This window comes from Buttiauxella sp. WJP83, assembly GCF_027594725.1.
GTDB classification, from domain to species: domain Bacteria; phylum Pseudomonadota; class Gammaproteobacteria; order Enterobacterales; family Enterobacteriaceae; genus Buttiauxella; species Buttiauxella selenatireducens.
On record NZ_CP110080.1, the window covers coordinates 3,626,027 to 3,683,697 of the forward strand.

56 protein-coding genes and 1 other RNA gene (2 of these 57 running past the window's edge) are annotated in these 57,671 nt (G+C 50.5%); 24 read left to right on the top strand and 33 right to left on the bottom strand.

All coding sequences use genetic code 11. The annotated features are described in order from the left end of the window. On the top strand, positions 1 to 1,323 hold the 3' portion of the coding sequence (locus OH773_RS16770) for an alkyl/aryl-sulfatase (RefSeq protein WP_270140204.1). It extends 654 nt beyond the left edge of the window; only the last 1,323 of its 1,977 coding nucleotides appear in the window; its start codon lies off the left edge, out of view; the stop codon is at positions 1,321 to 1,323. A 220-nt stretch (positions 1,324 to 1,543) separates the two neighbouring features. Here the strand turns inward: OH773_RS16770 and ffs are convergent. After that, positions 1,544 to 1,640: signal recognition particle sRNA small type (gene ffs, locus OH773_RS16775), an RNA gene on the bottom strand. 202 nt (positions 1,641 to 1,842) lie between these two features. On the opposite strand from ffs, the gene OH773_RS16780 reads away from it, so the two are divergent. Next, a complete protein-coding gene (locus tag OH773_RS16780; protein ID WP_183271310.1) occupies positions 1,843 to 2,154 on the top strand; it encodes an MGMT family protein in 312 nt (103 codons plus the stop codon). A 28-nt stretch (positions 2,155 to 2,182) separates the two neighbouring features. On the opposite strand, the gene OH773_RS16785 is transcribed toward OH773_RS16780, so the two are convergent. Next, a complete protein-coding gene (locus OH773_RS16785; protein ID WP_270140207.1) occupies positions 2,183 to 2,758 on the bottom strand; it encodes a YbaY family lipoprotein in 576 nt (191 codons plus the stop codon). A 170-nt stretch (positions 2,759 to 2,928) separates the two neighbouring features. Between OH773_RS16785 and tesB the strand changes: the two genes are divergently transcribed. Continuing rightward, the gene (gene tesB / locus OH773_RS16790) at positions 2,929 to 3,789 is read left to right on the top strand and encodes an acyl-CoA thioesterase II (RefSeq protein ID WP_270140209.1); all 861 of its coding nucleotides are present in this window, start codon (positions 2,929 to 2,931) and stop codon (positions 3,787 to 3,789) included. Between the two features lie 166 nt (positions 3,790 to 3,955). Here tesB and amtB read toward each other — a convergent pair whose 3' ends face one another. From amtB to OH773_RS16815, 5 genes are all read right to left on the bottom strand, one after another. Continuing rightward, positions 3,956 to 5,242 carry an ammonium transporter AmtB gene (gene amtB, locus OH773_RS16795; RefSeq protein WP_270140211.1) on the bottom strand — a complete coding sequence of 429 codons (1,287 nt, stop codon included), beginning with the start codon at positions 5,240 to 5,242 and terminating at the stop codon, positions 3,956 to 3,958. Positions 5,243 to 5,274: 32 nt separating this feature from the next. Then, entirely contained in the window at positions 5,275 to 5,613 is a 339-nt protein-coding gene (glnK, locus tag OH773_RS16800) for a P-II family nitrogen regulator (protein WP_183271314.1), read from the bottom strand. A gap of 253 nt (positions 5,614 to 5,866) precedes the next feature. After that, positions 5,867 to 7,645: a SmdB family multidrug efflux ABC transporter permease/ATP-binding protein gene (locus tag OH773_RS16805; protein ID WP_270140213.1), complete on the bottom strand. Its 1,779-nt coding sequence runs from the start codon at positions 7,643 to 7,645 to the stop codon at positions 5,867 to 5,869. Further along, positions 7,638 to 9,416 (bottom strand): SmdA family multidrug ABC transporter permease/ATP-binding protein, encoded by a 1,779-nt coding sequence (locus OH773_RS16810; RefSeq protein WP_270140215.1) that lies wholly within the window; start codon positions 9,414 to 9,416, stop codon positions 7,638 to 7,640. Before OH773_RS16810 ends, OH773_RS16805 begins: the two co-directional genes overlap by 8 nt. 107 nt (positions 9,417 to 9,523) lie before the next feature. Beyond that, on the bottom strand, positions 9,524 to 9,985 hold the full coding sequence (locus tag OH773_RS16815; protein WP_270145931.1) for an Lrp/AsnC family transcriptional regulator: 462 nt from the start codon (positions 9,983 to 9,985) through the stop codon (positions 9,524 to 9,526). Positions 9,986 to 10,099: 114 nt separating this feature from the next. Between OH773_RS16815 and OH773_RS16820 the strand changes: the two genes are divergently transcribed. After that, positions 10,100 to 11,146, top strand: a complete 1,047-nt coding sequence (locus tag OH773_RS16820) for a PLP-dependent cysteine synthase family protein (RefSeq protein ID WP_270140217.1) — start codon at positions 10,100 to 10,102, stop codon at positions 11,144 to 11,146. A 41-nt stretch (positions 11,147 to 11,187) separates the two neighbouring features. Here the strand turns inward: OH773_RS16820 and cof are convergent, their stop codons facing one another. Beyond that, positions 11,188 to 12,009: an HMP-PP phosphatase gene (cof, locus tag OH773_RS16825; RefSeq protein ID WP_270140219.1), complete on the bottom strand. Its 822-nt coding sequence runs from the start codon at positions 12,007 to 12,009 to the stop codon at positions 11,188 to 11,190. Between the two features lie 103 nt (positions 12,010 to 12,112). On the opposite strand from cof, the gene OH773_RS16830 reads away from it, so the two are divergent. Beyond that, complete coding sequence (locus tag OH773_RS16830) at positions 12,113 to 13,816, top strand: SgrR family transcriptional regulator (RefSeq protein WP_270140221.1); 1,704 nt, start codon at positions 12,113 to 12,115, stop codon at positions 13,814 to 13,816. 66 nt (positions 13,817 to 13,882) lie between these two features. Continuing rightward, positions 13,883 to 14,578: a 7-cyano-7-deazaguanine synthase QueC gene (queC, locus tag OH773_RS16835; RefSeq protein ID WP_270140224.1), complete on the top strand. Its 696-nt coding sequence runs from the start codon at positions 13,883 to 13,885 to the stop codon at positions 14,576 to 14,578. Between the two features lie 33 nt (positions 14,579 to 14,611). Here the strand turns inward: queC and OH773_RS16840 are convergent, their stop codons facing one another. From OH773_RS16840 to bolA, 9 genes are all read right to left on the bottom strand, one after another. Then, complete coding sequence (locus tag OH773_RS16840; protein WP_270140226.1) at positions 14,612 to 15,010, bottom strand: YbgC/FadM family acyl-CoA thioesterase; 399 nt, start codon at positions 15,008 to 15,010, stop codon at positions 14,612 to 14,614. A 120-nt stretch (positions 15,011 to 15,130) separates the two neighbouring features. Then, on the bottom strand, positions 15,131 to 15,496 hold the full coding sequence (locus OH773_RS16845) for a helix-hairpin-helix domain-containing protein (RefSeq protein WP_270145933.1): 366 nt from the start codon (positions 15,494 to 15,496) through the stop codon (positions 15,131 to 15,133). 163 nt (positions 15,497 to 15,659) lie between these two features. Then, positions 15,660 to 17,531: a peptidylprolyl isomerase gene (gene ppiD, locus OH773_RS16850; protein WP_270140228.1), complete on the bottom strand. Its 1,872-nt coding sequence runs from the start codon at positions 17,529 to 17,531 to the stop codon at positions 15,660 to 15,662. Between the two features lie 234 nt (positions 17,532 to 17,765). Beyond that, a complete protein-coding gene (gene hupB / locus OH773_RS16855) occupies positions 17,766 to 18,038 on the bottom strand; it encodes a nucleoid-associated protein HU-beta (RefSeq protein WP_034457998.1) in 273 nt (90 codons plus the stop codon). Positions 18,039 to 18,249: 211 nt separating this feature from the next. Continuing rightward, positions 18,250 to 20,604 carry an endopeptidase La gene (lon, locus tag OH773_RS16860; protein WP_270140232.1) on the bottom strand — a complete coding sequence of 785 codons (2,355 nt, stop codon included), beginning with the start codon at positions 20,602 to 20,604 and terminating at the stop codon, positions 18,250 to 18,252. 197 nt (positions 20,605 to 20,801) lie between these two features. After that, positions 20,802 to 22,076 (bottom strand): ATP-dependent protease ATP-binding subunit ClpX, encoded by a 1,275-nt coding sequence (clpX, locus tag OH773_RS16865; protein ID WP_270140234.1) that lies wholly within the window; start codon positions 22,074 to 22,076, stop codon positions 20,802 to 20,804. Positions 22,077 to 22,207: 131 nt separating this feature from the next. Next, a complete protein-coding gene (clpP, locus tag OH773_RS16870) occupies positions 22,208 to 22,831 on the bottom strand; it encodes an ATP-dependent Clp endopeptidase proteolytic subunit ClpP (RefSeq protein ID WP_034457992.1) in 624 nt (207 codons plus the stop codon). Positions 22,832 to 23,152: 321 nt separating this feature from the next. Continuing rightward, positions 23,153 to 24,451 (bottom strand): trigger factor, encoded by a 1,299-nt coding sequence (gene tig, locus OH773_RS16875; RefSeq protein WP_270140237.1) that lies wholly within the window; start codon positions 24,449 to 24,451, stop codon positions 23,153 to 23,155. Between the two features lie 356 nt (positions 24,452 to 24,807). Beyond that, positions 24,808 to 25,125, bottom strand: a complete 318-nt coding sequence (bolA, locus tag OH773_RS16880) for a transcriptional regulator BolA (protein ID WP_270140239.1) — start codon at positions 25,123 to 25,125, stop codon at positions 24,808 to 24,810. A 305-nt stretch (positions 25,126 to 25,430) separates the two neighbouring features. Between bolA and OH773_RS16885 the strand changes: the two genes are divergently transcribed. From OH773_RS16885 to OH773_RS16920, 8 genes are all read left to right on the top strand, one after another. Beyond that, positions 25,431 to 26,009 (top strand): lipoprotein, encoded by a 579-nt coding sequence (locus tag OH773_RS16885; protein WP_183271327.1) that lies wholly within the window; start codon positions 25,431 to 25,433, stop codon positions 26,007 to 26,009. Positions 26,010 to 26,057: 48 nt separating this feature from the next. Beyond that, entirely contained in the window at positions 26,058 to 27,533 is a 1,476-nt protein-coding gene (gene ampG / locus OH773_RS16890; RefSeq protein WP_270140242.1) for a muropeptide MFS transporter AmpG, read from the top strand. Between the two features lie 473 nt (positions 27,534 to 28,006). Beyond that, a complete protein-coding gene (cyoA, locus tag OH773_RS16895; RefSeq protein ID WP_270140246.1) occupies positions 28,007 to 28,954 on the top strand; it encodes a cytochrome o ubiquinol oxidase subunit II in 948 nt (315 codons plus the stop codon). A 20-nt stretch (positions 28,955 to 28,974) separates the two neighbouring features. Next, the gene (gene cyoB / locus OH773_RS16900) at positions 28,975 to 30,966 is read left to right on the top strand and encodes a cytochrome o ubiquinol oxidase subunit I (protein WP_270140248.1); all 1,992 of its coding nucleotides are present in this window, start codon (positions 28,975 to 28,977) and stop codon (positions 30,964 to 30,966) included. Then, a complete protein-coding gene (locus OH773_RS16905) occupies positions 30,956 to 31,570 on the top strand; it encodes a cytochrome o ubiquinol oxidase subunit III (RefSeq protein WP_183271331.1) in 615 nt (204 codons plus the stop codon). The genes cyoB and OH773_RS16905 overlap by 11 nt, the downstream gene beginning before the upstream one ends. After that, positions 31,570 to 31,899, top strand: a complete 330-nt coding sequence (locus tag OH773_RS16910; RefSeq protein WP_183271332.1) for a cytochrome o ubiquinol oxidase subunit IV — start codon at positions 31,570 to 31,572, stop codon at positions 31,897 to 31,899. Before OH773_RS16905 ends, OH773_RS16910 begins: the two co-directional genes overlap by 1 nt. Positions 31,900 to 31,910: 11 nt before the next feature. Continuing rightward, positions 31,911 to 32,798, top strand: coding sequence for a heme o synthase (cyoE, locus tag OH773_RS16915; protein WP_270140250.1), 888 nt, complete (start codon positions 31,911 to 31,913; stop codon positions 32,796 to 32,798). A 147-nt stretch (positions 32,799 to 32,945) separates the two neighbouring features. After that, the gene (locus OH773_RS16920; RefSeq protein WP_270140253.1) at positions 32,946 to 34,316 is read left to right on the top strand and encodes an MFS transporter; all 1,371 of its coding nucleotides are present in this window, start codon (positions 32,946 to 32,948) and stop codon (positions 34,314 to 34,316) included. A gap of 84 nt (positions 34,317 to 34,400) precedes the next feature. On the opposite strand, the gene OH773_RS16925 is transcribed toward OH773_RS16920, so the two are convergent. Continuing rightward, a complete protein-coding gene (locus OH773_RS16925) occupies positions 34,401 to 34,892 on the bottom strand; it encodes a YajQ family cyclic di-GMP-binding protein (protein WP_064516617.1) in 492 nt (163 codons plus the stop codon). Between the two features lie 139 nt (positions 34,893 to 35,031). Between OH773_RS16925 and panE the strand changes: the two genes are divergently transcribed. Both panE and yajL read left to right on the top strand, forming a co-directional pair. Continuing rightward, positions 35,032 to 35,946 carry a 2-dehydropantoate 2-reductase gene (gene panE, locus OH773_RS16930; protein WP_270140259.1) on the top strand — a complete coding sequence of 305 codons (915 nt, stop codon included), beginning with the start codon at positions 35,032 to 35,034 and terminating at the stop codon, positions 35,944 to 35,946. Next, positions 35,906 to 36,499, top strand: coding sequence for a protein deglycase YajL (yajL, locus tag OH773_RS16935; RefSeq protein WP_270140261.1), 594 nt, complete (start codon positions 35,906 to 35,908; stop codon positions 36,497 to 36,499). Before panE ends, yajL begins: the two co-directional genes overlap by 41 nt. A gap of 74 nt (positions 36,500 to 36,573) precedes the next feature. Here yajL and thiI read toward each other — a convergent pair whose 3' ends face one another. Next, on the bottom strand, positions 36,574 to 38,025 hold the full coding sequence (gene thiI, locus OH773_RS16940) for a tRNA uracil 4-sulfurtransferase ThiI (protein ID WP_183271337.1): 1,452 nt from the start codon (positions 38,023 to 38,025) through the stop codon (positions 36,574 to 36,576). 191 nt (positions 38,026 to 38,216) lie between these two features. On the opposite strand from thiI, the gene xseB reads away from it, so the two are divergent. The 4 genes from xseB (at position 38,217) to OH773_RS16960 (ending at position 42,323) form a co-directional block, all read left to right on the top strand. Continuing rightward, positions 38,217 to 38,459 carry an exodeoxyribonuclease VII small subunit gene (xseB, locus tag OH773_RS16945; RefSeq protein WP_270140264.1) on the top strand — a complete coding sequence of 81 codons (243 nt, stop codon included), beginning with the start codon at positions 38,217 to 38,219 and terminating at the stop codon, positions 38,457 to 38,459. Next, entirely contained in the window at positions 38,460 to 39,359 is a 900-nt protein-coding gene (ispA, locus tag OH773_RS16950; RefSeq protein WP_270140266.1) for a (2E,6E)-farnesyl diphosphate synthase, read from the top strand. It abuts the gene before it with no gap. A gap of 71 nt (positions 39,360 to 39,430) precedes the next feature. Then, entirely contained in the window at positions 39,431 to 41,293 is a 1,863-nt protein-coding gene (dxs, locus tag OH773_RS16955; RefSeq protein ID WP_270140269.1) for a 1-deoxy-D-xylulose-5-phosphate synthase, read from the top strand. Between the two features lie 55 nt (positions 41,294 to 41,348). After that, positions 41,349 to 42,323 (top strand): aldo/keto reductase, encoded by a 975-nt coding sequence (locus OH773_RS16960; protein ID WP_270140271.1) that lies wholly within the window; start codon positions 41,349 to 41,351, stop codon positions 42,321 to 42,323. 42 nt (positions 42,324 to 42,365) lie between these two features. Here the strand turns inward: OH773_RS16960 and pgpA are convergent, their stop codons facing one another. The 6 genes from pgpA to nrdR form a co-directional block, all read right to left on the bottom strand. Beyond that, positions 42,366 to 42,872, bottom strand: a complete 507-nt coding sequence (gene pgpA / locus OH773_RS16965) for a phosphatidylglycerophosphatase A (RefSeq protein WP_183271342.1) — start codon at positions 42,870 to 42,872, stop codon at positions 42,366 to 42,368. Next, positions 42,859 to 43,836: a thiamine-phosphate kinase gene (gene thiL / locus OH773_RS16970; protein ID WP_270140274.1), complete on the bottom strand. Its 978-nt coding sequence runs from the start codon at positions 43,834 to 43,836 to the stop codon at positions 42,859 to 42,861. Before thiL ends, pgpA begins: the two co-directional genes overlap by 14 nt. A gap of 53 nt (positions 43,837 to 43,889) precedes the next feature. Further along, positions 43,890 to 44,309 carry a transcription antitermination factor NusB gene (gene nusB / locus OH773_RS16975; protein ID WP_139878831.1) on the bottom strand — a complete coding sequence of 140 codons (420 nt, stop codon included), beginning with the start codon at positions 44,307 to 44,309 and terminating at the stop codon, positions 43,890 to 43,892. Positions 44,310 to 44,329: 20 nt separating this feature from the next. Continuing rightward, positions 44,330 to 44,800, bottom strand: coding sequence for a 6,7-dimethyl-8-ribityllumazine synthase (gene ribH / locus OH773_RS16980; protein WP_183271344.1), 471 nt, complete (start codon positions 44,798 to 44,800; stop codon positions 44,330 to 44,332). 79 nt (positions 44,801 to 44,879) lie between these two features. Continuing rightward, the gene (gene ribD, locus OH773_RS16985) at positions 44,880 to 45,995 is read right to left on the bottom strand and encodes a bifunctional diaminohydroxyphosphoribosylaminopyrimidine deaminase/5-amino-6-(5-phosphoribosylamino)uracil reductase RibD (protein ID WP_270140279.1); all 1,116 of its coding nucleotides are present in this window, start codon (positions 45,993 to 45,995) and stop codon (positions 44,880 to 44,882) included. 5 nt (positions 45,996 to 46,000) lie between these two features. After that, positions 46,001 to 46,450 carry a transcriptional regulator NrdR gene (gene nrdR, locus OH773_RS16990; protein WP_064549177.1) on the bottom strand — a complete coding sequence of 150 codons (450 nt, stop codon included), beginning with the start codon at positions 46,448 to 46,450 and terminating at the stop codon, positions 46,001 to 46,003. 150 nt (positions 46,451 to 46,600) lie between these two features. Between nrdR and OH773_RS16995 the strand changes: the two genes are divergently transcribed. Together OH773_RS16995 and OH773_RS17000 are read left to right on the top strand one after the other, a co-directional pair. Beyond that, entirely contained in the window at positions 46,601 to 47,161 is a 561-nt protein-coding gene (locus OH773_RS16995) for a DUF3251 domain-containing protein (RefSeq protein ID WP_270140283.1), read from the top strand. Positions 47,162 to 47,543: 382 nt separating this feature from the next. After that, positions 47,544 to 48,437 (top strand): nucleoside-specific channel-forming protein Tsx, encoded by an 894-nt coding sequence (locus OH773_RS17000; protein ID WP_270140285.1) that lies wholly within the window; start codon positions 47,544 to 47,546, stop codon positions 48,435 to 48,437. Between the two features lie 36 nt (positions 48,438 to 48,473). Here OH773_RS17000 and OH773_RS17005 read toward each other — a convergent pair whose 3' ends face one another. From OH773_RS17005 to queA, 7 genes are all read right to left on the bottom strand, one after another. Beyond that, positions 48,474 to 49,190, bottom strand: coding sequence for a helix-turn-helix transcriptional regulator (locus tag OH773_RS17005; RefSeq protein WP_270140288.1), 717 nt, complete (start codon positions 49,188 to 49,190; stop codon positions 48,474 to 48,476). Between the two features lie 71 nt (positions 49,191 to 49,261). Beyond that, positions 49,262 to 49,627, bottom strand: a complete 366-nt coding sequence (locus tag OH773_RS17010; RefSeq protein WP_270140290.1) for a VOC family protein — start codon at positions 49,625 to 49,627, stop codon at positions 49,262 to 49,264. 141 nt (positions 49,628 to 49,768) lie between these two features. Further along, on the bottom strand, positions 49,769 to 50,740 hold the full coding sequence (gene secF, locus OH773_RS17015) for a protein translocase subunit SecF (protein ID WP_270140292.1): 972 nt from the start codon (positions 50,738 to 50,740) through the stop codon (positions 49,769 to 49,771). Between the two features lie 10 nt (positions 50,741 to 50,750). Beyond that, on the bottom strand, positions 50,751 to 52,598 hold the full coding sequence (gene secD / locus OH773_RS17020) for a protein translocase subunit SecD (RefSeq protein ID WP_183271351.1): 1,848 nt from the start codon (positions 52,596 to 52,598) through the stop codon (positions 50,751 to 50,753). Positions 52,599 to 52,625: 27 nt separating this feature from the next. Then, positions 52,626 to 52,958, bottom strand: coding sequence for a preprotein translocase subunit YajC (gene yajC / locus OH773_RS17025; RefSeq protein ID WP_034457929.1), 333 nt, complete (start codon positions 52,956 to 52,958; stop codon positions 52,626 to 52,628). A gap of 21 nt (positions 52,959 to 52,979) precedes the next feature. Further along, positions 52,980 to 54,107: a tRNA guanosine(34) transglycosylase Tgt gene (gene tgt, locus OH773_RS17030; RefSeq protein ID WP_064549189.1), complete on the bottom strand. Its 1,128-nt coding sequence runs from the start codon at positions 54,105 to 54,107 to the stop codon at positions 52,980 to 52,982. A gap of 80 nt (positions 54,108 to 54,187) precedes the next feature. Beyond that, positions 54,188 to 55,258: a tRNA preQ1(34) S-adenosylmethionine ribosyltransferase-isomerase QueA gene (queA, locus tag OH773_RS17035; protein ID WP_183271352.1), complete on the bottom strand. Its 1,071-nt coding sequence runs from the start codon at positions 55,256 to 55,258 to the stop codon at positions 54,188 to 54,190. Positions 55,259 to 55,361: 103 nt separating this feature from the next. On the opposite strand from queA, the gene acpH reads away from it, so the two are divergent. Together acpH and OH773_RS17045 are read left to right on the top strand one after the other, a co-directional pair. Next, entirely contained in the window at positions 55,362 to 55,943 is a 582-nt protein-coding gene (gene acpH, locus OH773_RS17040; RefSeq protein ID WP_270140298.1) for an ACP phosphodiesterase, read from the top strand. 201 nt (positions 55,944 to 56,144) lie between these two features. After that, positions 56,145 to 56,747, top strand: coding sequence for a peroxiredoxin C (locus tag OH773_RS17045; RefSeq protein WP_064549195.1), 603 nt, complete (start codon positions 56,145 to 56,147; stop codon positions 56,745 to 56,747). Between the two features lie 59 nt (positions 56,748 to 56,806). On the opposite strand, the gene OH773_RS17050 is transcribed toward OH773_RS17045, so the two are convergent. Further along, positions 56,807 to 57,671: the 3' portion of an amidohydrolase gene (locus OH773_RS17050; protein ID WP_270140302.1), read on the bottom strand. The gene runs 1,004 nt beyond the window's last position; only the last 865 of its 1,869 coding nucleotides appear in the window; its start codon lies beyond the right edge, outside the window; it ends in the stop codon at positions 56,807 to 56,809.

Sequence of the window (57,671 nt, forward strand, 5' to 3'; positions counted from 1 at the left end):
GGTAACGCGATGAGTCGCCGCGCCAGCTACATGTACGGCAACCTTTTGCCTGCTGATGCAAAAGGCCAGGTGGGTGCAGGTTTAGGGACCACAACGTCTGCGGGTACGGTGACTTTACTGGCGCCAACAAACTACATAACACACACGGGGCAGGAAGAAGTTATCGATGGTCTGACCTACGACTTTATGATGGCACCAGGTTCTGAAGCCCCATCTGAAATGTTGTGGTACGTCAAAGAGAAAAAAATGATCGAAGCGGCGGAGGATGTGACTCACACGCTGCACAACACTTATTCTTTGCGTGGGGCAAAAATCCGCGATCCGCTGGCCTGGTCTAAATATATCAATGCCGCCATTGATCGTTGGGGCAACGATGCCGAAATTATTATCGCACAGCACCACTGGCCAACCTGGGGCAAAGATAATGTCGTGAGCCTGATGAAAGGCCAGCGCGATATGTATCGTTATATCAATGACCAGACGCTGCGTATGGCAAACCAGGGCCTGACACGCGATGAAATTGCAGCGAAGTTCAAATTGCCGCCAAACCTAGCCAAAACCTGGGCAAGCCGAGGTTATTACGGTTCCGTCAGCCACGACGTAAAAGCCACCTATGTGTTTTACCTCGGTTGGTTTAATGGCAATCCGGCAACGTTAGATGAGCTGCCACCGGAAGATTCTGCGAAGAAATTCGTCGAATACATGGGAGGTTCTGATGCTGTCCTGCAGAAAGCCAAAACTGACTTTGAACAGGGCAATTACCGCTGGGTCGCTCAGGTTGTGAGTAAAGTCGTCTTCGCCGATCCGACCAACAAAACTGCGCGAAACCTCGAAGCAGATGCGCTGGAACAGCTCGGTTATCAGGCTGAATCAGGCCCATGGCGTAACTTCTACCTGACCGGTGCTCAAGAACTTCGCAACGGCGTGGTAATAGGCCCAACGCCAAATACAGCCAGCCCTGATACCGTTAAGGCAATGACGCCAGAAATGTTCTTCGATTATTTGGCGGTGCATATCAATGGTGAGAAAGCCGGTGATGCCAAAGCGGTGTTTAACATCGACCTGGGGAACGATGGCGGTAAATACAAGCTGGAGCTGGAAAACGGGGTGTTAAACCATACCGCTAACACCGAAGCAAAAGATGCCGATGCGACCTTTGTCCTGAACAGAGATACCCTTAACAGAATTATCCTTAAAGAAGAAACGCTCAAACAGGCGGTGGATAAAGGTGATGTTAAGGTGACGGGTAACGGGGCGAAGATGAACGAAATGCTTAGCTATATGGATAACTTTGAGTTCTGGTTCAATATCGTGACGCCATAATACAAAAGCCCTGTGGCGTATGTCGCAGGGCTTATTTTGCAGTTATTTATCATTCCCCACAACGCCTCAAAGCAACAATTCCTCTCTACCCGCTCATTTCCAGCAACACCCTTCCCTCAAACGATATCGATAAAAGGCAGGCAAAACCAACGTTATCCAGAAAGGAAACGTAAGCAGAAGAATAGAATGGAAATATTGGGAAGGCAGAATTGGGTGGGGGCCCTGCCAGCTACATCCCGGCACACACGTCATCTGCTGCGGCTGCTTCCTTCCGGACCTGACCGAATTCACAAATTAGTGTTGCGGGAGAACCAACAGGGCCCCCATTGAGAGCGCTAGTTACCTAACGCGCAGCCGCATTATCCATGTTGCCCCAGGCAATTGCAAGCAAGGAGCGGTCAGGTGTTGCTTTCTTGCGCAGCCCCTGTTTTTCTTTCTAGTTTAGCGCACGACGATTATTCTTACCCTCAGGCTGTTATACCCAGGTGACGTCAAGGCGCAGGGTAAATGGAGTTAGCTATGGAAAATAACGATTCATTCCCGCAGCGCGTTTATCAGATTATCGCTGCTATCCCGGAAGGTCACGTCACAACCTATGGTGATGTGGCCCGGCTGGCAGGTTCACCGCGCGCCGCACGGCAGGTGGGCGGAGTTCTCAAACGCTTACCTGAAGGCAGTAAATTACCCTGGCACCGCGTAGTTAATCGTCATGGCACAATTTCACTGACAGGCCCGGATTTACAACGTCAGCGCCAGGCTTTGCTTTCAGAAGGGATTATGGTGTCAGGCAACGGGCAGATTGATATGCAGCGTTATCGCTGGAATTACTAAAAAGCGCCTCCGCAGAGGCGCATCAGAATTACATTTGCGTTGGAGCTGGTACCGCTGACGAAGGGTTAACCTGAGTCGGCGAAGTCAACGGAACGGTCGTTGAAGCCCCGCCGTTGTCCTGAACAGGAACTGCCGTCTGCTGAACAGGTACCAATGTCAGATCCGCTTTAACTCCCCCATTGTTTATTACCGGCTGAATGGTATCGGTGATAAACATTAGCTGATTATTCACGGTGATTGCCGCGCTCAGAATGATGCGCGCGTTAGGTTGAATATCTGCTGGGTTATACGGCAACACAAAGCTGAACGGCGATTGTTTCCCTTCCGTACGGACAGCTCTCTGCGACAGCACTCTTGACGGAGCATCCGCCAAAGATGCATCAGATAACGTTACCGTGAGGACCGCATCTGGTGGAAGCGCGATACGTTGACGAATCCAAACCGTACCCGAAACATTGGGCTGCTGAATATCAGACTGCGCTAAAGAGGCTGCAGATGAAGTTGTTGCAGCAGGGGCAGGCGTTGGGATATCCGCACTTTTCTGCGCACATCCCACCATCGCAACAGCAATGGCTAAACCACTTAACGTATGCATAAGTTTCATTGATAGTTCTCCTTATTATCAAAATGCATTGAGTGTAAGTGTGGCACATATCACTAATTTTTGCCGAAATTCAGAAATATCGTAAGGTCGGGCCACTGGGTGGCGATTGTTGGAAACCTGTTATAATCAGGCCAATTGCACCATTTTTATTATTTCATTGAGGACCTTTTATGAGTCAGGCGCTCAGCAATTTGTTGGCATTACTCAATCTGGAAAAGATTGAAGAAGGTATTTTTCGTGGCCAGAGCGAGGACTTAGGTTTACGTCAGGTTTTCGGTGGACAAGTCGTTGGCCAGGCGCTTTATGCTGCCAAAGAAACCGTGCCAACAGAACGCCTGGTGCACTCATTCCACAGTTACTTCTTGCGTCCCGGTGACAGTTCAAAGCCGATTGTTTACGACGTAGAAACCCTGCGCGATGGTAATAGCTTCAGCGCACGACGCGTGGCGGCGATTCAAAATGGCAAACCTATTTTCTACATGACCGCCTCTTTCCAGGCACCAGAACCGGGTTTTGAGCATCAAAAAGCCATGCCTGCGGCCCCTGCCCCGGAAAATCTGAAGTCAGAAACAGAAATCGCCATGGCGTTTGAAAAGTTGCTGCCACAAAGTCTGAAAGATAAGTTTCTGAGTGAAAAGCCACTCGAGATCCGCCCGGTGGTATTCCACAACCCTATGCAAGGGCATGTTGATGAGCCGGTACGCCAGGTGTGGATGCGCGCTAACGGCAAGTTACCGGCCGATTTACGCGTGCATCAGTTACTGCTGGGTTATGCCTCTGATTTTAACTTCCTTCCCGTCGCGCTTCAGCCACATGGCGTGGGTTTCCTTGAGCCGGGCATGCAAGTGGCGACCATCGATCACTCGATGTGGTTCCACCGCCCGTTTGATATGAATGACTGGCTGTTGTATAGCGTGGAAAGTACGTCGGCTTCCAGTGCGCGTGGCTTTGTTCGCGGGGAGTTTTATTCACGCGATGGCGTGTTGGTGGCGTCAACGGTGCAGGAAGGTGTGATGCGTAAGCGAGGTTAGGGTCAGGACGCCCTCACCCCGGCCCTCTCACCTAGGAGAGGGAGGAAACTGATCGATCCCCTCTCCCGGGTGAAGATGGAAACCGGCCAATCCCCTCTCCCTCGCGAAGATGAGAACCGGCCAATCCCCTCTCCCTTTGGGAGAGGGTTAGGGTGAGGGGAAACAATTATGCGTTGTAAGCATTTTCGCCGTGGCTGTTCACATCCAGACCTTCACGCTCTTGCTCTTCTGGTACACGCAGACCCACAGTCAGGTCAGCAACCTTGAAGCCGATGAACGCAACCACTGCGGACCAGACAATCGTCACACCGATACTTTCCAGTTGCACCAGTACCTGATGGCCCATGGTCACGCCTTCTGCATAACCCACGCCACCCAGAGAGGTTGATGCAAAGATACCGGTCATGATGCAACCTACGATACCGCACACGCCGTGGACACCAAACACATCGCAAGGGTCATCCACACGCAGCCATTTCTTCAGCAGGGTTACGCCCCACAGCCCCGCCAGACCGGCCACGATACCGATAATCAGTGCACCGCCGACGCCGACATAACCACACGCTGGAGTGATACCAACCAGACCGGCGATAGCACCAGAACACGCGCCCAGCAAAGAAGGCTTGCCACGTAATGCCCACTCACCAAACACCCAACCAAGGACTGCCGCTGCTGTTGCCACAACCGTGTTCACAAAGGCCAGTGCTGCGATTTCGTTTGCCGCACTCGCAGAACCTGCGTTGAAGCCAAACCAGCCAAAGTACAGGATGGCTGTGCCGGTAAACACCATTGGCAGGTTATGCGGTTTGAACGCTTCTTTACCGTAACCCACGCGCTTACCAATCAGGTAAGCCCCCACCAGCCCCGCCACCGCGGCGTTGATGTGTACGACTGTACCGCCCGCGAAGTCCATCGCGCCGTGCGTTGCCAGTAAACCGCCACCCCACACCATATGTGCAATCGGCACATAAGAGAGCGTCAGCCAAATCACAACGAAGATCAGCACCGCAGAGAAGCGAATACGTTCAGCTAATGCGCCAACAATCAGTCCCACGGTGATACACGCGAAGGAGCCCTGGAACGCAACGTGAATATATTGGTAGAAAGACCCCATCAACGCGGTGAGCTGAATATTTTTCAGCAACAGCCAGTCGAAATTACCGAAGAAGTTGCCGCCGGTGCCAAAGGCCAGTGAATAACCGAATACCACCCACAGCACGCAAACCAGTGCAAATGTGACCGTTATCTGCGTCAACATCGACAGCACGTTTTTAGAGCGAATCAAGCCGCCGTAAAACAGTGCTAACCCAGGTATTGTCATAAACAGCACCATCGCGGTGCTAATCATCATAAAGGCGTTGTCTGCTTTATCGGCCACCGCTGGTGCTGCCAGAGCAATTGATGGCGCAAGTGCCAGGGCTACAACGCCTAAGATAGAGGCTAATTTGTTCATTTTTTCCATCCCTTTCACGAGTGGCAAGACGATTACAGTGCGGCTTCGTCGGCTTCGCCGGTACGAATGCGGATGACGCGTTGCAGTTCAGCAACGAAAATTTTGCCATCACCAATCTTGCCGGTATAGGCAGCTTTGCTAATGACATCAATGACTTCGTCGAGCTGGTCATCGGCAATGGCCACATCAATTTTCACTTTTGGGAGGAAATTGACGCTGTACTCAGCACCGCGATACAACTCTGCGTGACCTTTCTGACGGCCAAAACCTTTAACTTCGGTCACGGTCAGCCCTTGAATACCGATTGCAGACAGCGCCTCGCGTACGTCTTCGAGTTTGAACGGTTTGATAACCACGGTAACCAGCTTCATAGATCCCCTCCAGTCAGAATTGGGTAATTGCCTCTACAACACGATTTAGATAAAGCAAAGGCCATGCCAAAAATGAAAAACAGGCATTTTCAGCGCGTTAAACCGCGCGGTATAAGGATTCAATGGCTGGAAATTACGATGACTGGGATTAAGAAATTTCTTAGATAATAAAAACGCACCATTTAAGTGCATGGTGCGTTTCTTTTCTGCACCAACGGGGATGCCCATTGGGTTTATGCGTGTTTTTGGTGCGTCAGGCCGTCGCGGTCTCCTCACGAGTAGCCGCCGCTAATTCTTCACCCGCTAGTTGCAGTTGATACATCTGCCAGTAGCGGCCTTGTTGCGCCAGCAGTTCACTGTGCGTGCCGCGTTCAACCGCTTGCCCACGGTGTAACACCAGAATGGTGTCGGCATCAGTAATCGTGGACAGACGGTGAGCAATCACCACAAGCGTTGTGTGCTCACGGACCGCGGCCAGCGCATGCTGAATGGCCTGCTCGGTGCCGGAGTCGATATTTGCTGTCGCTTCATCGAGGATTAAAATCTGCGGCGCATCCACAAGCACACGGGCCAATGCCAGCAATTGCTTCTGGCCGACAGACAAATTATTACCCTGCTCACCCAGACGCGTATAAATCCCCTCACTCATGGTGCGCGCCAGTTCTGCGAGCTGCACCGTTTCCAGCGCCTGCCAGACTGCCGCTTCGCTGATGTCGCGCCCAAGCGTTACGTTGGCAAAGAAGGAGTCCGCCAACACCACCGGATCTTGTTGCACCATCGCAACGCCCTGACGCAACACGCCGTGGCTCAGCGTGTCCAGCGGGCGACCATCAAGACGAATCTCACCGCTGGTGAGTGGGTAATAGCCCATCAGCAAGTTAGCCAACGTACTTTTCCCACTGCCGGTATGCCCTACCAGCGCGACGAAACTGCGCGCGGGAACATCAAGGTTGATGTCCTGCAATACCAGTCTGTCGCCGCGATAGGCAAACGACACGTTATCCACTTCAATACGGCCACTTTCCAACGGGCGATTATCGTTGCCGTAATCCTGACGCTTACCGTCCATCAGTTCAAACACACGTTCACCCGCCACCACCGCTTGTTGCAGCATCGATTGTTGGGTGGTGAGTTCGATCAGGGGTTCATTAAGACGCCCTAAATAGTTGATAAATGCGTATAACACACCAACTTCGATTGTCCCGACCGAGGTAAAACCAAACAGCATCAATAAGCCGCACAGTACCATCGCTGAAAACAAACTCAGCAGCGGCCGCAGTAAAAAACCATCCAGTCGCAGGGTTTGCATCCGCGCCAGATAGTGCGAACGGCTGGCAGCATTCATACGCTCGCCAAAACGCGCTTGTTGGCGGAACTGCTGGATAACGCTCATCCCATTGATGACTTCGTTAAAACCATCGTTGATATCAGCCAGATAGCTGCGTACCCGGCGAACAATCGGCGTGCTGTAACGTTGGTAGATGAACATCACGATAATAACTGCTGGGAAGATGCAAACCGCCACCGACGCCATGCGCCAGTCGAGGCTGAACATCGCCACCAGCATTGCGCCAATTAACGCAGCACTTCGCAATACGGTCGCAACCACCGTCACGTAAAGGTCACGAATCACTTCGGTGTCGTTGGTGACGCGGGAAATTAATTGCCCAACAGGCTGGGTATCAAAGGTGCTAAGCGGCTGACGCAATGCAGCATCCATCACGTCAGTGCGAAGCTTCTGCACCACGCCAACGGCAGCCTGGTTAAACAATAACGCTTGCCAGTAATGCAACCCCGCAGCCGAGATAGACAGCAGCAGATAGGCGGTCGCCAGCCCCGCGACCGCCGCGACAGGCAGACGATGCTCAGAAACCATATTATCGATGAAGTAGCTCACGATAATCGGGCCACTAACTTCGGCGGCGGCAGCAATCCACAGCATGACCACCGCGCCCGCGAGCGGTTTACGCCACGGTGAGCCATAAGCCAGCAGGCGTTTTATGGTTGGCCATTGCTGTATTGATTTACGCATTGGCGGGTTCCTCGTCTGCTGTCGTTTCTGGCGCATCGTCCAACGCCGCTTCCAATTGTTGATAACGATACATGTCGCGATACCAACCCGGCATTCCCACCAACACATCGTGATTGCCACGTTGGGCAACATGCCCGTGCTGCATGACCAGAATTTCACTGGCTTCGGTCAATGCCGACAGACGGTGCGCACTAATAATTACCGTGCGGTTTTCGCCCCACTGACGCAGGTTATGCAGGATTTGGTGCTCGGTTCGTCCATCGACGGCTGAAAGGGCATCATCGAGGATCAAGATTTCCGCATCGAGTAATAACGCACGGGCGATAGAAATACGCTGCTTCTGGCCGCCAGAAAGCATCACACCACGCTCGCCAACTTCGGTTTCGTAACCTTGTGGCAAACGCAGAATATCGTCGTGAACGCTGGCAAGCCTGGCTACATGTTCAATTTCTTGCTGCGTTGCGCCCGGTTTACCCAGCGCGATGTTGCTGGCCACCGTATCCGAGAACAGGAATGGCGTCTGGTTTACCACCGCCAGACGGCTGCGCCAGGAGTCGAGTTGCATCTGTACCAGCGGGATCCCATGGAAACAAATCTCACCTTGGTCGATATCAAAATGACGCTGGAGAAGAGACAGAATGGTACTTTTCCCGGCCCCCGTTGGCCCACATAGCCCCAACATTTCGCCCGGTTTTAAGGTAAAGGAGACGTTTTCAAGCGTTGGCCGTGCCGTTTGTGGATAGTGGAACGCCTGAATATTCACGTCCACGGTGCCGCGACCGGCTGGCGCTTCTTTGTCACCATCAAGGACTGACGGCGCTTCGGATAACATGCTGCGAATGCGGCTGTACGCCGCACTGCCGCGTTCAACAATATTGAACATCCACGCCAGCGCCAGCATCGGCCAAATCATCAGGCCGAGGTACATCACGAAACTGGTCAGTTGTCCAAGCGTCAGCGAGCCCTGAATTACCATCCAACTGCCACCACCAATCGCGAGCAGGTTTGCCGTACCAATGGTGATATAAATCGTCGGGTCAAAGCGCGCATCGACCCGCGCTACTCTCATGTTTTTCTGCCCGGCATCTTTGGCTTCGGCGGCAAACAATGCAGATTGTCGGTCTTCAAGACCAAATGCTTTGATCATGCGGATGCTGGATAAACTTTCCTGCGTCCTGTCGTTAAGCGTTGAGAATGCCGCCTGGGCAAGCTTGAAACGTTGATGTAATTGGTCACCATATCGTTTGATCACCAGCGCCATAACGGGCATGGGCAGTAATGCGAGTAAGGTGAGTTCCCAGCTGATTTGCGTCGACATCACGATAAGTACCGCGCACCCCATCACCAGCGAATCAACGAGAGTGAGCACGCCCTCGCCTGCGGCAAAAACCACACGGTCGACATCATTGGTCGCACGGGCCATCAAATCACCGGTACGGTGACGCAGATAGAATTCAGGGTGCTGGCGGCTTAGCTGACGGTAGTAGTCCTCGCGCAATTCAACAGCAAGCTGGTAAGACGCGCCGAACAGCAGCACACGCCAGACGTAACGGAGTATGTAGACGATCACCGCAATAACGAGTATCACACCAATCCACATCAACACGTCGCTTCCGGAGAGGCGCTGTTGGGTGACACCATCAACAATCACGCCCACCAGTTTTGGTGGCACCAATTGCAGGATTGCAATGATAATAAGCAAGGCGACAGCCCCGAGATAGCGTCGCCATTCGCGGGTGAAGTACCAGCTTAATTGAGCAAATAATCGCACGCAGTCAGATTCCTGAAGTACTGTCTGCCGATGTCAGGCAGAGAAATAAATTCTATTGAGGCCGGGAACGTGAATACCCAAAATAATTGAAGTATGGCGGGTATAATTCAGCGCTCTAATGGCAACGCCGTCGTGTATTTTATCTGTTCCATGGCAAAACTCGAAGTCACATCGCTTAAACCAGGAATGCCGTTCACCAGCCGTTTGTAAAAATCGTCATACCGTTTCATGTCTTCTACCTGCACACGCATCAGGTAGTCGTACTCTCCTGCCATACGCCAAAAACCCAGCACCTCTGGCATCTCTGCGACGACCGCGACAAATTTGCAGTACCACTCACTGCTGTGATGCTGGGTTTTTATCAGCACAAATGCGGTCAGACCAAGGCCTAGTTTTTCCGGGTCTAAAAGCGCGACCTTTGCCCGAATAATGCCGTCATCTTCAAGCCGTTTCAGGCGTTTCCAGCAGGGTGTGGTAGTCAGATTAACGGCATCAGCGAGTGCCTGCAAAGAGAGGGTGCAGTCGTTTTGCAGCAAGGATAGCAGCTTACGGTCAATTTTATCTAACATGGCGTATTCCAGGAGAAATTTTTTCTCCATTGAACGCCCCTGACAGGCTAAAAGGCAACTTTTTTATCTTCTTTTTGCATTACTCTAGGCACAAATAAACAAACGGGCAACATCATGACGACTAGTTGGGTAAACCACGCTATAAGCGAAATAAACGCCGATTACCAACGCTCCGCGGATACACATTTGATCCGTCTTGCGCTACCTGGATTTCCCGGTATTCAGCTCTACCTGAAAGATGAAAGTACTCATCCGACTGGCAGCCTTAAACATCGTCTTGCCCGTTCACTGTTTTTATATGGTTTATGTAACGGTTGGATTAAAGAAGGCACGACCATCATTGAGGCGTCTTCAGGTTCAACCGCTGTTTCAGAGGCCTATTTTGCCCGTTTGTTAGGGCTGCCGTTTATCGCGGTTATGCCCGCCTGGACGGCGAAACGTAAGATTGAGCAGATTGAGTTTTATGGTGGCCGCTGTCATTTCGTGAACAATGCCTGCGAGATTTATGCCGCTTCAGAAACGCTGGCTCGCGAATTGAACGGCCATTATATGGATCAGTTCACCTACGCTGAACGTGCGACCGACTGGAGAGGTAATAACAATATTGCCGACAGTATTTTCCGTCAGATGGAACATGAACCGCATCCGGTGCCCGATTATATCGTGATGAGTGCAGGCACAGGCGGCACGTCAGCGACCATTGGCCGTTATTTGCGCTACCTGGGATACCCAACACAACTGGCCGTAGTCGACCCGCAAAATTCAGTGTTCATGGATTACTGGCAGAAACGTGATTGCAGCTTGCGCAGTGCAGTGGGCAGTAAAATTGAAGGGATTGGTCGCCCACGCTGCGAGCCGTCGTTCATTCCGGATGTCATCGACGAAATGATGCGTGTCCCTGATGCGGCGAGTATTGCCACCATGCAGTGGCTGGAAACCGTGCTGGGCCGAAAAGTTGGCGCATCCACCGGGACCAATATGTGGGGAGTCTTGCAGCTAGCCGCGCGTATGCGTGCTGAAGGACGCGCCGGTTCCATTGTGACGCTACTTTGCGACAGCGGTGAACGTTATCTGGAATCCTATTACAACGCGGAATGGGTGAAGGAAAATATCGGTGATGTGTTGCCGTGGCAACGTGAAATTCAGGATTTGATTAAGTAAAAAAGTGGCCGGAAGAAAATTCCGGCCTGCTGTAAGCCTTATCATTCGGGGGAATAAGTGAGGTTTGGTGTATCCAGCCAATGCGTCAAATAATGAGAAACAGCCTGTTTATTGCAGTGACCAATAACAGGTAAATGCGGTAAATCTGCTTTCAGTTGCGCCATCGCGTTACCCATGATCAAACCATGACCCACGCTTGAGAGCATTTCGCGATCGTTCATCGCATCGCCAAACGCCATACAATCTTTCATCGTCAGACCGAGATGCTGACTTAATACCTTAAGTGCCGATCCTTTGTTGCAGCCAATCGGTAAAACTTCCAGGCAGTCCACCGCAGAGAAACAGAGGAACGCGCGCTCGCCCAGAGCCTCTTCCAACTGAACTTTCAGACGCAGAAGATCGTCGTGGGGACCACAGAAGCAAATCTTGGTCACTTCATCAGACGGTATGCGTTTAACATCGACAATTTTCGGGCTGAAGCCGCTGTAAACGTGGGCATTGAGCATTTCCCCAACTTCATATTGGGTTAACCAGCCGGTGTCATTAAACACATGCAGGCTTGCCTGAGTATCCCACGTCCCATGGATCACTATTTCTGCCGCTTCCGCAGAGAGATCCTGCCGATGCAGTAACTCCCCTTCCATTGAGTGAACTCGCGTCCCGTTTCCGGTAATCAAAAAGGCTTCCAGTGACAGAGAGCCCAGAATATGGCGCATTTCCAAAACATGGCGGCCAGTGGCAAAGGCGAGTGTCATCTGGCGTTCTTCACGCAGACGGTTCAGGGTACGCAGCGTTTCATCACCCAAATGGTGATTGGGCATTAACAACGTACCATCCATATCAAATGCAGCCAGACGAGCCATGTTCACTCCAGTTTGTGACGACTAAAACACAATTGGCAGTATCACCTGGCATATACGGAACTAATAGTGAATACTTTCTGAAAATTGTTCCGGGTTTATACCGTTGAGACTATTAAATCGACTAAACCAATTTCAGCGTTTATGGCAGCCTTCTGCGGGTGAAGACCAACTCGTGACTGTCGCAGAGCTGGCTGGCCGCTGTTTTTGCAGTGAGCGGCATGTGCGAACGTTACTAAATCAGTTGCAAGATGCGGGTTGGTTAACCTGGCAGGCACAATCTGGACGAGGGAAACGAGGCACACTCACTTTTCTGGTGACGCCGGAGAGCGTTCGTTCAGGAATGATGGAGCAGGTATTGCACAAAGGGCAGCACCAGAACGCTCTCGAACTGGCGCAAATCGCGCCGGAACAATTGCGACAGTTGCTGCAACCGTTTCTCGGCGGACAATGGCAAAATGATACGCCAACGCTGCGTATTCCTTATTACCGTCCGCTTGAACCTCTGCAACCGGGGTTTCTACCGGGCCGTGCTGAACAGCATTTAGCTGGGCAAGTTTTTGCTGGACTCACCCGTTTCACCTCTTCTAACGCCCTCCCACAACCTGATCTGGCTCATCATTGGGAAATCTCTGAGGACGGCCTGAACTGGTTTTTTTTTATTCGCTCCACGCTTCACTGGCACAATGGCGAACCCGTAGAAACCACACAGCTACAACAACGTTTGATGATGCTATTGGCACTCCCAGCAATGCGCCGTCTGTTCGTCAGCGTGAAAAGCATTGAGATTGCCCATACGCAGTGCATCCGTTTTGTGCTGCATAGTCCCGATTACTGGCTGGCTCATCGTCTGGCAAGTTATTGCAGCCGCCTGGCGCATCCAGAAGACACGCAAATTGGCTGTGGGCCATTTCGCATCAACAGCTTTAAAGAGAATCTGGTGCGTATCGAGAGTTTTGAGTCTTACCATCTCGGCCATCCGCTACTCAAAGCGGTGGAATACTGGATAACCCCGCAGCTATTCGATACCGAATTAGGTACCAGTTGCCGCCATCCGGTGCAAATAGCCATTGGCCAGCAGGATGAACTGGTGCATCTGCGCCCCGTCAGCAATAGCATCAGCCTCGGTTTTTGTTATCTGGCGGTAAAGCAGAACGGTAATCTGTCACCAGAACAGGCGCGCTTTCTGATGCAGATCATCCACCAGCAAGAGCTTATCGCCAGTCTGCCCGTCGATGAATCGCTGATCATGCCAAGCCACGAGATGATCCCAGGCTGGAAAATCCCGGAATGGACAAAGTGCAATGCGGTGACACTCCCGTCACGGTTGACGTTGCTTTATCATTTGCCGGTTGAATTGCACGTAATGGCACAACAGCTTAAAACTTATCTTGCTGCTTTAGGTTGTGAATTAACGCTAATTTTCCACGACGCAAAAAACTGGACCGACTGTGAAGCATTAGCAGACGCGGATTTAATGATGGGTGACCGATTAATTGGTGAAGCGCCGGTTTACACGCTGGAGCAATGGCTTCGCAGTGATGTCCTGTGGCCTGCGGTTCTCACGGAAATCCAGTACACGCATTTGCAGGCTACGCTCGACACCGTACAAATCCACCCGGACGAAAATGCCCGCAGCACTGGTTTGCAAGAGGTGTTTAGCGGATTAATGCGCGACGCCATCGTATCGCCACTGTTTAATTACCGTTACCAAATCAGTGCGCCACCCGGCGTGAATGGCATTGAACTCAACGCATGGGGATGGTTCGATTTTACCCGAGCGTGGTTACCACCACCTACTATGGTGTGAAGAAGCTGGGCAGCCACGTAGCCTAAGCGTTACCATATCTTTTTACGTGTTCTACAGGATTGATTCATGAAACGTGCAGTTGTCGTCTTTAGTGGTGGTCAGGACTCCACAACCTGCCTGATTCAGGCTTTAAAACAATATGATGAAGTCCACTGTGTGACGTTTGATTATGGTCAGCGCCACCGTGCTGAGATTGACGTTGCCCGTGAACTCGCGCTGAAACTGGGTGCTCGTGCCCATAAAGTCCTGGATGTCACCTTACTGAATGAATTAGCGGTCAGTAGCCTGACGCGCGACAACATTCCAGTACCCCATTACGATCCTTCAGAAAATGGTATTCCAAGCACCTTCGTGCCGGGACGCAATATCCTGTTCCTGACGCTCACGGCCATTTATGCTTATCAGGTTGAGGCCGAAGCGGTCATCACTGGTGTTTGTGAAACAGACTTCTCAGGCTACCCGGATTGCCGCGATGAATTCGTGAAAGCTTTGAATCACGCCGTCAGCCTCGGCATGGGCCGTGATGTGCGTTTTGAAACCCCTCTGATGTGGCTGGATAAAGCAGAAACCTGGGCGCTGGCAGATTATTGGCAGCAACTCGATCTGGTACGTCACGAGACCCTGACGTGTTACAACGGCATTCAGGGCGATGGCTGTGGTGAGTGCGCAGCCTGCAATCTTCGAGCTAACGGGCTAAACCATTATCTGGCGGATAAACCGGCGGTAATGGCAGCCATGAAAAAGAAAACCGGCCTGAAGTAATTCAGTGGGCGTGGCTTTGCCACGCCCAACCGCTTATTCCATCATTTGTACTAACTTTTCGCGCAATTCCCCTTCAAGCGGAACCGACTTCTGCGTTTTCAAATCGATGCAAACGAATGTCAGCAGCGCGTCTGCCACAATCTCACCCTCTGGCTCAAGTTTCACAACCTGGCTCAGCACCCCGCTTTTCCCGTTGAGTTGCTGCAACGAGCTTTCGATTCGCAAAAGATCGCCAAGTACTGCCGGGCGGCGGTAGTTAATATTGATATTGACCACAATGAACGCGATGTTGTGATCCGTCATCCACTGGAAACCTGCCGCATTTTCCAGCCCTTCCCAGCGGGCTTCTTCAAGAAACTCAAGGTAACGGGCATTGTTAACATGCTGATAAAAATCAATATGATAACCCCGAACTTTGATTTGTGTTTGCATAGCGATAAAACCCTATTTTTATTAGTGAGCAGGTGGAGTAAACAGGTCACTCCAAACTGGTATGACCTGTCATTTAGCATAGCAAACTTTTTAGGCTGCGCGAGCCGCGTGCACTAAACGTTAAAGCTTAATGTGAGACAGATTACGTTCCACTAACGCACTGCCAATCCCCGGCACCTCTTGTAATTGCTCCAGCGCTTTGAATGGACCGTATTCTTCACGATAACTCACAATCGATTGCGCCTTTTTCAGCCCCACACCATTCATCGCCTGTGCAAGAGCTTCTGCGCTGGCGGTGTTAATACTCACAACGACATCGTCAGCATCGGCTGGTTTTGCCGTGGTGATGGGGGTGGCCGGTGTTTTTTCAACGTGTTGTTGAGCAGTCTCATTCCTGACGGCAGTTGGGGCAGCGATTGCCTGAGAACACGCGCTGGCACCGATCAATGCGACGGCGATACAGACTGTTTTTATTCCACTTTTGATTCCTGGTTTCATGCTGTTCCTCCTTGTGTGTTGACAGCAAAGCCACCTTAACGGGAGAAAAAAACAGGGACAATTGGCAATATTTAAATGTGGAAAAGGCCGCGAAAGCGGCCTTTGAATGTTGCAGAGCGTTGCAGTGGAGTGCGAGCAACGCCGAAGAACGTTACTGCTGTTCGATGCTGTCACCCATCTTAATTTTCGCTTCTTTGCGCAGATTGCTCATCAACGCTTCGAAAGCAATTTGGGCATTGTTCTGGGTGATACCTTGCACCATTGCTTTCTTCTGGTCTGCTGGCATATCGCCAGGTTTAACCTCATCCACCGCTAACAAAACAACGTTACCTTGCATATCGTTAGCGACGCCGAAGGAAGGCTTGTCTTTAGCTGGCAATGGCACCATGAAAGCAGCCTGGCTGATTGGGTCCTGGCCAGTACGGGTCAGCGTTTTTGCAGCACCGAAGCTTAAACCCACGGCTTTCATCGCTTCGTCGCCTTTGCCAAGTTTCAGCGCGTTCAGAAGTTTGTCTGCATCCTGCTTCGCTTGTTGCTCAGCTTTCTGATGTTTAACCTGCGCGATAACCTGCTCGCGAACTTCAGCTAACGGCTTAATAGCTTCAGCTTTATGTTCTGTGACACGCACAACGAAAGCACGGTCGCCATCAACAGTGATGATGTCGGAGTTGCTACCTGGTGTGCCGTTAGCACCAACCAGACCGCCATTGAAAATAACGTCAGAAACTGGTTTGAAGTCTAACTCAGCAGGCAAGTTGTCGTGACCGAACCAACCTGTCTCAACAGCTTTAACACCCGCCACTTTTTCAGCGCTTGCCAGAGATTCGTTGTCATTACTTGCCGCGTCACTTACTTTCTGTTGCAGAGCATAGTAAGCATCAACGGCTTTCTCTTGTTTCACTTTCGCAGCAATCGCATCTTTAACTTCAGACAACGGTTTGGTTTGCGCAGGCTCGACATCGTCCAGACGGACAACCAGGAAACCAACAGACGATTTAATCACGCCAGAAAGTTGGCCTTTATCTTTCAGGCCTGCGTTTTTCAGCTCGTCCGGTGTAGTGCCTGACTCCAGCCAACCCATGTCGCCACCTTTGCGAGCAGAGATGATGTCAGCAGATTTTTCTTTAGCCAGTGCAGCAAAGTCAGCGCCTTTGTTCAGTTCATCAAGAATCGCTTTAGCTTCGGCTTCAGTTTTGGTTTGAATCACGCTGTAGCGGTTACGTTGAGGCTGAGTGAACTCATCCTGATGTTGGTCGTAGTAAGACTGGATGTCAGCATCAGCCACTTCAACTTTCTGAGAAGCCGCATCAAGCATGATGTAGCTGACCCGGAATTGCTCAGGGGCGATGTAGTTGTTTTTGTTTTGCTCGTAGCTGGCGTTAATTTCCTGCTCGGTAACCTCTTGCTTAGCAGCCAGTGCATTCACATCGATTGTGGCTTCACGAACCACACGCTGCTGTGACACAAGAGCCGCCAACTCATCAGTTTCACCCGTCAGCATGAAGTCAGTGCCAACGATGGCATTGATCAGTTGCTGAGTCGTCAACTGATTGCGCAGTGCTTGCGCGTACTGATCGGGCGTCATCCCCATATTGTTGAGGATGGAGGTATAACGCGCATTATCAAACTTGCCGTTGTTCTGGAATGCAGGTTCTTTAAAGATGGCTTGTTTGATTTGTTCGTCGCTGATACTCAGGCCAAGGTGTTTGGCATACTGATCCATCAACGCCTCATCAACCATGCGCGACAGCACTTGCTGGCGCATCTGCTTCATGTAGCCTTCGTTGCCTGCCAGTACAGAGAACTGTTCGCCCAGTTGCTGCTGTTGGCGGTTACGTTCGCTCGCAACGGCGTTTTCAAACTGGCCACGGCTAATTTCTTGACCATTCACTTTTGCGGCGTAGTTGGCGCCACCACCGATCAGGTAGCCACTCACGCCAGTCAAAATGAATGACACGATAATGATGCCGAAAATTATCTTGATTACGAGGCTGTTTGCCGCCGTACGTAAATTGTCCATCATGGTGTAACAACACTCCACTGTAGTGTGAATGGTAAACCCAGCGCAGTCGCTAAATGGGCATCCCTGAATATGCGTACTGCTGTGCCGCTGCGTGCTAGCGGGTATTGTGACAAGAAAATGGGTTCAAATCATCAAACATGCACAAAATTAGTCATCAGGCATAAAAAAAGGCACATCTAATGATGCGCCCTGACCTAACTTTGACTAGCGTTGCCCTAAATATCGGACGATAAATCAGTTCACAGCTTCTTTCAGCGCTTTACCAGCACGGAAACCTGGTACTTTGGCAGCAGCGATGGTGATTTCTTTGCCTGTCTGTGGGTTACGGCCGGTACGGGCAGCACGTTCACGAACAGCAAAAGTTCCAAAGCCAACCAGTGCCACGTCTTCCCCAGATTGCAGAGATTCAGTAACAGAAGCAATCACAGCGTCTAATGCACGTCCAGCCGCGGCTTTAGAAATATCAGCACCTGCGGCAATTTTGTCTATCAGTTGAGATTTATTCACTCTTCTCTTCCTCTCTTTATAATTTATATCGCACCAGATATCCTTCAAAGTGCGACCGCGCAGCAGTTATATCAGGCCTGTCATGCCCTTACAACACTCGTTGTTAAAGACATGCATCCCCAGCGATCTAAAGTAGCGATACAAAAAAAAGCTGGCAAGTGACAATTCACCCGCCAGCTCTGATTTTATTGACCGAATATGCGTCAGGTCACTATTTTGCAGTTACAACCTGCATTCCGTAGGGTTCGTTCTGCAATGCAAGAGCCAAAACTTCCTCGATGCGCTTCACCGGATGGATATCCAGGTCGGCGATAACATTGTCAGGAATCTCTTCCAGATCACGTTTATTTTCATCCGGAATCAGAACAGTTTTGATACCACCACGGTGTGCAGCCAGTAGTTTTTCTTTCAAACCACCGATTGGTAACACCTGACCACGTAACGTGATTTCACCGGTCATCGCGACATCTGCACGAACAGGGTTACCTGTCAGGCAAGAGACCAACGCGGTACACATCGCAATACCCGCACTTGGGCCGTCTTTCGGTGTTGCACCTTCTGGTACGTGAACGTGGATGTCACGTTTTTCGTAGAAATCAGCATTAATGCCCAATTTCTCGGCACGCGCGCGCACCACAGTCAACGCGGCCTGGATAGACTCCTGCATAACCTCACCCAAAGAGCCGGTGTAAGTCAGCTTGCCTTTGCCCGGCACACAAGCGGTTTCGATGGTCAGTAAATCACCACCTACTTCAGTCCACGCAAGGCCTGTGACTTGCCCTACACGGTTTTCGCTGTCTGCACGGCCATAATCAAAGCGCTGCACACCAAGGAAATCTTTCAGGTTATCGCCGTCGATTTCGATATGTTTCAGCGTTTTGTCCAACAGCAGTTGTTTAACCGCTTTACGGCACAGTTTGGAGATTTCACGTTCCAGGCTACGGACACCCGCTTCACGAGTGTAGTAACGAATGATGCCAGTAATAGCACTATCGTGAACCGTGATTTCGCCTTTCTTCAATGCGTTACGTTCAATTTGCTTCGTCAGCAGGTGCTGTTTAGCAATGTTCAGCTTTTCGTCTTCGGTGTAACCGGACAGACGAATCACTTCCATACGATCCAACAGCGGAGCTGGAATGTTCATGGAGTTAGACGTTGCGACGAACATGACGTCGCTCAGATCGTAATCCACTTCCAGATAGTGGTCGTTGAACGCCACGTTCTGTTCTGGATCAAGCACTTCCAGAAGGGCTGATGCCGGATCGCCACGCATGTCTGAGGACATTTTATCGATTTCATCCAACAGGAATAATGGGTTTTTAACGCCCACTTTCGCCATCTTCTGAATCAATTTTCCCGGCATGGAACCGATATAAGTACGACGGTGACCACGAATTTCCGCTTCGTCACGCACCCCGCCCAGCGCCATACGCACGTATTTACGCCCTGTCGCTTTAGCGATGGACTGACCCAGTGAGGTTTTACCTACACCTGGAGGCCCAACCAGGCACAGAATTGGCCCTTTGAGCTTGTTGACGCGGCTCTGGACTGCGAGATATTCCAGGATACGATCTTTCACGCGCTCAAGGCCGTAATGATCGGTATCGAGGACTTCCTGCGCCTGACGCAGATCTTTTTTCACTTTGCTGCGCGCATTCCACGGCACCTGCACCATCCAATCGATGTAACCACGAACCACGGTTGCTTCCGCAGACATTGGAGACATCATTTTCAGTTTTTGCAGTTCCGCTTCGGTTTTTTCACGCGCTTCTTTCGGCATTTTAGCCGCGTCGATTTTGCGTTTTAGCGCTTCGTTTTCGTCTGGAGCATCGTCCATTTCGCCGAGTTCTTTCTGAATCGCTTTCATTTGCTCATTCAGATAGTACTCACGCTGGCTTTTTTCCATCTGCTTTTTGACGCGGTTGCGAATACGTTTCTCAACCTGCAACAGATCGATTTCTGACTCCATCATTGCCATCAGATATTCAAGACGTTCGTTAATATCGGACATCTCGAGAACGGACTGTTTGTCAGTCAGTTTCAATGGCATATGTGCAGCGATGGTGTCTGCCAGACGAGCAGGATCGTCAATGCTGTTCAGCGATGTCAGCACTTCTGGCGGGATTTTTTTGTTCAGTTTGATATAGCCTTCAAACTGATTAATCGCGGTGCGCACCAGCACTTCCTGTTCGCGCTCTTCGATAGCTGGCGAATTCAGGTACTCAGCCTGAGCTGAGAAATGGTCACCGTTGTCAGAAAGCGTGGTAATACGCGCACGCTGTAACCCTTCAACCAGCACTTTAACGGTGCCGTCTGGCAGTTTCAGCATTTGCAGGATGGATGCGACGGTACCCACTGAGAACAGGTCATTTACACCTGGCTCATCTGTCGAGGCTTCTTTCTGCGCCACCAGCATGATTTTTTTATCATGATCCATGGCCGCTTCCAGGCAACGAATGGATTTTTCTCGCCCGACAAACAGTGGAATTACCATGTGCGGATAAACCACCACATCGCGCAACGGCAATACGGGGATTTCAATGCGTTCAGAACGCTCAGGATTCATAGAGCTCTCTCTTAGTTAAGGTCCGCCTGGTGATGGGGGATGCTCTCTGCTTAATACCTCACGGGTATCTGGCATCACCAACAAGTAAGTCAGTATATGGGGATGTTTCCAGTGCATTCAATGCCAGGAATGAAGGAAAAGCAAAAGGGGGATATAAATCCCCCTTTTTATACTAACTGACTGGTTATTTTGGCGAATTATTCACCGGATGCTTGTTGTGCTTCCGGTTTACCATAAATTAATAATGGCTTGCTTTGACCGTCGATAACGGATTCGTCAATCACCACTTTCTCGACATCTTCCATTGATGGAAGGTCGTACATGGTGTCCAGCAGAGCGCCTTCAACGATGGAACGCAGACCACGAGCGCCGGTTTTGCGTGCCATTGCTTTCTTAGCAATAGCATCCAGTGCTTCGTCGCGGAATTCCAGATCCACGCCTTCCAGATTGAACAACGCCTGATATTGCTTGGTCAGGGCGTTTTTCGGCTCTTTCAGGATTTGAATCAGCGCTTCTTCACTCAGTTCAGTCAACGTAGCAACGACTGGCAGACGACCGATGAACTCAGGGATCAGACCAAATTTGATCAAATCTTCTGGCTCAACCTGGCCTAATAACTGCCCTTCGGTGGCTTTCTGAGATTTGCCTTTTACTGTCGCACCAAAGCCGATACCCGAACCGGTTTCAACTCGGTTTGCGATAACTTTATCGAGGCCTGCAAATGCGCCGCCACAGATAAACAGAATCTTAGAGGTATCAACCTGCAAAAACTCTTGCTGTGGATGCTTACGACCACCCTGAGGTGGAACCGCTGCAACAGTACCTTCGATAAGTTTCAGCAACGCCTGCTGCACACCTTCACCAGACACATCACGGGTGATGGACGGGTTATCAGATTTGCGGGAGATTTTGTCGATCTCATCGATGTACACGATACCGCGCTGTGCTTTCTGCACATCGTAATCACATTTTTGCAGCAGTTTCTGGATGATGTTTTCTACGTCTTCACCCACGTAACCCGCTTCGGTTAACGTTGTTGCATCTGCCATGGTGAAAGGAACATCCAGCAAACGTGCCAGGGTTTCAGCCAGCAGTGTTTTACCGCTACCCGTCGGCCCGATGAGCAGAATGTTACTTTTGCCCAGTTCGATTCCGTTGCTGCTGTCGCCGTTACGCAGGCGTTTGTAATGGTTGTAAACCGCAACCGCCAGGACTTTTTTAGCCTGTTCCTGACCGATGACGTAATCATCGAGATGGTGACGGATTTCATGCGGAGTCGGCAGCGCGCTACGTTCGCGATGCGGCGCGACTTCTTTGATCTCTTCGCGAATAATGTCGTTACATAAATCGACACACTCATCGCAGATATACACTGACGGCCCGGCAATCAGTTTACGCACTTCATGCTGGCTTTTGCCGCAAAAAGAGCAGTACAGTAATTTGCCTGAACCGTCTTTGCGCTTATCTGTCATCGGTAAAACCTCTTTTCTGTTTCTTTGCACCGTACAAGTCCGGCACAAGTGCCATTCTACGGCGCAGCCAATCGTAAGCGCGCCAGGAGCCGCTACTTCAACTATAGTATACGGCTCACTGTTTTCGGGCGTTAGCTACGGTGAGTCAGGATTGAGTCAACTAATCCGTACTCTACCGCCTCGCTTGCAGCGAGGAAACGGTCACGCTCGGTGTCTCTTTCGATTTCTTCCAGAGACTTACCAGTATGTTGCGCCATGAGTTCGTTCATACGAGCTTTCACTTTCAGAATTTCGCGCGCATGGATTTCGATATCCGTTGCTTGTCCCTGATAGCCACCCAGCGGCTGGTGAATCATCACGCGTGAGTTCGGCAAACAGAAACGCTTACCTTTAGCCCCAGCGGTCAGCAGGAAAGCGCCCATAGAACAGGCTTGTCCCATACAGATAGTGCTGACATCTGGTTTAATAAATTGCATCGTATCGTAGATAGACATACCGGCAGTAATCACGCCGCCTGGTGAGTTGATGTAGAGATAGATGTCTTTTTCTGGGTTTTCTGCTTCCAGAAACAGCATCTGCGCCACAATCAGGTTAGCCATATGGTCTTCGACCTGGCCTGTCATAAAGATGACACGTTCCTTGAGCAGACGGGAATAGATATCGTATGAACGCTCGCCACGCGATGTCTGTTCAACAACCATCGGCACCAGGGCCATATGGGGTGCAAATTGATCTCTTTCGCCACTGTATGACATTTCCGTCTCCTGGAATAATTAAGCCTTCGATACCTGATGCACTGATTCTACTTGAGACGCAAAAAGAAGACTACGCTCCTTGCTCGCCTCGCAACCTTAATTGGACGGATTATCAGTCAGGGATCCTAATTTTTAGCCATACCCGTATTTATGGGGATGAGCTTACCCTGTTTCAAGCATAACAACCTTTTCTTGTTACGCTAACCCTGAAACTGCGTTTTATTGATGGGTTTTCAGGGAGTCACTGATAAAAAAAGCCCGCCACCTGTGGGTGACGGGCTTGATGCAGCAATATTTTGGCGATGATGCCAAAAATTATGCTTACGCTTGTTGGTTCATCAGTTCGCTAAAGGTAGTGGCTTTTTCAGACACTTTCGCTTTAGACAGTACTGCTTCAACAGCTTGTTCTTCCAGAGCAACATTACGCATGTTGTCCATCAGTTCTTTGTTTTTGCCGTAGAACTCAACAACTTCAGTCGGATCTTCGTAGGCAGAAGCCATTTCTTCGATCAGACCTTTAACGCGTTCTTCGTCAGCTTTCAGCTCGTGGGTACGAATCACTTCACCCAACAGCAGGCCAACAACAACACGACGCTTAGCTTGTTCTTCGAACAACTCACGTGGCAGTTCCAACGCTTGTTTCTCGTTGCCACCGAAACGCTGCGCAGCCTGGCGACGCAGAACGTCGATTTCGCCGTCGATCAGTGCAGCTGGTACGTCGATGTTGTTCGCATTAACCAGACCGTCGATGGCTTGAGACTTGATGCGGTTACGCACTGCGCCTTTCAGCTCACGATCCATGTTTTTACGCACTTCGGTACGCAGGCCTGCAACGGAACCATCAGCAACGCCGAAACGTTTGATGAATTCTTCAGTAAATTCTGGCAGTTCGCGCTCTTCAACTTTCTTCAGAACGATGTCGAACTTAGCCGCTTTACCTTTCAGGTTTTCAGCGTGGTAATCTTCTGGGAAGGTCACTTCGATAGTGAATTCTTCGCCAGCTTTATGACCAACCAGACCTTCTTCGAAGCCTGGGATCATACGACCCTGGCCCATTGCCAGCACGAAGTCAGACGCTTTGCCGCCTTCGAATACTTCGCCGTCTACAGAACCAGTGAAGTCGATGGTTACGCGGTCTTCTGCAGTTGCAGCAGCGTCTGAATCTTTCCAGGTCGCCTGTTGCTTACGCAGGGTGTCCAGCATTGCGTCAACGTCTTCGTCAGTCACTTCAACAACCGGTTTTTCTACTTCGATTGCTTCCAGACCTTGCAGCTCAACTTCTGGGTACACTTCAAACTCAACCGCATAGGTGAAGTCTTCGCCCAGTTTGTATTCGCCTGGAACGTAGTTCGGTGCGCCAGCTGGATTGATTTTTTCCTTGATGATCGCGTCAACGAAGTTACGGCTCATCAGTTCGCCCAACACGTCCTGGCGAACAGAAGCGCCATAGCGTTGTGCGATAACAGTCATCGGCACTTTTCCTTTACGGAAACCGTCGATACGGGCTTTCTTTGCCACGTTGACCAGCTCGCTTTTTACAGCGGTTTCGATGCTGTCTGCAGCGATAGTAATCGTGAGACGGCGGCCAAGGCCCTGAGTGGTTTCAACTGAAACTTGCATCTTGTTACCTCAAAAAATCACAGTGCTCGGTCAACTCTGGAAGCGCTGATTTGTGCTCCACAGAACCGGGATGCCTTCTGAATCAGAATCACATTCCCTGTCGTCAGAATCGTCCCGAAGACATTCCGAAAAATAAGACGCAGCATTATAGCGGCATCACCAAGGTGAGTCGAGAACGGCAACACAGTGTTGCTGCGGACCTTTTCACAGTTCTTTTGGATTTATTGTCCAAACCCTGGAACAACAAGGGCGATTTAAGACAAAACAAAACGGCCCGCAGGCCGTTTCGTAAAACACGATTCATATACCGCAACATAAAGGAAAAGTTCCCTAAGTTGCAAGCCTGAAGGTTAACTTCAGGCGATTGATCCTGCTCCACGGCAAGGTGGAGAGGCTAAAACAGTATCGTGCAAACCTTCCCATTCTTTAATTGTGTAGGTGTGCAGAGCTAAAGCATGAACGGTGGTAGAGAGTTCAGCACTTAATGTTCCGTAAATCATTCGATGGCGATTTAAGAAACGCTCGCCCGCGAAACGGTCACTGACCAAAACCACTTTGAAATGGCTCTCTGAACCCGCCGGGACATTGTGACGATAGCTTTCATCCGCGACTTCCAGAAACACGGGTTCAAACGCTGCCCTTAATTTTGATTCTATTTGCTCGCGCATCATCATGAACTTTCTCCTCAACTGCGTAGAGATGCCACTCATCCCTTTAAATGTTAGCCGCTTTTAGCCGTTTTAATAACGGAATTTCAACAATTATTTAGCTTTCGTCCGATTTCCTTCCCCAAGCCCCTGTAGCTTAATGTGATTACGGCACTAATCATGGGTAAAATGGTCAGATAGCTTTGCAACCGCTCAGAAAAAGCGCAACGCGATGAAATTACGTGCGTTAACTGCTTCCACTGGGCACATGCAGTGTTATGATGGCGTGATTTTTTATCTGCCTGCCCCTTGAGTACATTGAGATAGCGAACATGTTAAAAAAATTATTATTCCCGTTGGTTGCCATTTTTATGCTGGCCAGCTGTGCAACACCTCCAACCACAATTGATGTTTCACCAACTATCAGCCTGCCACAGCAAGATCCAAGCCTGATGGGCGTAACTGTGAGCATCAACGGTGCGGATCAACGCAAAGACCAGGCTCTGGCAAAAGTCACTCGTGATAACCAATTGGTTACACTGACCCCATCTCGTGATCTGCGTTTCCTGCTGCAAGAAGTTCTGGAAAAACAGATGACTGCCCGTGGTTACATGATTGGGCCTAATAGCCCGGTAGACTTACAAATCATCGTAAACCAGCTGTATGCAGACGTTTCTCAGGGCAGCGTGCGATACAACATCGCCACTAAAGCCGATATCGTGATTATTGCGACGGCCAAAAATGGCACAAAGATGACCAAAAACTACCGTTCTAACTACAACGTAGAAGGTGCGTTCCAGGCCACCAACAAGAATATCGCCAATGCAGTAAACTCTGTATTGACTGATACTATTGCTGATATGGCCCAGGACACCAGCGTTCATGATTTTATTAAGCAGAACGCTCGTTAATTAATACCTCACCAGCCCGCATCATGCGGGCTGGTTTTAGAGCAAAGTATGCCCAACCATTATCTTCGTCTTTTTCAGCAGCCAAAATCAGCCATCCTTTTGATTTTAGGCTTTGCTTCTGGCCTCCCTCTCGCCCTCACATCCGGCACACTTCAGGCATGGATGACGGTTGAGAATATCGATCTTAAAACCATTGGTTTCTTCTCGCTCGTTGGGCAAGCCTATGTGTTTAAGTTCCTGTGGTCGCCAGTGATGGACAGGTATACGCCACCGTTGCTGGGCCGGCGTCGTGGTTGGCTGCTTATTACGCAGGTTCTGCTTCTTATTGCGATTGCCGGAATGGGGTTCCTGGAACCCGGTTCGCAGTTGCGTTGGATGGCGGCGCTGGCGGTGATTATTGCTTTCTGCTCTGCCTCGCAAGATATCGTTTTCGATGCCTGGAAAACGGATGTTCTCCCAGCCGAAGAGCGTGGCACGGGGGCAGCCATCAGCGTGTTGGGTTATCGTCTGGCGATGCTGGTCTCAGGCGGTTTAGCACTTTGGCTTGCGGACAGATACCTTGGCTGGCAAGGCATGTACTGGCTGATGGCGGCACTGATGCTGCCTTGTATTATCGCCACTTTACTCGCCCCGGAACCCACAGACGCGATCCCCGTTCCCCGAAGTCTGGAACAAGCGGTGGTCGCCCCGTTGCGTGATTTCTTTGGCCGCAACAATGCATGGCTGATTCTGCTGCTGATTGTGATGTATAAGCTTGGCGATGCGTTCGCCATGAGTTTAACGACGACATTCCTGATTCGCGGTGTGGGTTTTGACGCCGGTGAAGTCGGTATGGTGAATAAAACGCTGGGTCTGATTGCCACCATTATTGGTGCCCTCTATGGCGGTATTTTAATGCAGCGCCTTTCGCTGTTTCGCGCATTACTGATATTTGGCATTTTGCAGGGGGTATCCAATGCCGGTTACTGGATCCTCTCGATTACCGATAAGCATATGATTAGCATGGCAACAGCGGTTTTCTTTGAGAATCTTTGTGGCGGTATGGGCACGGCAGCCTTTGTCGCACTACTGATGACGCTGTGTAATAAATCGTTTTCTGCGACTCAATTTGCATTGCTTTCTGCCCTGTCAGCGGTAGGGCGTGTTTATGTGGGGCCGATAGCCGGTTGGTTTGTCGAAGCCCAGGGTTGGCCGACGTTTTACTTATTCTCAGTTGTGGCTGCCGTTCCGGGGATCTTGTTATTACTGGTGTGCAAAACGACGCTGGAATACACCCAGAATAACGATAGCTTCATACCGCGGAGCGAGTTTTCGTCAGCCTATCGCATCGCTCTTCGTGCCTTAATGCTGGGTTGTGCGCTTTTGGCCGTCTGGCTTGTGGTGCTGATTACCAATTCGACGGGTCTGACAAACTGGGCGTTTAACATTCAGTTCCTGGAATGGGGAGCGTTGCTTGCTATCGGCGGCATCGTGTTTGGCGGGGTGCTGGATTATCTGGCATTACGTAAAACAGCTTTAATGTAAACGCTCTGATTTATTCCAGAAATAATAAGTTGCGCAGCGTGACTATATTGATTAATTAATAAACACCCTTCTCCAGGCTGAATTATTTATCGAAAGCAAGACTCTTTTTTAGATTATTAGCAGGGAAATTATTTTCACCCTGCATTTAACCGATTCAGCTTTTGCCTAAATTATTTTGTAGATCATTTCGTTTATCAATTGATGCTAATTTGTTAAAATTATGTTTATTAAAATGATTGGTTATACCAATTAACCTGTACTATTTACGACAAGGCAGGTTTTCGTTATAACCCAGACAGCATGCGGGCTATCTCGATATTTTACAGTTTGTTGCATTCTATGTGACATTGTCGGCAGAACCTGGTAACACCACACTGACACCATGCCATTCATGTTTACAGTAATGTAACCTTCCCGTAAAATGCCTTCACACTTTAAACGACAATAGAGCTCCCTGGAATTGAGGTCGTTAAATGAGACTCAGGAAATACAATAAAAGTTTGGGATGGTTGTCATTAATTGCAGGCACACTTTTACTCAGTGGCTGTGATTCTGCGCTGCTAGATCCCAAAGGACAAATCGGACTGGAACAACGTTCTCTGATACTGACAGCAATCGGGCTGATGTTGATAGTCGTTATCCCCGCTATCGCAATGGCGATCGGTTTTGCCTGGAAGTATCGTGCTTCAAACACAAACGCCAAATACAGCCCCAACTGGTCGCACTCGAACAAAGTTGAAGCTGTGGTTTGGACGATTCCTATCCTTATCGTTATCTTCCTCGCGGTACTAACCTGGAAAACCACTCACGCATTAGAGCCAAGCAAACCGCTGGTTCACGATGCGAAACCGGTGACCATCGAAGTTATCGCTATGGACTGGAAATGGTTCTTCATCTACCCGGAGCAAGGTATTGCTACGGTGAATGAAATTGCCTTCCCAGCCAACACGCCGGTGGAATTCAAAATCACCTCTAACTCGGTGATGAACTCCTTCTTTATTCCACGACTGGGTAGCCAGATCTACGCAATGGCAGGTATGCAGACCAAATTGCACCTGATTGCAGATGAAGCAGGCACCTACGACGGTATTTCGTCTAACTACAGCGGTAAAGGTTTCTCCGGTATGAAGTTCAAGGCTATCGCCACGCCGGATATGGACACCTTTAACCAATGGGTCGCTAAAGCGAAACAATCTCCGGAAGTCATGAATGACATGGCAACTTACGAGAAGCTTGCAGCACCAAGCGAATACAACAAAGTCGAATACTTCTCCGCTGTTAAACCTGATTTGTTTAAAGACGTGATTAACAAATTCATGGAGCACGGGAAGAGCATGGACATGACCCAACCTGAAGGCGAGCACGCAGCGCACGAAGGAATGGAAGGCATGGACATGAGTAACGCCCAAACCTCTCACTAAAGGGGCCGAGGAATAATACGATGTTCGGAAAACTTACACTGGATGCAGTCCCATTCCATGAACCCATTGTCATGGTTACGGTGGCCGCGATTATCGTCGGAGGACTGGCGCTAGTTGCAGCTATCACTTACTTCGGTAAGTGGGAATATTTATGGAAAGAGTGGTTCACCTCGGTTGACCACAAACGCCTCGGCATAATGTACGTGATTGTTGCGATAATCATGCTGCTGCGTGGCTTTGCCGACGCCATTATGATGCGTAGCCAGCAAGTTCTGGCTTCCGCTGGAGAAGCAGGCTTCTTGCCACCTCATCACTACGACCAGATCTTTACCGCCCACGGCGTAATCATGATCTTCTTCGTGGCGATGCCATTTGTTATCGGCCTGATGAACGTTGTCGTGCCGTTGCAGATTGGTGCGCGTGACGTTGCCTTCCCATTCCTGAACAACCTGAGCTTCTGGTTCACTGTTGTCGGTGTGGTGCTGGTTAACCTGTCCCTTGGGGTGGGTGAATTCGCGCAGACCGGTTGGGTGGCATATCCGCCGCTATCGGGCATAGAGTACAGTCCGGGGGTCGGCGTCGACTACTGGATATGGGCTCTGCAGCTCTCGGGTATCGGTACGACATTAACAGGTATTAACTTCTTCGTTACTATCCTGAATATGCGTACACCTGGCATGACGATGTTCAAAATGCCAGTATTTACCTGGGCTTCGTTGTGTACCAACGTACTGATTATCGCGGCATTCCCTATCTTTACCGTGACCGTCGCATTGTTAACCCTTGACCGCTACCTTGGCACCCATTTCTTTACCAATGATATGGGTGGCAACATGATGATGTATATCAACCTCATCTGGGCATGGGGCCATCCAGAAGTTTACATTCTGGTGCTGCCGGTGTTTGGTGTGTTCTCAGAAGTGGTTGCGACATTCTCGAAAAAACGTCTGTTCGGTTACACCTCACTGGTGTGGGCGACCATCGCGATTACCGTACTGTCGTTCATCGTTTGGCTGCACCACTTCTTCACCATGGGCAGCGGCGCGAACGTCAACGCCTTCTTTGGTATTGCCACCATGATTATCGCCATCCCGACAGGGGTGAAGATCTTCAACTGGCTGTTCACCATGTACCAGGGCCGTATCGTATTCAACTCCGCGATGCTTTGGACCATTGGCTTCGTCGTCACCTTCTCTATCGGTGGCATGACCGGTGTTCTGTTAGCGGTTCCGGGTGCTGACTTCGTACTGCACAACAGTCTGTTCCTGATTGCTCACTTCCATAACGTTATTATCGGTGGTGTGGTATTCGGTTGCTTCGCAGGTCTGACTTACTGGTGGCCAAAAGCATTCGGCTTCACGCTGAACGAAACCTGGGGCAAACGCGCCTTCTGGTTCTGGATTATCGGCTTCTTCGTGGCGTTTATGCCGCTGTACGTGCTGGGCTTCATGGGTATGACCCGTCGTCTGAGCCAGCAAATCGATCCACAGTTCCACACTCTGCTGGTTATCGCAGCTTGTGGCGCAGGCTTGATTGCACTGGGTATCCTGTCGCAGCTGATTCAGTTCTACGTTTCTATTCGTGACCGCGAGCAGAACCGCGATCTGACTGGTGACCCATGGGGTGGCCGTACGCTGGAGTGGGCAACATCCTCCCCTCCTCCGTTCTACAACTTTGCTCACTTGCCACACGTTCATGAGCGTGATGCATTCTGGGAAATGAAAGAGAAAGGTGAAGCGTACAAACAGCCAACGCATTATGAAGAGATTCATATGCCACGTAACAGCGCTGCGGGCATCATCATTGCCGCATTCGCTACCGTGTTTGGTTTCGCGATGATCTGGCACATCTGGTGGCTGGCGATTGTTGGCTTTGCCGGCATCATCATCACCTGGATTGCAAAAAGCTTCGACGAAGATGTGGATTACTACGTTCCGGTTGCGGAAGTCGAAAAACTGGAAAACCAGCATTTCGATGAAATTACCAAAGCAGGGCTGAAAAATGTCAACTGAAACTCTCACTCACGCTAACGCCCACGCCGCGGAGCATGGGCATCACGATGCAGGAACCAATAAAGTCTTTGGTTTCTGGATCTACCTGATGAGCGACTGCATTCTGTTCTGTTGCTTGTTTGCTACCTATGCCGTTCTGGTGAACGGCACTGCCGGCGGCCCGGCAGGGAAAGACATTTTCGAACTGCCGTTTGTGCTGGTCGAAACTGCCCTGCTGTTGTTCAGCTCCATCACCTATGGCATGGCGATCATCGCCATGAACAAAGGCAACAAAAGCCAGGTTATCTCCTGGCTGGCGCTGACCTTCCTGTTTGGTGCGGGCTTCGTCGGGATGGAAATCTATGAATTCCATCATCTGATTGTTGAAGGTTATGGCCCGGATCGTAGCGGCTTCCTGTCAGGCTTCTTTGCTCTGGTCGGTACGCACGGTCTGCACGTAACTTCTGGTCTGGTCTGGATGGCGCTGATGATGTTCCATGTTTACCGTCGCGGCTTGACCAGCGCTAACCGTACTCGCCTGATGTGCCTGAGCTTGTTCTGGCACTTCCTGGACGTTGTATGGATCTGTGTATTCTCTGTTGTTTACCTGATGGGGGCGATGTAATGAGTCATTCAACTGAACACGCAGGCGCCCACCACGGTAGCGTTAAAACGTATATGACCGGTTTTATCCTGTCGATTATCCTGACGGCAATCCCGTTCTGGATGGTGATGACAGGTACTGCCTCCCACGCCATGATTCTCGGCGTGGTACTGGTCAGTGCCGTGGTACAGATTCTGGTTCACCTGGTGTGCTTCCTGCACATGAACACCTCTTCTGAGGAACGTTGGAACCTGGTAGCCTTTGTCTTTACCGCGCTGATAATTGCCATTCTGGTGGTCGGCTCTATCTGGATTATGTGGAACCTCAACCAGAACATGATGGTTCACTAAGAGCGGCGTGTATGATTAAGCAATACCTGCAAGTAACGAAACCAGGAATTATTTTCGGCAATTTAATTTCTGTCATTGGGGGATTTTTACTGGCCTCAAAGGGCAGCATTGATTATTCCCTGTTCGTCTCCACCCTCGTGGGGGTGTCGTTGGTCGTGGCGTCGGGTTGTGTCTACAACAACTTCATTGACCGCGACATCGACCGCAAGATGGAGCGAACCAAGAACAGGGTTCTGGTCAAGGGCCTGATTGCGCCGAAAACCTCGCTGGTATACGCCACCTTGTTGGGTATTGCTGGCTTCATGCTGCTGTGGTTTGGTGCTAATCCGCTCGCCATGTGGTTAGGCGTGATGGGCTTTGTGGTTTATGTCGGCGTTTATAGCCTGTACATGAAACGCAAATCTGTCTACGGCACCCTGATTGGCAGCCTTTCGGGCGCAGCACCACCAGTGATTGGTTACTGTGCTGTGACCGGCGAGTTTGATACCGGTGCTTTGATCCTGCTGGCTATCTTTAGCCTGTGGCAGATGCCGCACTCCTATGCGATTGCCATCTTCCGCTTTAAAGATTACCAGGCAGCGAACATCCCGGTACTGCCCGTAGTGAAAGGCATTTCGGTCGCGAAGAACCACATCACGCTGTATATCATTGCGTTTGCTGTCGCAACGCTGATGCTGTCTCTTGGCGGTTACGCTGGATATAAATATCTGGTGGTGGCTGCTGCGGTAAGCGTCTGGTGGTTGGGCATGGCATTACGGGGATATAAAGTGGAAGACGACAAAGTCTGGGCGCGCAAATTGTTCGTCTTTTCTATTGTCGCGATCACGTCCCTCAGCGTGATGATGTCGGTCGATTTCATGGTGCCAGATTCACATAATCTGCTGACTTACGTCTGGTAAGTCGTGAACCTCTTGAAAGGGCACTTCGGTGCCCTTTTTTATTAGTTTCATCAATCATTCCCTCATGTAATATCTTTTCAATAACTAGACATTTACCCTCCCCTGCCCACGCACTACACTAAGACCGGCTTTTTATCTGAGGTGGTAATGAACGATTACAAAATGACGCCCGTCGAATTACGTGCGACGTGGGGTTTAGGCTCGGTATTTTCACTGCGCATGCTCGGCATGTTTATGGTACTGCCGGTTCTTACCACTTACGGCATGGCGTTGCAGGGCGCGAGCGAAGCGCTGATTGGCCTCGCCATCGGAATTTATGGCCTGGCACAGGCTATCTTCCAGATCCCCTTTGGCCTGCTTTCCGACCGCATCGGCCGCAAACCGCTTATTGTGGGTGGCTTACTGATCTTTGTCCTCGGCAGCGTGATTGCGGCACTTTCCACGTCGATTTGGGGCGTGATTCTTGGCCGTGCATTACAAGGTTCCGGTGCGATTGCCGCCGCCGTAATGGCGCTGCTTTCTGATTTAACGCGCGAGCAAAATCGTACCAAAGCCATGGCATTTATCGGCGTCAGCTTTGGTGTCACCTTTGCCATCGCCATGGTGCTTGGCCCAATCATTACGCACAGTCTGGGGTTAAATGCGCTGTTCTGGATGATTGCGATTCTGGCAAGCTGCGGCATTTTGATCACCCTGTTGGTGGTTCCGAATACCAAAAGCCATGTGTTAAACCGCGAGTCCGGCATGGTGAAAGGCTGCTTTAGCAAAGTGCTGGCAGAACCTAAATTACTGAAGCTGAACTTCGGCATTATGTGCCTGCACATCATGCTGATGTCGACATTTGTTGCCCTCCCAGGTCAGCTTGAGCAAGCCGGTTTTCCGGCTTCGGAGCACTGGAAAGTTTATCTTTGTACCATGCTCATTTCGTTCGTCTCCGTGGTGCCATTTATCATTTATGCCGAAGTAAAACGCCGCATGAAACGCGTATTTGTGGGCTGCGTTGCGCTACTGCTGATTGCTGAAATTGTGCTGTGGGGTTCCGGTCCGCACTTCTGGGAACTGGTGTTAGGTGTGCAGTTGTTCTTTCTTGCCTTTAATCTGATGGAGGCCATTTTACCCTCGCTTATCAGCAAAGAATCACCTGCGGGTTACAAAGGTACGGCGATGGGAATTTACTCCACCAGCCAGTTTTTAGGTGTGGCGATCGGCGGTTCATTCGGTGGGTGGATTGATGGATTATTTGATTCGCAAACCGTGTTCCTGGCCGGTGCGTTGTTGGCGATGGTGTGGTTACTGGTGAGCAGCACCATGACCGAACCACCTTACGTGGCAAGTCTACGGATTGAATTACCTGAAGATGTGGCCGACGACGAAACACTGAAGCAGCGTCTACTGACTCAGGCTGGCGTGAGTGAAGTGAATATTATTACTCAGGAACGCAGCGCTTACGTGAAGATAGACAGCAAGCTGACGAACAGGTTTGAGATTGAACAGTTGGTGAAACAACCCTCACCCTAGCCCTCTCCCTGAGGGAGAGGGAACTACAATCTTTCCCCCTCTCCTAGGGGAGAGGGTCGGGGTCGGGGTGAGGGCGTAACAGAATCAGTCGCGGAAGTTTTTAAACTGGAACGGTTGTCCCAAATCCCCACCACGAACCAACGCCATTGCGGCCTGTAAATCGTCACGGGATTTACCGGTTACGCGCAGTTCTTCGCCCTGAATCTGCACCTGAACTTTGGTTTTGCTGTCTTTAATCAGCTTCACAATTTTCTTGGCGATAGTCGATTCAATGCCCTGCTTGAGCTTAGCTTCAACGCTCCAGGTTTTACCGCTGTGCACAAACTCTTCTGGCACATCAATTGAAGCCCCTTCGATACCACGCTTAAGCAGCTTGGCACGAAGAATATCCAACAGTTGGTTGACCTGGAAATCAGACTCGCTGGCCACTTTAATGGACTGATTTTTCTCATTCAGTTCAAATGTCGCCGGCACATTACGGAAGTCAAAACGAGTTGCAACCTCACGTTCCGCGTTTTCAATCGCGTTACGCACTTCCTGGATATCAATTTCAGACACGATGTCAAAAGATGGCATGCTTTCTTCTCCCTCTCTTTTTGTTGCGTTGCATAATACCTGCTGGGCCGAGCAAAACAACCCGTTAAAGCAGGAGAGAGCCCTGTATAATATAGTTTAAGCAAAAACATCTGCGGCTTTGTGCAGATGGGGAGGCAAAATGAAAATCACCGTGCTAGGTTGCGGTGCGCTCGGTCAACTTTGGCTGGCATCGCTTTATAAGCAAGGACATGAAGTTCAAGGATGGTTGCGAGTCCCGCAGCCCTTTTGTCATGTCAACGTGGTCGAAATCGACGGTAGCGTGTTCAATCAAACGCTCACCGCCAACGATCCTGACTTTCTCGCCAGCAGCGATTTATTACTGGTGACATTAAAAGCCTGGCAGGTTTCCGGCTCAGTGAAAGCGCTGGCCACCAAACTTCCGTCCCATTGCCCTATTCTGCTACTGCATAATGGTATGGGAACCATTGAAGAGTTGCAGTCGTTGCGCCAGCCACTTTTAACCGGCGTCACAACCCACGCGGCGCGTCGCGATGGCAATATTATTATTCACGTCGCCAATGGTACTACGCACATTGGCCCTGGTAATGCCGCGGGCAGCGATTTTAGCTATCTCGCCGATATTTTGCATCGCACGCTGCCGGATATGGCCTGGCACAACAACATCCTTGCGGCGAGCTGGAAGAAACTCGCGGTGAATTGTGTGATTAACCCCCTCACCGCGCTCTACAATTGCCCGAATGGTGAATTGCGCCATCATCAGGATGAAGTGAGCGATATCTGCAACGAAGTCGCCATAGTGATGGAGCGCGAAGGGCATCACACCTCTGCCGAAGCGCTGCTTTTTTATGTTGGCGAAGTGATCGAAAGCACTGGCGAGAACATCTCGTCGATGCTGCAAGACGTGCGGGTTCAACGCCACACTGAGATTGATTACATTACCGGTTATTTACTGCAACGCGCGCGCGTTCATGGCCTTTGCGTGCCGGTGAACAACCGCTTGTATGATCTGATAAAGCGTAAGGAGAATGAGTATGAGCGCTCGAGCACTGGTTTGCCTGGCTCCTGGAACTGAAGAAACAGAAGCGGTTACTACCATTGATCTTTTGGTGCGAGGCGGAATTAGCGTCACGACTGCGAGCGTTGCCAGTGACGGTAATCTGACCATTACCTGCTCGCGTGGGGTAAAACTGCTGGCGGATGCGCCGCTGGTTGAAGTGGCTGACGGTGAGTTCGATATCATCGTGCTTCCCGGCGGTTTAAAAGGAGCGGAATGTTTCCGCGATAGCCCGCTACTGGTTGAAACCGTACGCCAGTTTCACTTATCAGGACGCATTGTCGCCGCCATTTGTGCCGTAGCCGGAACGGTATTAGTTCCGCATGAGCTGTTCCCGGTCGCAAACATGACCGGATTTCCTGGCTTGAAAGAGACAATCCCAGAAGCGCAATGGCAAGATAAACGCATTGTCTGGGATCCACGCGTCAACCTGCTGACCAGCCAGGGGCCAGGCACGGCAATAGATTTTGCACTGAAGATTATCGATTTACTGGTAAGCCGTGAAAAAGCCCATGAGGTTTCACAACAACTGGTGATGGCGGCGGGAATTTACAGCTATCGGGATTACTAAAACCGCCCTCTCCCAGGCGGGAGAGGAAGCGGGTTTTCTCCTTCACCCTCAGGGAGAAGGTTGGGATGAGGGTGTTACGCGCGATAAACCTTCACGTTCTCAAAGCCTTGCTCTCGCAGATACAGCGCCTGCAAACGGCTCATCACACCTCGATCGCACCACAGCAAATAGGTTTTGCTCTGGTCCAAATCGCCAAATTTGGTGCTCAACTTATAGAACGGCAGTGAAGCCACTTCTACACCTTCTGGCTTGAATGGCTTCTCGTCTTGTTCATCGATAGAACGAATATCCAGCAGCACATCATTTGGGCCAAATGCGTCAACGGTTTCAACTTCCGTCACCACTTCTTTGGTCTGGTTGGCGATTTCGCGGATGTCGATGTTGGTCGCTTCTTCAATCACGCGATCCAAAATAGAGAAGTCAAAATTGGCTTCTTCCGCTTCAATCTTCGCCTTCACCGCTTTCACTGTTGGGCTTTTAGAGATAACGCCGCAGTATTCCGGCATGGTACGCGCAAAATCAGCAGTACCAATTTCACGCGCCAGATCGATGATGTGCTCTTTATCGTGAGAGATCAGCGGACGCAGAATCAGCGTATCGGAAACGTTGTCGATTAAACGCAGGTTAGTCAGCGTCTGACTCGAAACCTGGCCCAGCGCTTCACCCGTCACCAGCGCCTGCACGCCGTAGCGTTCAGCAACACGGGAAGCGGCACGCACGAACATACGCTTCAGCACCACGCCCATCTGGCCGTCTTCCACTTTCTCGAGGATTTCACCCACAACCGGTTCGAAGTTAATCGCCACGAAACGCACACGGTGGGAGCTACCAAAGCGGTTCCACAGATAATGCGCAACTTGTTTAACGCCGATTTCGTGCGCAGCACCGCCGAGGTTAAAGAAGCAATAATGCACACGACAGCCACGACGCATGAGCATATAGCTGGAAACGCCGGAGTCAAAACCACCAGAAATCAGCGACAGCACATCTTCTTGCGTGCCAATCGGGAAGCCACCAATACCTTCGTAGCGACCTTTAACCAACAGCAGGCGATCGTTTTCGATTTCCAGATTAACCGTGACATCTGGTTTAGTCAGTTTTACGCGAGCTGATTCAATATGTTGATTCAGGCCGCCACCAACATAACGTTCAACTTCGATAGAGCTGAACTCATGCTTACCACGACGTTTCACACGCACGCAGAAGGTTTTGCCTTCGAGTTGCTCGCGATAAAGTTCCAGCGCCTGTTCGAAGATATTGTGCAAATCTGTAAACGGCACATCTTCCACTTCCAGAATATGGTGAATACCTGGAATACGGGTCAGCGCTTCACGAATAGCGATACGCTGGTTTTCATCTTTGGCGCGAACTTCGATGTTGTCCCAGTGGCGGAGAACCGCCAAACCTTCTTCATCGTAGTGTTTTAAAACGTTACGAATGTTCCCGGTGAGCATCTTAATAAAGCGTATGCGCACAGATTGACTCTTGATTGTGATTTCCGGGAACAATTTAATGATAAACTTCATGGCGCTCATGATTTGTTGGTGAGCCATACATAATGAAATATGCGGGCTGAAGGACTTAAAGAATTGCAGCGGCGAGTGTGCCGTTACATCCGAGGCGCAAAAGTATATCACTAACAGTCAGCCATAGCGTTACACAAATGACTCCGCTACCATGGCAGAGTCGCAAAAATTATTAGAGTCAGACATTCACTATGCCGAAAAAAACCGAAGTCACGGCCAGCTTTGAAACTGCACTTGTGGAGCTTGAGCAGATAGTTACTCGTCTTGAGAGCGGCGATTTAGCACTCGAAGAGGCGTTAAATGAATTTGAACGTGGTGTGCAACTTGCGCGTCAGGGTCAGGTGAAACTGCAACAAGCGGAACAACGCGTGCAAATCCTGCTAAACGATAGCGAAGACGCCCCACTCAAGCCCTTTACCGCGGAAAACGAGTAAATGGATTTTAACCATCAGTTGCAGGCCCAAGCCCAGCGGGCCAACGATGCGCTGCTGCGTTTTTTAGCGCCGCTGCCGTTTCAGAACACTCCTCTGGTTGAGGCAATGCACTATGGCGCACTATTTGGCGGCAAGAGACTTCGCCCTTTCCTGGTCTACGCGACCGGGGAAATGTTCGGCATAGCGCAAGAAACCCTGGATGCTCCAGCTGCGGCAATTGAGTGTATCCACGCTTATTCATTGATCCATGACGATTTACCGGCCATGGATGACGACGATTTACGTCGCGGACAACCGACTTGCCACATCAAATTCGGTGAAGCGAGCGCCATTTTAGCTGGTGACGCCCTACAAACGCTGGCGTTTTCTATACTCAGTGATGCCCCAATGCCTGGTGTGGCGATTGCGGACAGACTCGCGATGGTGAAAGAATTGGCAACGGCCAGTGGCGTTGCCGGAATGTGCGGTGGCCAGGCGTTGGATTTGGAAGCCGAAGGCAAGCATGTCGATCTGCAAAGCCTTGAGCGTATTCATCGTCATAAAACAGGTGCGTTAATTCGTGCTGCTGTTCGTATGGGCGCATTGAGCGCAGGTGATGCAGGCCGTAACGCCCTGCCATTGCTTGATCATTATGCTGAAAGTATCGGCCTGGCATTCCAGGTACAGGACGACATTCTCGATGTCATCGGTGATACCGCAACACTGGGTAAACGCCAGGGAGCCGATCAGCAACTCGGTAAAAGTACCTACCCTGCACTGCTTGGGCTGGAAAATGCCAAAACCAAAGCATGGGATCTCTATCAGGAATCTCTCCGGGCGCTGGAAGGACTTGCTCGCCAGTCGTTAGACACTACCGCACTGGAAGCGTTAGCGAGCTATATAATCCAACGTGATAAATAATGATTAACTTACCCTTTGGCATTCAGGCAGAGGCTTGAAGGATGAAGGGTAAACACCACGATGAGTTTCTAATGAGTTTTGATATTGCCAAATACCCGACCCTCGCACTGGTGGAATCTGCTCCAGAGTTACGCCTGTTGCCAAAAGAGAGCTTACCGAAACTGTGTGACGAGCTGCGCCGTTACCTGCTCGATAGCGTAAGCCGTTCCAGCGGGCACTTTGCCTCTGGTCTTGGCACGGTGGAAATGACCGTAGCGCTTCACTATGTGTATAACACTCCGTTCGACCAGTTAATCTGGGATGTCGGTCATCAGGCTTATCCGCATAAAATCATTACTGGCCGTCGTGACAAAATTGGCACTATCCGCCAGAAAGGCGGGTTGCATCCCTTCCCATGGCGCGCTGAGAGCGAATATGACGTGTTGAGCGTGGGCCACTCTTCCACCTCAATCAGCGCGGGTATTGGTATCGCGGTTGCTGCTGGAAAAGAAGGGAAAAACCGTCGCACCGTTTGTGTGATTGGTGATGGCGCAATCACCGCAGGGATGGCGTTTGAAGCAATGAACCATGCCGGTGATATTCGCCCCAATATGCTGGTGATTCTCAACGACAACGAAATGTCGATTTCCGAGAACGTCGGCGCGCTAAACAACCATCTCGCCCAGCTGCTTTCCGGCAAACTTTACTCTTCGTTGCGCGAAGGCGGGAAGAAAGTCTTCTCCGGTGTGCCGCCGATTAAAGAACTGTTGAAACGCACTGAAGAACACCTGAAAGGCATGGTGGTGCCGGGTACGTTGTTTGAAGAGCTGGGCTTTAACTACATTGGCCCGGTTGATGGCCATGATGTTATTGGCCTGGTGAATACGCTCAAAAATATGCGTGACCTGAATGGCCCGCAATTCCTGCACATCATGACCAAGAAAGGTCGTGGTTATGCACCTGCGGAAAAAGATCCGATCAGCTTCCATGCAGTGCCAAAATTTGATCCGCAAAGTGGCACGCTGCCAAAAGCTGCCGGTGGCCTGCCAAGCTATTCGAAAATCTTCGGCAACTGGTTATGTGAAACCGCAGCAAAAGACGACAAGCTGATGGCGGTGACGCCTGCAATGCGCGAAGGCTCGGGCATGGTGGAGTTTTCACGCCAGTATCCGTCACAATATTTTGATGTCGCGATTGCAGAACAGCACGCCGTGACTTTTGCGGCAGGTCTTGCGATTGGCGGTTACAAACCGGTTGTCGCGATTTACTCGACCTTCCTGCAACGTGCTTATGATCAGGTGATTCATGATGTAGCTATCCAGAAGTTGCCGGTGTTATTCGCCATTGACCGGGCAGGGATAGTCGGTGCTGACGGGCAAACCCACCAGGGCGCATTCGACATCTCCTTCCTGCGCTGCATTCCAGAAATGGTCATCATGACGCCAAGCGATGAGAACGAATGTCGCCAGATGCTGCACACGGGTTATCACTATAACGAAGGCCCATGTGCCGTGCGTTACCCGCGCGGTAATGGCACCGGCGCTGAGTTGCAACCGCTGGAATCACTGCCGATCGGCAAAGGGTTGAAAAAACGCGAAGGTGAAAAAATCGCCCTGCTGAACTTCGGCACTTTGCTGCCCGAAGCCGAAGCCGTTGCACAATCGCTCAATGCAACGCTAGTCGATATGCGTTTTGTGAAGCCGCTTGATGAAGCGCTGATTCTTGAGCTGGCAGCCAGCCACGAATCACTGGTCACCATCGAAGAAAATGCCGTCATCGGTGGCGCGGGTAGCGGTGTCAATGAAGTGTTGATGGCGAACCGTAAAATGGTTCCCGTGCTGAATATCGGTTTACCTGATTTCTTTATCCCGCAAGGTACACAGGATGAGGCCCGCGCGGCTATCGGCCTTAATGCTGAAGGTATGGAATCAAGGATCCGCGCCTGGCTTAAATAATCCCCTCCTCCACTCCTGCTATGCTTAAAGTATCCTGCATAACTGGAGTGGAACCATGCAATACAACACGTTAGGAAAAACTGACCTCAAGGTTTCCCGCCTTTGCCTGGGTTGTATGACCTATGGTGAGCCAGACCGTGGCAATCACGCCTGGACGCTTCCCGAGGAAAGTAGCCGCCTCATCATCAAACACGCCATTGATAACGGCATTAATTTCTTTGATACCGCCAATAGCTATTCCGACGGTAGCAGCGAAGAGATTGTCGGGCGTGCCCTGAAAGATTTCATGCGCCGTGAAGATGCCGTGCTCGCCACCAAAGTCTACTTTCAGGTCGGCGATTTAGCCGAAGGCCTGTCACGAGCGCAGATTTTACGTTCGATAGATGACAGCCTGCAGCGTCTGGGAACTGATTACGTCGATCTGTTGCAAATCCACCGCTGGGATTACAACACGCCAATTGAAGAGACTCTCGAGGCGCTCAATGATGTGGTGAAAGCGGGTAAAGCACGGTATATCGGTGCTTCATCGATGCACAGTTCACAGCTGGCTCAGGCGCTGGCTTTGCAGGATCAACATGGCTGGGCGCGTTTTGTCACCATGCAGGATCACTACAATCTGATCTATCGTGAAGAAGAACTCGATATGCTGCCGCTGTGCTACGAACAAGGGATTGCGGTGATCCCGTGGAGCCCATTGGCCCGAGGCAAACTGACTCGCCCGTGGGGTGATACCACCGCACGCTCAGTCTCGGATGAAGTCGGTAAAAATCTGTACGATAGAAGCCAGGATAACGATGCGTTGATTGCAGAACGACTGGCGAATGTTGCGGCAGATAAAGGCGTTACGCGTGCGCAAGTGGCGCTGGCATGGTTACTCAGTAAGCCGGGTATTGCCGCGCCAATTATTGGCGTTTCTCGCGAACATCAACTGGATGATTTATTGGCAGCCGTGGATTTAACGCTGAAACCTGAAGAGATTGTCGAGCTGGAAGCGGTTTATCAGCCGCATGAAAAAGTCGGGTTTAAATAGTCTAAATGGGCGGGTAAGTGAGAACTACCCGCCCATTTCACATCAAAACAATCCAATCGGCCAGTGGTGGCCTATCAGATAAATAACCCCCGCGGAAATAACCCCCGCGACGATATCATCCACCATGATCCCCATACCGCCGTGAATGTTGCGGTCAAACCAGCGGATTGGCCACGGCTTCCATATATCGAAGATACGGAAAATCACAAAGCCTGCTGCAACCCAGCGCCAGTCATTGATGGGCAGCGCCATCAGGGTTATCCACATGCCGATAAACTCATCCCACACAATACTGCCGTGGTCATGAACGCCCATATCGCGCGCGGTCTGGTGGCAGAGGTAAACCCCGATACAAATGCCGAGCATAATCACCATGGAGTAGAGTTGCCACGGCAGCAGGGTCATCAAATACCAGAATGGGATCGCAGCGAGCGACCCGGCAGTGCCCGGCATAATCGGGCTTAACCCGCTACCAAAACCGGTTGCGAGCAAATGCCACGGATTGCTGAGCTTTAGACGGCTTTTAGCCACATCTTTAGTGCGAGGCAAAGTGGTCGTATCCTTTTAAATCCAGTGTTACCGGTTTGCCATCTTGCAAGAACTGTAGCCCTTCAGACGCAGGTCCTACCTGGCCGATACAGGTAAACGGAACGCCCAGATTGCCGATAGCCACGTCCAGCGCACCACGGTTAATTTCTGGCACGGTAAAGCACAATTCATAATCTTCGCCACCAGAAAGCGCCCATTGCAGAGCAAGCTCGGCACTGACATTCGCTTTCATGGCGTCAGAATATGGCAGTGCATCAAGATCCACGCGCGCGCCACATTCACTCGCTTTAAGGATATGACCCAAATCAGAAATTAGCCCGTCAGAAAGATCGATTGCACTACTCGCCAGATCGCGCAGCGCCTGGCCATGCAAAATCCGAGCGGTTGGGCGCAAATGGCGTTGCTTAAGATAGTCCGCTTGCACGGGATCTTTGACGGTTAAACGGTCTTGTAAGAGTGCCAAACCCGCGGCGCTATCGCCAGGCGTACCCGTGACGTAAATCCAGTCACCAATACGTGCACCACTGCGTTTAAGCGCGCGACCAACCGGCACCAGGCCATGAATGCCAAGCGTCATGGAAAGTGGCCCACGCGTAGTGTCGCCGCCAATCAGCTGCATATCATAATAGTCGAGTTGTTCAAACAGGCTATCGCTGAAGGCAGCAAGCCAGCTTTCATCGACTTCAGGAAGGGTAATAGCCAGCGTCAGCCAGGCCGGGTCTGCGCCCATCGCGGCCAAATCGCTTAAATTCACCGCCAGAGCTTTGTAGCCCAAATCGCGAGGGTTAATATCCGGCAGAAAGTGGATGCCCGAAACCAGTGTATCGGTGCTTATCGCAAGAGTTTGCTTCTCGGCGACCGTCAGCAATGCACAATCATCGCCAATTCCGGTTTCCACATCGCGGCGGGAACTGCTTACGCGATCAAAATAACGGGCAATTAAGGAAAACTCACCGCATGCCATGCGTTATGCCTCGGGGTTTAAAAAAGAAAGGCCGGGATTAACCGGCCAAGAGATTACTTTTTGCGGGGACGAATTTGCGGAGCAGCTTTATCAAGTACACCATTCACGAACTTGTGACTGTCTTCGGCACCGAAGGTTTTCGCAAGATCGATGGCTTCGTTAATGGCCACTTTGTATGGCACGTCATCACGTTTAGACAGTTCAAACAGTGCGATACGCAGAACCGCTTTTTCTACCTGCCCCAACTCTTCGAGTTGGCGAGACAGGTAAGGCTTCATCAGCCCATCCAGATACGCGCTGTTAGTAGCCACCCCGACCAACAGTTCGCGGAAGTAGTTAACGTCAACGTCTTTGACGTCCTGTTCCGCCAGGAACTGGTATTCGACATCAGCGATGTCATTTCGAGATAACTGCCAGGAGTAAAGCGCCTGAACGGCACACTCACGGGCACGGCGACGAGCAGCAGGTTTCACAGATTTCCCCTTACAAAAAATCAGGCCTTGATGGCTTTCAATACATTAATCATTTCAAGCGCGGTCAGTGCAGCTTCTGCACCTTTGTTACCGGCTTTTGTGCCAGCGCGTTCGATGGCTTGTTCAATACTTTCAGTGGTCAGCACGCCAAAGGCGACTGGAATACCACTTTCCTGAGCAACGTGTGCCAGGCCATTGCTGGCACCGCCAGCAACATATTCAAAGTGAGCGGTGCCGCCACGAATAACGGTGCCCAGCGCAATCACTGCGTCGTAACGTTTGGTTTTCGCCAAAGCGTCGGCCGCCAGTGGCAGCTCATAAGCACCCGGAACCCAGACCACGGTGATATTTTCATCTTTAACCTGGCCAATACGTTTCAGCGCGTCAATCGCACCGTCAAGCAGGCTGTCATTGATGAAGTTGTTAAAACGCGCGATGGTGATGGCGACGCGAGCGTCTGGAGTAGCAACGGCTGCTTCAATAATGTTCATAATCTTCCTTTACGGGTTCTGTTTAGCCCCGCAGGGGGGCGGATTTTATCATAATCTTTTCGTGGCTGCTTACGTTTTACTAACGAGCGTATCGCGGCGTCAAATGGAGACACAAATCAGGGCCAACATGACGGACTTCGCTAAAGCTAAACTCGGGCGCATCGGCTAATTTTTCAAGCCCTGGCAGGTTACAAAGGCCACGCGCATCGTTGCCCAATAATTTAGGCGCAACGTAGACAATCAGCTCATCAACCAAACCTGCCTGAAGCAGCGCACCACCAAGTGTCGGGCCCGCTTCTACCCAAATAGAATTTATCTGACGTTTGCCCAACAACATCATCATTACCACCAGATCAAGATGGCCGTTATGTTCGGGCACGATAAACTGCTCAACGCCATCTGGCCAATTTTGCTCATCTGCTTTACACCGTGCAAGCCAGGTTTCCCCTGATTGAGCAATAATATTGTGCTGCGGTGTGACGCGATTTTCGCGGTCGAGAATAATGCGCGTGGGTTGGCGTAAATGTTCTTCGGCGTACGCTAACTGAGTCGCGCTGTCTAATTCACTCCAACGCACGGTCAAAGAAGGATTGTCTGCCAGAACCGTGGCACTGCTGCTTAAAATTGCTGAACTTTGCGCGCGCAGACGCTGCACATCACGGCGTGACTCAGGCGAAGTAATCCACTGGCTTTCGCCACTAGCCATGGCGGTACGCCCGTCAAGCGAAGCCCCCAGTTTAAGTTGAATAAACGGGAAACCGGTACGCATACGTTTCAGAAAACCGCGGTTTATCGCCTCTGCATCGTTCATCATCAAACCGTGGCTGACTTCGATGCCAGCCTGTTGCAGCGCATATAATCCACGGCCCGCAACTTGCGGATTCGGATCCTGCATCGCGGTAACAACACGCGAAACGCCAGCGGCAATTAACGCTTCACAACATGGCGGCGTGCGCCCGTGGTGGCTACAGGGTTCTAACGTGACAAACGCCGTGGCACCGCGTGCTTTTTCGCCGGCCATGCGTAAAGCATGTACTTCTGCATGAGGTTCACCCGCGCGAAAATGAAAACCCTCACCAACAATTTCACCGTCTTTGACGATGACACAGCCCACATTCGGGTTAGGCGTCGTGGTAAAACGGCCACGACGCGCCAATTGCATCGCGCGAGCCATAAATTTTTCATCAAGCGACATCAGCATTAATCCTGTAAACGGGCAATTTCTTCGCCAAATTCGCGGATATCTTCAAAGCTGCGATAAACCGATGCAAAGCGGATGTACGCCACTTTATCCAGTTTCTTAAGCTGCTCCATCACCAGATTACCAATCATTTTGCTTGGCACTTCGCGTTCGCCGGTTCCACGCAACTGGGATTTAATGTGGTTTACGGCCATTTCCACGTCGTCCGAGCTGACCGGACGTTTCTCCAGCGCTTTTAGAATACCGCTACGCAGCTTGTCTTCGTTAAACGGCTCGCGAACATCATTACTTTTTACCACACGCGGCATCACCAACTCTGCCACTTCAAACGTCGTGAAGCGTTCATTGCAGACCAGGCACTGACGGCGACGGCGCACGGAAGACCCTTCGCCGACAAGCCGGGAATCAATCACTTTGGTGTCTACTGCGAAACAGAATGGGCAATGCATGGCGCGTCCTGAAGGATGAGTCAAATGAACAATAGTTTACCGCGAAGTGGCTGGAGTACAAAGGCATGCCACGTCATCCCCGGAAATATGACTTTTCGTTACTGAACAACTACGCTTAAATCAGGAAGAAACTTTAAGGAAATATTAGTGATGACAAAGAGTTACCTAAGAATTATCCTGGTCACCAGTGTGATCAGTCTCAGTGCCTGCGCCCAACATACTGAAGTGCGCCAGATGAAGAACGAGGTGAGTTCTTTAAATAATGAAATGACAAAACTTACTGACCAAACGGTGAAACTGACTCAACAAAATGCACTGAATGCCAAATCGACAACCGGCGTGTATTTGTTACCCGGCTCGAAAACGCCAGCGCGACTGAATAGTCAATTAGGCAATTTGCAAATGTCACTGAGCGGCGTTACCGCGCAAGACGGCGGCACCCGGGCGATGCTGATGATTAAAGGTGAATCGAACGATCCGCTTCCCGCATTTACGGGCAAAGTGGAATGGGGGCAAATTCAGGGCACCACCGATAACTATCAGGAAGTGAATGTTCAGTCGCAGCAATTCAATGCACCCGCAAGTGTTCTCGCACCGAGCGATGTCAGCATTCCCTTAGTGCTTTCTGGTTTGTCACCTGAACAGTTGGGTTTTGTGCGCATTCACGACATCCAGCCGATTGATCCTTCTCAGGCATTACCCGCCCAATAACAGGCAATCCCCTGCACTGCGGGGGTTAACCCTCAGTAACATTTACATTTTTATGTTACATCTCCCCAAGTGACATTCGATAAACCCCCTTTCAGACATCATAAAAGTGAGTGAACTGAGTCACATAAATTTGTAACTCCAGGTCATCCATTTGCTTAAATTCACGAACCAGGTAAAATCTCGCCCGTTTTGAATGTGCGCAAACGTGAACGCAATCGATTACGCATGTGGCGATAATGTGAAATGAAACATATTTTTGTGAGCAAGGATTTCTATAATAGGCGCGTCAATAAGAAACCAGCTGAATGGTTAATGACCAAGGGTGATCACTCGCCTCCTGCCCTCACGGGAATCATGTATAAAAAACAGTGGCATAAATATTATGAAAAAAATTATTTTGGCGGCTAGTACCGCTCTGGCGCTTTCAAGCTCTTTCGCGGCTCACGCCGAAGATACAAAAAATAGTGAATATGTCTCTGATTGGTGGCATCAAAGCGTCAACGTTGTGGGCAGCTACCACACTCGTTTTGGGCCGCAAATTACTAACGATGTCTATATGGAATATGAAGCGTTTGCCAAAAAAGACTGGTTAGACTTTTATGGCTATATCGATATTCCAAAAACCTTTGGCTGGGGTAACGGCAATGACAAGGGTGTCTGGGACGACGGTTCACGTATGTTCATGGAGATCGAACCACGTTTCTCTATTGATAAGCTGACCGGCACCAGCCTGGCATTTGGCCCATTCAAAGAGTGGTACATCGCCAACAACTACATTTATGACATGGGTGCGCATGGCAACGAAGCCAGCAAACAAAGCACCTGGTACATGGGTCTGGGCACCGACATCGAAACTGGTCTGCCAATGAGCTTGTCCCTGAACGTGTATGCAAAATACCAGTGGCAGAACTATGGCGCATCCAACGAAAACGAATGGGATGGCTACCGTTTCAAAATTAAATACTTTGTGCCAATTACCAGCCTGTGGGGCGGTAACCTGAGCTACATCGGTTTCACCAACTTCGATTGGGGTTCAGATCTGGGCGATGACAATTTCATCGACAATAACGGCAAGCATGCTCGTACCAGCAACTCTATCGCTTCCAGCCATATCCTTGCTCTGAACTATGATCACTGGCACTACTCTGTTGTGGCACGTTACTGGCACAACGGTGGTCAATGGGCAGATAACGCCAGCCTGAACTTCGGTGAGGGTGATTTCAACGTACGTTCTACCGGTTGGGGTGGTTACTTAGTCGTTGGCTACAACTTCTGATAACCGTCTGAAGCTTTAAAAAAAACCGATCCGCACTTAGCCGATCGGTTTTTTTGTCTCTGGCAAACACCCTTCGCTTTGCTGCAACTGGATGAAGTGAGCCAAAGAACGATCGGCCCGTTCAGAAAAATATTGCCCTGTAGGATCGACTGACAAACAACGATCTAGCCGAAAACTGCGGTAATCCTCACGCGTTTCACACCAGGCTACCAACAACCATACTTCCCCCCAAAATGTCAGCCCAAGCGGATGAACATTCCTGCTCGTTGCACTCCCCTTTTCATCTTCATAACGGATATGAAGCACCTGCAATTCCCCGATTGCACGATGAAAAACGTCGAACCAGGTTTTAACCTGCGGGTATTTATTAAAATCGGGAGAAATAATGCGGCAACGTTCGGCGACAACTCGTCGCTGTGGCGTCAGCACCCCAAGCAGTTTTTCCTCTGCAGTGCCCGCTGCCTGTGCAAGTGTTTCGCCACTCCACGTTTGTACTAAACGTATCGCCGCGACCAGTGCTTCGACTTCTGTAGAAGTAAACATTAATGGGGGTAAATCATAACCCGCAAGCAGGCGGTACCCGCATCCCGCTTCCCCCTCGATGGGCACGCCGGAAAGGGATAAATCACGAATATCACGGTAAATAGTACGCTCTGAGACTTCGAGACGATCGGCAAGCAGCGCCGCCGTCGACAACCGCCGCCCACGCAGAATTTGTACTATTTGAAAAAGGCGGTCCGCTCTTCGGCTCATAGGCTTCATCTGTGAAGATGTCATGCCTGCCAGCTTAGCCGGCAGGCGTTTGTTGTTCAGTATATCCGTACTCAGGCCGGTTGATGTAACCCGACTCGATTCCCTTCTGTGTCGACAATAAGTGCAATCGTGCCAATATTATCTGGCAAAACCTGTGGGCCAAAGACACATTTCCCACCCGCTTTAGCAACGCGTGTAAGCATCGCCGTTAAGTCAGGAGCATGGAGATAAACCACGGTTCCCTGCGCTGAAGGCTTAAACGCATCACCTTTAAGCAGTGCGCCACCAGGATGCGGATCCTCATACGGAAAGACCGCCATCTCCATTCCAGACATTGATTCACGTTTAAATTCAGCAGCAAAAACAGCTTCATAAAATGCCGTTGCACGTTCCAGATCCGCGACCGGGATTTCAAACCAATTGATGATAGTGCTCATGTTTAACTCCTCAATGGTGATGTTCAACATTGAGTCTAACTAACCCCTACTGACAGCATACTGTCAGGAGACTTTTGCTCAGACGAAAAAAAACCGCAGCACCAGGGCTGCGGTTTTTATTATCAGTAAACAACCTGATGATTAAGGCAGAATCGACGGCTGATCCGCACCTTCTTTTTCCACTTTCTGCTGCAGCATGTGCTCGCGCTTCATGCCCAGTTTCAGCGCCAGTGCAGACGCAACGTAGATAGAAGAAACCGTACCGATTGAAACACCGATAAGCATCGTCAGTGAGAAGCCTTTCAGCATTGCCCCACCGAAGAGATACAGCATCAGAATCACAACCAATGTGGTACCAGAGGTGATCAACGTACGATGCAAAGTCTGCGTCAAAGAAACGTTGAAAATCTCATAAGGTGTACCGCGACGAATCTTACGGAAGTTCTCACGAATACGGTCTGAAACCACGATACTGTCGTTCAGTGAGTAACCGATAACCGACATCAGCGACGCGACTATAGTTAGGTCAATCTCAATGTGGAATAACGACAGCACGCCGAGGGTAATGACCACGTCGTGCATCAACGCAATAACCACACCAGCAGCCAGACGCCATTCAAAGCGGAAACCGACGTATACCAGAATCGAGACCAATGCAGCCAACAACGCTAAAGCACCATTTTGAGCCAGATCCGCACCGACGCTTGGACCCACGAACTCAATACGTTTTACACCCGCATTCTGGCTGGTCGCTTCGTTAATCACGTTCACCACTTTGCTGCCCAGCACCTGACCACCGGTTTCCCCGTGAGCAGGTGGCATGCGCACCATGATGTCGCGACTGCTACCAAAGTTCTGAACCAACGGATCCTGGAATCCCGCTTTCTCCAGCGCGCCACGCAGCATGTCCAAATCGGCTGGTTTTTCCAGCGAGATTTCGATGACCGTACCGCCGGTGAAATCCAGACCCCAGTTAAAACCTTTTACCCCAATAATGACGATAGAAAGAATTAACAGGAATCCGGAGATGCCGAAAGCCCAGAAATCCCAGCGCATAAAGTCATGGACTTTACGGCCGTAGTTTAATTGTTCAACAGTATATTCCTGTGCCACAACGCACTCCTCAGATAGACAGCTTGTTGATGCGTTTGCCGCCGTACAACAGGTTTACGATGGCACGGGTACCGACGATTGCGGTAAACATGGACGTCGCCACACCAATACCGGTCGTGATCGCAAAGCCTTTGATTGCCCCGGTGCCTACGGCATACAGGATGATGACCTTGATAAGCGTCGTGATGTTAGCATCGAAAATAGAGCTGAACGCGCCCTGATAGCCTTCGTGGATAGCCTGCTGTACCGAACGTCCGTTACTAAGCTCTTCCTTAATACGCTCGTTTATCAGTACGTTAGCATCGACGGCTACGGCAAGGGTTAACACGATCCCCGCAATCCCCGGCATGGTCAACGTTGCCCCTGGTAGCAGAGACATAATCCCCACGATCATGACAAGGTTTACCAACAATGCAGTTGTCGCAATCAGGCCAAACTTCTTATAGAAGAACAGCATAAAGATGATTGAAACCGCCAGACCGGCCAGACAGGCTTCCAGACCCTGCTTGATGTTTTCCATACCCAGTGTTGGACCGATGGTACGTTCTTCAACAATCTGGATTGGTGCGATCAATGCACCTGCACGAAGCAGCAGAGAAAGCTGACGTGCTTCAGTCGGGTTGCTAATTCCTGTGATACGGAAGCTGTTACCCAAACGCGACTGAATATTCGCCACGTTGATAACTTCTTCTTGTTTCATCAGTACTGCACGACCCGTAGCATCTTTCTTACCGCTGTCTTTGTACTCCACAAACAGGGTTGCCATCGGTTTACCGATGTTATCCTTGGTGAAGTTAGACATGATGTTACCGCCAGCATTATCCAGTGAAATATTCACCTGAGCCTGGTTGTATTCATCAGTACTGGAAGTGGAGTCAGTGATATGGTCACCGGTCAGAATCACACGTTTGTACAGGACAACCGGTTGACCTTCACGGGTCTGTTTCACTTCGGAGTCACCTGGCACACGGCCAGACGTTGCCGCAGACTGATCAACGTTAGTGTTAACCAGACGGAACTCAAGTGTTGCTGTCGCGCCGAGGATCTCTTTCGCACGCGCAGTATCCTGAATACCTGGCAATTCAACCACGATACGGTCTGCACCCTGACGTTGTACCAGAGGTTCAGCTACACCCAGTTGGTTTACACGGTTACGCAGGATATTAATGTTCTGCTGAACAGCATATTCACGCGCTTCGCTCAGACGAGCGTCCGTCATTACAGCACGCAATGCGTTGCTGCCCTGAGCGGAAATCACCAGATCACGATGGCGTGGAGATAAATAAGATAGAGCGTCATCACGCGTTTTACTGTCACGGAAGATAACGTCAGCACCATAGTTATCGGCTTTACGCACGTTGGTGTAAACGATGCTCTTTTCACGCAAGTCAGTGCGCAGGTTATCTATGGTTTGTTCCTGCAACTTGCTCAGAGCGGTATCCATGTCAACTTCCATCAGGAAGTGCACGCCACCACGCAGATCAAGACCGAGTTTCATCGGTTCTGCGGAGATAGCGGATAACCAGCGAGGAGTGGCCGGTGCAAGGTTAAGTGCAACGACGTACTTGTCGCCTAATACGCTCATCAGGACTTCACGAGCGCGCAGCTGCGTATCAGTGGTGTCAAAGCGTGCAAGAATCGCACCCTCTTCCAGGGCCACAGATTTTGCGGTGATTTTTTCTGCGTTTAAGGTGTTCTGGACCTGGATCAGCGTTTGTTCACTGGCGGCGACGCCGCGCGCGCCAGTGATCTGAACTGCCGGATCCTCACCATATAGGTTGGGAAGTGCGTATAGCAGACCGACGATAAACACGACGATCAGCATGATGTACTTCCACAAAGGATAGCGGTTTAGCACGGTAGTTCCCTTAGGGAAAAACGAAAATTACAGCGCCTTCATAGTGCCTTTCGGCAGAACGGCAGCTACGAAATCACGCTTGATAACCACTTCAGTGGTATCGTTTAACGCGATTGAGATATAGCCAGTTTCAGCTACTTTCACTACGCGACCAACCAGACCACCCGTCGTCAGCACTTCATCCCCTTTAGAGATGGAGTCCATCAGCTTTTTATGCTCTTTGGTACGTTTTTGCTGTGGGCGCAGGATCATGAAATAGAAGATCAGACCAAATACCACCAGCATAAGAATCAAAGAGTACGGGCTACCTTGCGCCGGAGCACCTGTTGCAGCTACCGCATCAGAAATGATAAAGCTCATTAAAAATCCCTCATTATTAAATTAATCAACATTCAAAGGTGGAACTGGTTTGCCGGTTCGCTCGTAAAAATCACTCACGAAGTGCTCTAATTTACCCTCTTCAATGGCCTTACGTAAACCAGCCATTAAACGCTGGTAATAGCGTAGGTTATGAATAGTGTTGAGTCGTGCGCCGAGTATTTCGTTGCAACGATCAAGATGATGCAAGTAGGCACGTGAATAATTGCGACACGTATAGCAATCACACTCAGAATCCAGCGGCGAAGTGTCATCTTTATGCTTAGCATTACGGATTTTCACTACACCATCGGTGACAAAGAGGTGACCATTACGTGCATTACGGGTAGGCATCACGCAGTCGAACATATCTATACCACGACGAACACCTTCAACCAGGTCTTCTGGTTTCCCCACGCCCATCAGGTAACGAGGCTTATCTGCAGGGATTTGCGGGCACACATGCTCCAGAATACGGTGCATGTCTTCCTTCGGCTCGCCTACAGCCAGGCCGCCGACAGCGTAGCCATCAAAACCTATCTCTACCAGACCTTTTACCGAGATATCTCGTAAATCTTCGTAAACACTTCCCTGAATAATACCGAACAGCGCATTTTTATTCTCAAGGGAATCAAAGCGATCGCGGCTACGTTGTGCCCAACGCAGGGACATTTCCATTGAACGCTTCGCGTAATCCCAGTCAGCAGGATATGGCGTGCATTCATCGAAGATCATCACGATGTCAGAACCGAGATCATATTGAATTTCCATGGATTTTTCTGGATCGAGGAAAATCGCGTCGCCGTTAATTGGGTTACGGAAATGCACGCCCGCTTCGGTGATTTTACGAATGTCGCCCAGGCTGAATACCTGGAATCCGCCGGAGTCAGTCAGAATTGGACCTTTCCACTGCATGAAATCATGTAAGTCACCGTGCAACTTCATAATTTCCTGGCCAGGACGCAGCCACAGGTGGAAGGTATTGCCCAGAATAATCTGCGCGCCAGTGGCTTCAACTTCTTCCGGCGTCATCCCTTTTACGGTGCCGTAAGTACCAACAGGCATGAAAGCAGGCGTTTCTACTACGCCACGGTCAAACACCAGGCGGCCACGGCGAGCGCGTCCGTCAGTCGTATCTAATTCAAATTTCACATTTCCTCCAGCATCAGAGAAACAGTCTGATGATTAAGACAAAACGTCGTCGGAAAGACCGGCGACATCGAATTGAGTGTTTAGGCGCCTGGGCGCTCATTTATTGCCTGCGGATTGTACGTGATGTACATGGCATCCCCGTAACTAAAAAATCGATATTCGGAGTTAACAGCTTCTTTATAAGCATTCATGGTGTTTTTATAACCAGCGAACGCAGAAACCAGCATGATCAGAGTCGATTCCGGCAGGTGGAAGTTGGTCACCAGCGCATCAATCACTTTGTATTGATAACCTGGGTAGATAAAGATTTGCGTATCACCAAAGAACGGTTCAATCAGGTCATTTTGTGCAGCCTGAGCCGCACTTTCCAGCGAACGAACGGATGTGGTACCTACAGCGATAACGCGATTTCCACGCGCTTTGCAGGCTAGCACCGCGTCAACCACGTCCTGCGGAACTTCCGCATACTCTGAGTGCATGATGTGGTCTTCAATGCTGTCTACGCGCACTGGCTGGAATGTCCCCGCCCCCACGTGCAGCGTAACAAACGCCTGTTCAATCCCTTTCTTGCGCAGCGCTTCAAGCAACGGTTCGTCAAAGTGCAGACCCGCAGTTGGGGCCGCAACAGCGCCGGGCTTCTGGCTATAAACGGTTTGATACAGCTCGCGGTCTGACTCTTCGTCCGGACGATCAATATACGGCGGCAGCGGCATATGGCCGATGCTGTTGAGAATATCGAGTACGCTGCGCTCGTCTTCAAACTGCACTTCAAACAACGCATCGTGGCGCGCAACCATGGTGGCATGTACGCTTTCATCATCGCCCAACAGCAATTCTGCACCTGGTTTCGGTGCTTTAGAGGCGCGAATATGCGCGAGAATGCGTTTGTCATCGAGCATACGCTCAACCAGGACTTCAATCTTACCGCCGCTGGCTTTACGGCCAAAAAGGCGCGCAGGAATGACGCGGGTATTGTTAAAGACCAGCAAATCTCCAGGGTTGAGCTTATCGAGCAGATCGGTGAAAGTGCCATGCGTTAAATTACCCGTCGGCCCTTCCAGTGACAGCAAACGGCACCCACTGCGCTGTGCTTGTGGATAGTGGGCAATCAAGGATTCAGGTAATTCAAAGGAAAAATCAGCAACACGCATGGTAAAGAACTCAAGACTTAAAAAGTGGCGCTACAGTCTAGTGCCGGGGGACACTCCCTGCAAGGAATAAGCCGTTTTCCGGCCATTTACGAATAAGGTTACTATGAATTTTCTCGCCCATTTACATCTCGCAAGCCTTGCTGATAGCTCACTTCTGGGAAATTTGCTCGCCGATTTTGTCCGTGGCAACCCGAATGCAAGTTATCCAGGCGACGTCGTGGCGGGTATCCATATGCACCGTCGCGTGGATGTCCTGACCGATAGCTTGCCTGAGGTTGCGCTTGCACGGCAATGGTTTCGCCCGGAAACACGCCGTGTCGCCCCTATAACGCTGGATGTCATGTGGGACCATTTTGTCTCACGTCACTGGCACACACTCAGCCCAAACATGCCACTGCCTGAGTTTGTTGCGCACGCACGAGCCAATATCGAACCCTTCTTAATGGATACCCCAGAACGCTTCATCAATCTTAATCAATACCTGTGGAATGAGCGCTGGCTTGAACGTTATAGCGACATGGCGTTTATTGCTAATGTTCTCAATGGTATGGCGAGCCGTAGACCAAAACTCGATGCTTTGCGAGCTTCCTGGCAAGATCTTGATACCCATTACGACGCGCTTGAAGAGTTGTTCTGGCAGTTCTACCCACGCATGATGGTGTTGGCAGAACAAAAAAGTTTGTAACCGATCCCACACTGGTTATTAACTTCTTGCCCTTTTGTAAAAAAGGGCTATTTTGGATCTCCGCAGTACAAATATCGATTTTTTGATAGGTGATTCCTATCTGATTAATCGGCACAGTATGCTTGAGTTAGTGGGATTGCAGCCCCTATACTCCCCCCCGTTGCGTTAACACTCACTTTAACAAAATTAACAGGAGTACATATGGTCCTGGTTACTCGTCCAGCCCCTGACTTTACTGCTGCAGCCGTACTCGGCAGTGGCGAAATCGTTGAAAACTTCAACTTCAAAGCACACACCAATGGTAAAACCACCGTTGTGTTCTTCTGGCCAATGGACTTCACTTTCGTCTGCCCGTCTGAACTGATTGCGTTCGACAAGCGTTACGAAGAATTCCAGAAACGTGGCGTAGAAGTCGTTGGTGTATCTTTTGACTCCGAGTTCGTTCACAACGCATGGCGTAAAACCCCTGTAGATAAAGGCGGCATCGGTGAAGTGAAATACGCGATGGTTGCTGACATTAAGCGTGAAATTCAGAAAGCTTATGGCATCGAACATCCAGACGCAGGCGTTGCTCTGCGCGGTTCTTTCCTGATCGACAAAGCCGGTATCGTGCGTCACCAGGTTGTTAACGACCTGCCGCTGGGCCGTAACGTTGATGAAATGCTGCGTATGGTTGATGCGCTGCAATTCCACGAAGAGCACGGCGAAGTGTGCCCAGCTCAGTGGGAAAAAGGGAAAGAAGGCATGAACGCGTCTCCAGACGGCGTTGCTAAGTACCTGAGCGAAAACGTTTCTAGCCTGTAATTGCTAAACGTTTTTGAAAAAAGGCCGCGCAAGCGGCCTTTTCTGTTTTTGTCATCAGGCTAAAACGCAAAGCAAGAACAGCCCATCACACCCCAAAATGCCCCTTCATCAGAAACTGGAATGGCCGAAGTGCGCGCCACGTCATGCTGATGTCCATGCACGGGACAACTCCCGCAACACTGATGAACCTGTGCAAGCATGCCCACTTTTGCGGCGACTGGCGGGTCAGATCGATAATGTCCTGGTACGTTCACAACGGGTGACCATTCAGGAAGTATAGGAATCGGCGGAGGTGCCAGTGACGAAAACGTGCCTGCTGCGTAAACCACTTTGCCATCAACCATCGTCAGCACCGACTCAATCCCTTTTATTTCCTCTTCCACCACGTTGAAGAAGTCTTTTGAAAGCACGACCAAATCAGCCAATTGCCCGTTTTTAATGCGTCCCTTTTTACCCCGTTCACTGGAAAACCACGCGCTACCCGCAGTCCACAGCTCAAGCGCAACATCACGCGAAAGCCGATTATTGTCGTCATACATTTGCATACCGCCTACGGTACGTCCGGACACCAACCAGTAAAGCGCCGTCCACGGATTGTAGCTTGCGACACGCGTCGCATCCGTCCCCAACCCAACAGGTAATTCTGCGGCTAGCATTTTCGCAATCGGTGGTGTCTGTTTAACGGCTTCAGTTCCATAACGAGCCGCGTAATATTCCCCCTGGAAAGCCATGCGATGCTGTACCGCAATCCCGCCCCCCAACGCTTTAACACGCTCAATGTTTTTTTCACTGATAGTTTCTGCATGGTCAAAAAACCAGTGCAAACCATTAAACGGAATTTCACGATCCACTTTTTCGAATACATCCAGCATCCGGCTGATCGATTCGTTATAAGTGGCATGCAGACGAAAAGGCCAGCGATGC

Coding starts and splice junctions, on each gene's coding strand:
- OH773_RS16780 (WP_183271310.1), top strand. CDS start 1,843: ATGGAAAATAACGATTCATTCCCGCAGCGCGTTTATCAGATTATCGCT.
- OH773_RS16785 (WP_270140207.1), bottom strand. CDS start 2,758: ATGAAACTTATGCATACGTTAAGTGGTTTAGCCATTGCTGTTGCGATG.
- tesB (WP_270140209.1), top strand. CDS start 2,929: ATGAGTCAGGCGCTCAGCAATTTGTTGGCATTACTCAATCTGGAAAAG.
- amtB (WP_270140211.1), bottom strand. CDS start 5,242: ATGAACAAATTAGCCTCTATCTTAGGCGTTGTAGCCCTGGCACTTGCG.
- glnK (WP_183271314.1), bottom strand. CDS start 5,613: ATGAAGCTGGTTACCGTGGTTATCAAACCGTTCAAACTCGAAGACGTA.
- OH773_RS16805 (WP_270140213.1), bottom strand. CDS start 7,645: ATGCGTAAATCAATACAGCAATGGCCAACCATAAAACGCCTGCTGGCT.
- OH773_RS16815 (WP_270145931.1), bottom strand. CDS start 9,985: ATGTTAGATAAAATTGACCGTAAGCTGCTATCCTTGCTGCAAAACGAC.
- OH773_RS16820 (WP_270140217.1), top strand. CDS start 10,100: ATGACGACTAGTTGGGTAAACCACGCTATAAGCGAAATAAACGCCGAT.
- cof (WP_270140219.1), bottom strand. CDS start 12,009: ATGGCTCGTCTGGCTGCATTTGATATGGATGGTACGTTGTTAATGCCC.
- queC (WP_270140224.1), top strand. CDS start 13,883: ATGAAACGTGCAGTTGTCGTCTTTAGTGGTGGTCAGGACTCCACAACC.
- OH773_RS16840 (WP_270140226.1), bottom strand. CDS start 15,010: ATGCAAACACAAATCAAAGTTCGGGGTTATCATATTGATTTTTATCAG.
- ppiD (WP_270140228.1), bottom strand. CDS start 17,531: ATGATGGACAATTTACGTACGGCGGCAAACAGCCTCGTAATCAAGATA.
- lon (WP_270140232.1), bottom strand. CDS start 20,604: ATGAATCCTGAGCGTTCTGAACGCATTGAAATCCCCGTATTGCCGTTG.
- clpX (WP_270140234.1), bottom strand. CDS start 22,076: ATGACAGATAAGCGCAAAGACGGTTCAGGCAAATTACTGTACTGCTCT.
- clpP (WP_034457992.1), bottom strand. CDS start 22,831: ATGTCATACAGTGGCGAAAGAGATCAATTTGCACCCCATATGGCCCTG.
- tig (WP_270140237.1), bottom strand. CDS start 24,451: ATGCAAGTTTCAGTTGAAACCACTCAGGGCCTTGGCCGCCGTCTCACG.
- bolA (WP_270140239.1), bottom strand. CDS start 25,125: ATGATGATGCGCGAGCAAATAGAATCAAAATTAAGGGCAGCGTTTGAA.
- OH773_RS16885 (WP_183271327.1), top strand. CDS start 25,431: ATGTTAAAAAAATTATTATTCCCGTTGGTTGCCATTTTTATGCTGGCC.
- ampG (WP_270140242.1), top strand. CDS start 26,058: ATGCCCAACCATTATCTTCGTCTTTTTCAGCAGCCAAAATCAGCCATC.
- cyoA (WP_270140246.1), top strand. CDS start 28,007: ATGAGACTCAGGAAATACAATAAAAGTTTGGGATGGTTGTCATTAATT.
- cyoB (WP_270140248.1), top strand. CDS start 28,975: ATGTTCGGAAAACTTACACTGGATGCAGTCCCATTCCATGAACCCATT.
- OH773_RS16905 (WP_183271331.1), top strand. CDS start 30,956: ATGTCAACTGAAACTCTCACTCACGCTAACGCCCACGCCGCGGAGCAT.
- OH773_RS16910 (WP_183271332.1), top strand. CDS start 31,570: ATGAGTCATTCAACTGAACACGCAGGCGCCCACCACGGTAGCGTTAAA.
- cyoE (WP_270140250.1), top strand. CDS start 31,911: ATGATTAAGCAATACCTGCAAGTAACGAAACCAGGAATTATTTTCGGC.
- OH773_RS16920 (WP_270140253.1), top strand. CDS start 32,946: ATGAACGATTACAAAATGACGCCCGTCGAATTACGTGCGACGTGGGGT.
- OH773_RS16925 (WP_064516617.1), bottom strand. CDS start 34,892: ATGCCATCTTTTGACATCGTGTCTGAAATTGATATCCAGGAAGTGCGT.
- panE (WP_270140259.1), top strand. CDS start 35,032: ATGAAAATCACCGTGCTAGGTTGCGGTGCGCTCGGTCAACTTTGGCTG.
- yajL (WP_270140261.1), top strand. CDS start 35,906: ATGAGCGCTCGAGCACTGGTTTGCCTGGCTCCTGGAACTGAAGAAACA.
- thiI (WP_183271337.1), bottom strand. CDS start 38,025: ATGAAGTTTATCATTAAATTGTTCCCGGAAATCACAATCAAGAGTCAA.
- xseB (WP_270140264.1), top strand. CDS start 38,217: ATGCCGAAAAAAACCGAAGTCACGGCCAGCTTTGAAACTGCACTTGTG.
- ispA (WP_270140266.1), top strand. CDS start 38,460: ATGGATTTTAACCATCAGTTGCAGGCCCAAGCCCAGCGGGCCAACGAT.
- dxs (WP_270140269.1), top strand. CDS start 39,431: ATGAGTTTTGATATTGCCAAATACCCGACCCTCGCACTGGTGGAATCT.
- OH773_RS16960 (WP_270140271.1), top strand. CDS start 41,349: ATGCAATACAACACGTTAGGAAAAACTGACCTCAAGGTTTCCCGCCTT.
- thiL (WP_270140274.1), bottom strand. CDS start 43,836: ATGGCATGCGGTGAGTTTTCCTTAATTGCCCGTTATTTTGATCGCGTA.
- ribH (WP_183271344.1), bottom strand. CDS start 44,800: ATGAACATTATTGAAGCAGCCGTTGCTACTCCAGACGCTCGCGTCGCC.
- ribD (WP_270140279.1), bottom strand. CDS start 45,995: ATGTCGCTTGATGAAAAATTTATGGCTCGCGCGATGCAATTGGCGCGT.
- nrdR (WP_064549177.1), bottom strand. CDS start 46,450: ATGCATTGCCCATTCTGTTTCGCAGTAGACACCAAAGTGATTGATTCC.
- OH773_RS16995 (WP_270140283.1), top strand. CDS start 46,601: ATGACAAAGAGTTACCTAAGAATTATCCTGGTCACCAGTGTGATCAGT.
- OH773_RS17000 (WP_270140285.1), top strand. CDS start 47,544: ATGAAAAAAATTATTTTGGCGGCTAGTACCGCTCTGGCGCTTTCAAGC.
- OH773_RS17005 (WP_270140288.1), bottom strand. CDS start 49,190: ATGAGCCGAAGAGCGGACCGCCTTTTTCAAATAGTACAAATTCTGCGT.
- OH773_RS17010 (WP_270140290.1), bottom strand. CDS start 49,627: ATGAGCACTATCATCAATTGGTTTGAAATCCCGGTCGCGGATCTGGAA.
- yajC (WP_034457929.1), bottom strand. CDS start 52,958: ATGAGCTTTATCATTTCTGATGCGGTAGCTGCAACAGGTGCTCCGGCG.
- queA (WP_183271352.1), bottom strand. CDS start 55,258: ATGCGTGTTGCTGATTTTTCCTTTGAATTACCTGAATCCTTGATTGCC.
- acpH (WP_270140298.1), top strand. CDS start 55,362: ATGAATTTTCTCGCCCATTTACATCTCGCAAGCCTTGCTGATAGCTCA.
- OH773_RS17045 (WP_064549195.1), top strand. CDS start 56,145: ATGGTCCTGGTTACTCGTCCAGCCCCTGACTTTACTGCTGCAGCCGTA.